This window comes from Trinickia dabaoshanensis (assembly GCF_002879885.1).
GTDB classification, from domain to species: domain Bacteria; phylum Pseudomonadota; class Gammaproteobacteria; order Burkholderiales; family Burkholderiaceae; genus Trinickia; species Trinickia dabaoshanensis.
This window is the reverse complement of the sequence record NZ_PNYA01000016.1, coordinates 1-55,798: the sequence shown is the minus strand read 5'-3', so window position 1 is coordinate 55,798 and position 55,798 is coordinate 1. Positions and strand designations below refer to the sequence as shown.

The window sequence follows — 55,798 nt, the reverse complement described above, 5'->3', positions numbered from 1 at the left end:
GAGCTCGAAGGTCCGACCATTCCCGAATCGATCGTGCAATGGCTCTCGCCCGTGACGGCGAATCAGCAGTTCATCTGCCAAGGCGCGAACTACCGTCAGCATATGATCGAATCCGGCATGGACCCGGATGTGAAGAAATTCAACATGATCTTCACGAAGGCGACGAGTTGCATCGTCGCCGCGGATTCGCCCGTCGTGAAGCCCTCGCATGTCCGGTTCCTCGATTACGAAATCGAACTGGGTCTCGTGCTCAAGAAGAACATTACGTCGCGCCGCGTGATCGCCGATGCGGATTTACACGAGTACGTCGCGGGAGCGGTCATCGTGAACGATTACTCCGCGCGCGACGTCCAGATCCCGCAGATGCAGTTCTACAAGGGCAAGAGCTACCGCACGTTCGGGCCCATCGGCCCGTATCTTTGCCTGCTGAACAAGGCCGACGTGGCCAAGCTCGGCGACCTCGAACTGACGCTTACCGTCAACGGCGCCGTTCGGCAAAAGGACTCGACGGCCAATCTCGTTTACGGCCCCGCGGAAACCCTGAGCGAGCTTTCCGGCGTTCACGATCTGCACGTCGGGGATCTGCTTTCCACGGGCACGCCGGCGGGCTGCGCGCTGTCCGTTCCGTCGCCGATGAAACAGCGCCTTGCGGCGGCGCTGTCGGAAGAAACCAAATGGAAGATGTTCATGGAGATCCAGGCCGCCAGGACAGAGTATCTGCGCGCGGGCGACACAGTGGAAGCGCGGATCGCGAGCCGTGATGGGTCGATCGATCTTGGCGTGCAACGCAACCAAGTCGTGGATGAAGCATCATGACCGCGCAAGGGATCGCGAACCGGAACGACATCCTGGCGATCGAGGCGCGAGGCATGCCCGAGGACCTGCCTGTCAGCACCTACGAGATGATTTGCCGTGGCGCTGCGATCGATCCATCCGCGCCGGCGCTTTCGTTTTTTATGAGCGCCGACGCTCATCGTCAAGCCGAGTGCTGGACCTACGGCGAATTGGTTCGCGACATCACGCGAACCGCGAACGCTTTCACCCGGCTTGGGCTAACGTCCCAGTCCGTGATCGCATACGTGTTGCCCAACTTGCCGGAGACGCATTTCGTCATTTGGGGTGGTCAAGCCGCGGGCATCACGTGTGCCGTCAATCCCTTGCTCGAAGGCGAATCGATCGCCGAGTTGCTGAATGCGGCCGGCGCCACGGTGCTGGCCACGCTTGCTCCGTTTCCGCAAACGGATCTTTGGCAAAAAATCCAAGCCGTGCTGGATCGCTTGCCCGCGCTCGAACATCTCGTGTTGGTCAATTTGGCCGATCGCGTGCCGGATGAAATCAAGTTCGCCGCGCGCATGTTCGCACGCGGCGAGGTGAGCCGATTGCACGGCGAGGGCGGGCTGCGCGCGGCCGTTCCCGCTGCGATCCAGTTGCACGATTTCGCTAGCTTGATCGAGCGCGAATCGGGTACGGCGCTGCTGAGCGAGCGTCGATTTGCTCGCGACGACGTCTCTTCGCTGTTCAGCACGGGCGGAACGACCGGGCTGCCGAAGATCGCCATGCGCCGGCATGGGAACGAAGTCGCCAACGCATGGAGCACATCGGAATTCTTCGGCGACGGGATGGGCCCGGGAAAGACGATCTTTTGCGGCCTTCCGCTCTTTCACGTCAACGCGGTGATGGCAACCGGGCTGCTGCCTTTCTCGAAGGGCGCCCACGTCGTGCTGGGGACGCCGCAGGGATACCGGGGCGAGGGCGTCGTCACGCGCTTCTGGGAGATCATCGAGGCGCACCGCATCAACTTCTTCAGCGGCGTCCCGACGCTTTACGCTTCGCTGCTCGACGTTCCGATCGACGGCCACGACATCGGCTCGCTCGAATACGGCTTGTGCGGCGCGGCGCCGATGCCCGTCGAAGTGTTTCGCGGTTTCCAGGCGCGCACCGGCATCCGAATTCTCGAAGCCTATGGGCTGACCGAGGGAACGTGCGTGAGCAGTGTGAACCCGCCTCTCGGCGAGCGCCGGGTGGGGTCGATCGGGCTCCGGATTCCGGGGCAAGAGATGAAGGCCGTCGTTCTCGATGGCGGCGGCAGCTATTTGCGTGACTGCGTCACCGACGAGGTCGGCCTGCTCGTGATCTCGGGTCCCAATGTCTTCGCGGGATACGTGCAACCCCATCACAACGAAGGCATCTGGATTGAACAAGGGGACGGGAAACGCTGGTTCAACACGGGCGACTTGGGGCGGTGCGATGCCGACGGGTATTTCTGGCTCACGGGCCGTAAGAAGGACTTGATCATACGGGGCGGCCACAATATCGATCCCGCCACGATCGAGGAGCCGCTACATCGCCACCCGGCCGTGCAGGTTGCCGCGGCGGTCGGACGTCCCGACGCCCACGCTGGAGAATTGCCGATCGCGTACGTCCAGCTCAAGCCGGGAGCGACGGTGTCGGAAGCCGATCTCGCGGAATTCATACGAAGCGAAATCGGCGAGCGGGCTGCGCTGCCCAAGCGCATCCGAATCATCGAGGCGATGCCGTTGACCGGGGTCGGCAAGATATTCAAGCCCGAGCTCAAGCGTCGGGAGACGGTGGACGCAGTGCTTTCCGCGCTAGCCGACTCCGGGATCGACGGGGCATCCGTGCGCGCCGTCCAGGATTCTTTGCGCGGCACCGTGTTGCAGATCGAGCTTCCGAACGGGGCAACGGAGTCGACAGCGGCTTCGGTGCTGGGCCGCTTTCCGTTCGTGTTTTCGATTCTGGCGGCCGGGGAAGCCACACGAGACATGTAGAGACTTCGCGCGGTTCATCCGATCCATCTCTACGAGATGGAAGAACGGTCCAATAAGTTAGGACTACGAACAAAAATCGGATGCACTCGATCACTATTTGAATGATCCAAAAGGAGGAGACATGAAGTATCACCATCGAGTCAGTCGCACGGTCGGCGCGGCGTTATGCATAGGATCGGCGGCACTGAGCCACCATGCCTTGGCCCAGTCGGCCGGTAGCACCACCGTGTCGGCGGGTTGGCTGCACGTCGCGCCTCAAGGCAACGCAACGCCTTTGGTCGTGCAGAGCGTGGGCGGAATCGAGGTCGATCGAGAAATGGCCGGTAGCGGGGCGCATGCGACGTCGACCGATACGATGGGGATCACGACCGAATACTACGTGACGGACCATATCGGCGCGGCCATGCTCTTCGGTTTGCCGCTGAAGGTGAACCTGGTGGGCGACGGCACGCTGCAGCAGTACGGCACCTTGGGCTCGACCCGGCCCATGCCGCCGGCGTTGGTGCTTCGATATCACTTGTTTGCCGCAGCAGCGAAGTTTCGTCCGTTCGTCGGGTTGGGCGTGAACTACACGTGGTTCACGCAAGTGCGGGCAACCAACAGCCAATTCATTACCGACAGCTTCGGCCCCGGCGGTTCGGCGCACGCGACGCTGAGCTCGTCGTGGAATCCGGTATTCGAGGTGGGCGCGAACTACGCAATCAGCAAGCACTGGTCTGTCGGCGCCACGCTCAATTACATCCCGGTGAAAACGAAGTTGACGCTATATGGGCAAACCGCCGCTGGAACGCAGATCGTGTCCAAATCGACGCTGCGGCTCTATCCGCTCAGTGCGTTCTTGAACGTCGCCTATACGTTTTAATGCCTGCTGGCCCGAATGATGAAACGACAGGCTCTCAAGACCATCCTTTTCGCGCTGCCCAAGGTGCTCGCCTTGACGGCGCGCCGTTTCCCCGTTTATCGCGACCGGCTAGGCGAGCGAAATCTCGTTGCCTGGATCGGGTTGATGGATGAAAGTATCGGCCGCGCGATCGAGATTAAAAACGGCCGCATTCGATCGCGCCGCGGCAAACCGTTGCGCCCGGACGTGCGCCTAGCCTTCAAGGATGTCGCCACGGCTTTGAAGTTCCTCTCGCCCGATCCGGACCAGGGCGAGATCATCCACGCCGCGAAGAACTTCAAGGTGATAGCCGAGGGTGAGGACGAGCTGCTGGTTTGGTTCATGCAAACGCTCGCCATGATGCAGACCGTGGGTCTGCCGATGGGCACGCCGATGCGTGACGGTACGTGCCGCTACACCACCTGCACCAACGGCGGGCCGCTGTTCGTCTACGTCAAGGATGGCCGCATCGTTCGCGTGACACCGATCGAATTCGACGATTCGGATGCCGCGAGCTGGGTGATCGAGGCACGCGGACGGCGTTTCGCTCCGCCGCGTCGTGCATTGGTGGCGCCGCACGCATTGACGCTCAAATCGCTCGTCTACTCGGACAAACGCATTCTTTATCCGATGAAGCGGGTCGACTTCGATCCCGATGGCGAACGCAATCCGCAGAACCGGGGGACATCCGGTTATGTGCGCATCACTTGGGATGAAGCGCTCGACATCGTGGCCAAGGAGATCAATCGACAAAAGCGCGTTCACGGACCCGGGTCGATTACGTTTCCTATGTCGTCCCACCATCAGTGGGGCAACGTGGGTTACTACCTGAGCGCGTTGACGCGCTTTTCCAACTTGATCGGCTTCACCCGCGTGGCCGCCAATCCGGATAGCTGGGAAGGGTGGTACTGGGGCGCCACGCATCACTTCGGCAATTCGATGCGCATCGGCGTGCCGGCGGGGTATGGCGGCGTGCAGGATGCCCTCGAGGAAGCCGAGATGATCGTGTTCTGGTCATGCGATCCCGAGAGTACCAATGGCGCTTATGCCGGCTTCGAGGGCACGCCGCGCCGCTTATGGGCAAAGGAACTGGGAATCGAGTTCGTCCATATCGACCCTCACTGCAACCCCACCGCCCAGTTGCTGGGCGGCCGCTGGATTCCGATTCGCCCGCAAACCGATGCCGCGTTGGCGACGGCGATCATGTATGTGTGGGCCATCGAGGGCTTGTACGACAAAGACTATGTGGCAACCCGGACGACGGGGTTCGATGCGTGGCGGGACTATCTGCTCGGCGAAACCGACGGCATCCCCAAGACGCCCGAGTGGCAAGAATCGGAAACAGGCGTGCCCGCAAAGGACGTTCGCGCGTTGGCTCGTCTCTGGGGCAACAAGAAGGTTCATCTTGCCGCGGGCATGACCGGCACTGGATTTGGCGGAGCCGGTCGCGGCGCGACCGGCGCGCAATGGGCGCGCTGCATGGTCATGATGATGGCCATGCAGGGATGGGGCAAACCGGGTGTGAACTTCGGCTGTCTCGAAGTCGGGGCGCCGCACGATCTGCATTTCTACTTCCCGGGCTACGCGGACGGCGGCATTTCCGGCGACCTCGCCTGGACGGGCAATGCGGTCAACAACTATCAGCGCATGCCGCACATCTTGACGATGAACCCGGTCAAGCAGATGGTGCCGCGGCAGCAATTGCCCGATGCCATCATCGATGGCCATGCCAAAGGCTATCTCTGGGACGGGATGTCCCAGGAGGCGCAATTCGCGCCGTTCGAATATCCCATGCCCGGTTACTCGCCGATTCACATGATCTATCGCTACGGCGGGTCGGCATTTAGCACCGTGACGAATTCGGGGCGCTGGACGCAGGCGTATCGGCATCCCAGCATCGAATGCGTCGTCAACCAGTCGGTCTGGATGGAGGGCGAGGCGCAGTTCGCCGACGTCATCCTGCCCGCATGTACCGCATTGGAGCGCTGGGATATCGGCGAGTGGGCGAATTCAGGCGGCTACGCGCACCATGGATTCGGGACGGTCAATCATCGTGTCATCACGCTGCAGCACAAGTGCATCGAACCGTTGGGGGAGTCGCGCTCCGACTACGACATTTTCACCGCGGTACTGACGCGGCTCGGCTTAGGCGGCGTGTTCACGGAAGGGGGCTCGGAGCTGAACTGGGTCAAGCGGGTGTTCGACTCGTCGGATCTGCCCGATCACGTGTCGTGGCGCGCTTTCTGCCGGAAGGGCTACTTCGTCGTGCCGCCCGAGAAGCCCGAGTTGCGTCATCCGGTCGACATGCGTTGGTTTGCGCAGGGTCGACGCAAGGACTTGCACGAGCCGCATCCGTTACCGTCCCAGTACGCGGAAAAATTCGGCGTCGGGTTGCAGACGCCGAGCGGTAAGTTCGAATTCGTGCCGGAATTGCTCAAGCGGCACACCGCCGACAACCCCGAGCGGCCGCCGCTGAATCGATACATTCCGTCGTGGGAGGGGCTGCGTTCGGAACTTGCCCGGCGTTATCCGTTGCAGTTGATCGCCACGCATAGCCGTTACAGCTTTCATACGCATTGCGACGGAAAAAATTCGGCGGTGAACAGCATCGAAGATCATCGCGCATTGATCGGTGGCCACCGCTTTTGGTTATTGAGGCTGAGCCCCATCGACGCCGCCACGCGCGGCATTGCTCATCGAGACCTCGTCAAAGTGCATAACGATCGCGGCGCCGTGATCTGCGCCGCCGACGTTTCCGCGCTCGTCAACGCGGGAGTGGTCAAGTCGTACGAGGCGAGCGCCGAATTCCAGCTTGTCGAGATCGAGGGCGAGCAGGTCGAAATCGGCGGATGCATGAATATCCTGACACCCGACCGGCCCCAAACGGCCGGCACCAGCAGCATGAGCCCGAACTCTTGTCTGGTCCAGGTGGAAAAGTGGCGAGGCGCCGACGCCTTCTTGCTCGGCCGCGCAGCGTGAGGATTTGAGAATGAACAAGTGGAACCTAATCGTTCATGTCGGGCGTTGCGAGAACTGTCAAAACTGCGTCATTGCCGCCCGCGATGAACACGTCGGCAATGACTTTCCGGGCTATGCGGCGCCGGCGGCCACGAGCGCCGAAAGCCCCATCCGCATCCTTCGTCGCGTCCAAGGGGGGGCGCATATGGTCGAGACCACTTATCTCCCGGTCATGTGCAATCACTGCGACGAAGCGCCGTGTATGCGAGTGGGCGGCGATGCCATTCGCAAGCGCGCCGACGGCATCGTCGTGATCGACCCGGAGAAGGCGCGGGGGCGAAAGGACATCGTGAAGGCGTGCCCCTATAAGGCGATCGTTTGGAACGACGAACTGAAATTGCCTCAGATCTGGGTCTTCGACGCTCACCTGCTCGATCAGGGGTGGCCGCATCCGCGTTGTCAGCAGTCGTGCCCGACCGAGGTGTTCGAAGCGGTAAAGCTCGACGACGCGGCGATGGCCGAGAGGGCGCGGCGCGAGGGGCTCAGAGTGCTCCAAGCGAAATTCGGCACGAAGCCGCGCGTGTGGTACAGCGCGCTCGATCGGTGGGAGACCTGCTTCATCGGCTTAAGCGTAAGCGCTCGCGTGGGCGGCGTGATCGAGTGCGTCGCCGGCGCCGTGGCCACGTTGTATCGCGGCGATAGCAAATTGGCGGAAACCGTTTCGGACGGTTTTGGCGATATCCGGTTTGGCGGCTTGGCAAAGGGCAGCGGCCGCTACCGGGTCGAGATCCGGCACGAGCAGGGGACTGCTTCGTGTGAATGCGAGTTGGACGACAGTGTTTACCTCGGCGAAGTCTGCCTGGCTCGTTCGACGAGTGGTGTGGAAAATCTAGCGCCATCGAAATAAACCATTAAACCGCAGCACACCACCCTCGATGTCGCCGGTCGGCAGGGGTTCAGTTTGCCTTTTCCAGGCCGTTATTACCTGAACAGGTGGCGAGGCTAGCCGAGCCATCGATCCGTTTTCCTCTGAGTTCATCTGAGGAAAGCGTTCGGATTGGCCTGCCACCATTGATGACCGCAAAAATTGGGGATAGACCTTAATGGTTTCGCAAATGGACCCGATCCGGTTTCCGGGATCGCTGGGATCAAGCACGATTTATACGGTGGTTCCAGGCGTCACGGTACGCATTTTTATGGTGGACCCCTCCCTACCGCTTTACAACGTGGTGTACGGCTCCCTCAAATTTTTTGCCGACCGAGATCAGGCGCAGCAACAGATCGAGGCATTGGTACGTGATGGCGCGCAGATGCCTGCTCCGAACTGGACCTGGAAGCTCGACGCGGGCTTCGATAAGTCGGTCGATGGACACGCGAAGAAGGGATGGACCGTCCAGTACGACGGTTAACCGGCTCCGACGAAACGGAACCATCGTTGGACTTGTCTGCCGACGTTGTGTGGCTTGAGAAATAGTGCCCCGCGACTGACGGGCTGATACATGAATAGGGACCTTGATGAGCAAGGAGATGAGGATTCTGGTGGTCGACGATTTTCCGACCATGCGGCGGATCGTACGAACCCTGCTGAAGGAACTCGGTTACAACAACATCGAAGAGGCGGAGGACGGGGCTGTCGCGCTTGGGAAACTACGCGCCGGCGGCTTCGATTTCGTGGTGTCGGACTGGAACATGCCAAACATGGATGGGCTTGAGATGCTGAAGTCGATCCGCGCCGATGCGACGCTGTCGGCGCTCCCGGTGCTGATGGTCACCGCCGAGGCGAAAAAGGAAAACGTCATTGCAGCTGCGCAGGCCGGAGCGAATGGATACGTCGTCAAGCCATTCACCGCTGCGACGCTCGACGAGAAGCTGAACAAGGTTCTCGAAAAGCTGGCGAACGTAGGGGGGTAGATTGGAGCACGATAACGCCTTCCTTCACGCGGCCGGACTCGAGTCGATAACGGCTGTGACTTCCTCGGACCGCATTCTCGCTCACGTCGGGCACCTGACCCGCACGCTGCTCGATTCGATGAGCGGCCTCGGCCTTGATCGGAAGATCGAGCACGCCGCGCAAGCCGTGCCTGACGCGCGGGATCGGCTGAGGTACGTCGTGACGATGATGGAACAAGCCGCGGAGCGTGTCCTCGCCGCTGTTGAACTGGCCACGCCGCTTCAGCAAACGCTGGAGCAGGAGGCCGTTGCGCTCGAGACGCGATGGTCCGGGTACTTCGATGCGGCGGGCGACCGAACGGACATACGCGAATTGATCAGCGACACGCACGCATTCGTGGGCAGGCGCGTTCCGGAAGCGAGTGCGGCAACCAACCAGCACTTGCTCGAGATTTTGATGGCCCAGGGTTTTCAGGATCTGACCGGTCAGGTCATCAAGAAGCTCATGGACATCGTGCTCTTGATCGAGCAGCAACTGCTCGCGGTGCTGCTCGAGCACATATCGCCTGAGCGACGCGAACAGTTTGCCGCGAACGCGGCTGCGTTAGCGAGTTCGAATTCGCCGGAAACACTGAAAAACGGCCCGCAAATCGATCCGGAAAACAAACCTGGCGTGATGCAAGGGCAAGCCGATGTCGACGATCTGCTTGCCAGTTTAGGGTTATGAAGCGGCCGCAAACATCCGGCACTTGCGCGGCCGAGGCCTATGTCGGGCCAAGGTGTTTGCCTTCGAGTGCGGCGTTGGACCATCGGCGTCAAATCCAGCGCAGCGCCTCTGCGATAACCGGCGTTGCGCCATGGCTGACGCATTCCCCATGGGCGATCAAAAGCTGCTCGGGCTGCCAATCCAATACCGTTTGACGTGCCGCGCGCGCCGCATCGCGTGACAGAAAGCTCAGCCGCCACTCGCGCGGCGTACTGCCGTGCTGTCCGACGAGGTTGTCCAGGCGCAGCAGCGCGCCTTTCCACCCGCTGGCTGCCGTCTCGGGAAAGCGTTGGATGAGGTCGCCGAAGATCGCCGTACGCGATGCGCGATGAAAGAACACGACTTCCTCCATCGCCAACGATCCGCGGAACACCACCTGATCGATGTCGTCCGCCCAGTGTGAGTCCGCTTTATCGCCGAGTTCGGCATCGAAGCGAAGCGCTTCGAGTTTTCGAGCCAGCCCGGGGGGCGCATACAGGCGCGCCTCAGGCCAACGACGATGCCATGCGGGCAACGCGAGATGATGCAGCTTATTGGGCGAGACGATGTGGCCGACCGGCCCGATCGCCTCGAGAGCGTCGGCCAACTCCTCGGTCAACTCGATCGGCGACCATACCCAAGCTTGCCCGGAAGAAAGCCGCGCAACCGCCATTCGGGTGGGATACGGGAAGCCGTAGAACGACACAGTCGGTCCATTGGCTACGTAGAGGTTGTGCCCGAACGGAGCAAGCATGATGGAGGGGAAAGAGACGGCCGCCGTGTGCCCCTGTTAAGTGTCGAGTTGGGGAATCGAGGCGTTGTGCCCCAACGAACTGAGCGCCATGCTACCGGCTCCGAAAGCCGTGTGGGGTGCCGCGTCGGATAGGCGATCGTGTCGCATCGGTTCGTCTGCGTCGCGCGACGAGGCGACGTCCCATCGTTGCTGCGCCGGTCTACCGCGCTTGCGATAAGAGAGTTTCATCGAACGGCGCGCGGCGAACCCCTCCGAATCGACGACGGTTTTTTCTTCGAGATGCGAGTCGACGGCATTCCATTGTGAATACTCGTCAACGACGCGATCGACAGGCGCACCCACGATGCCGCCAAAAAAAGTCGTCAGGATCACGACGACGGCGTGCGCTAGCTTGCCGAAATTCGGTTGGGTGTCCCCGTTTCTCATCATGCGCCCCCGTACGTGATGTCGTCCCTCGTCGACCGTCCCTCAAATCTCAGGTGGTATCCGGCGGGAGGCTGTATTGGCTCTCAGGCTTCGAATCGAAGGTTTCCATAATAAACAAGTCCGAGCCATTCGGAGTATCCCCTGGTTATGCGCATCGATCCGGCGGTCACCTAGTCAGCGGGCGCGCTGCCGTGCACCGATAGCGGCGAGCCGCCCTCGACACTCGACAACTCGACGATCTCCGCGGTGATCTGCTCTTGTCGCAATCGATGGTAGTCGGCCGTGAGGCGCTCCGAGGTGTCCTCGATATTGCGCCGGGCAGCGATCATCGCGCGCATGCGTGCCTCGTTTTCGGCGGCGAAAGACAGCACGATCGCTTCGCACACTTGGGTGTAAACATATTCCTCGGCGAGCCTTTCCAACAGTTGGCGCGCCGGAAGGTTGACGATCGGCGGGTACGGGCGCCTCGCCGGCTCGAATCGCCGGAAATCGAATGGCAGTAGAGAAGTCGTGACGACCGTGGCGCCGCTCTGGGGTTCGGGTGCCCCGTGCACGAGGGTAACGTGCGATACGTTGCCGTCTTGCAGGCGCTGATATAACGCGTCGATGACGCTGCCTGCAAGCTCCGGGACCGCGTCGGCGTGAACGACCATTTCGGCCGACCAACTCAGCGGATAACCGAATTCGCCGGCAACGCGCCGGGCTCGATCGCCGATCACGAAATATTCGATGTCGCCGGCCGCCGCCGTTTGCGCCGCCTGCATCACGCGTTGGTTGAACGTGCCGACGAATCCCTGCTCGGTGCCGATGACGATCCGGATCGCCGACCCGGTCGTTGGCGGCAACGTCGCGGGTTCTCGCTCGCCGGGTAGGGGGAGTGTCAGCGCGTCGGCGATAGCGGCCCCGATTTGGTCGGCGCATGCCCGGATGCCCGGAACGCGCGCGAGTGCTTCGCGGGTGCGTGCGGCCGAGATGCCGCGCATGGCGGTCACCACCGATGCGAGTTCACCGACCGTGCCCAGACGCGCTTGAACCTCGCCAAGCTGATTGCTCATCGGCTAATCCTGAATGACGGCAGGCCGCGGCACGAGGTCCCGCACGATTCGAACGAGCATCGATCGATCGTCGGGCGACAGTTCGGCGCCGGCCCGCAAGGATGGGCCCAGCTTGGCCGCGACGCCGGTGGCGTCGAGGCGGGCGGGCAGCGCATCGCGTACCGCCGCGACGTCCCTGGGTGCGCAAGCGTCGAACGCGCCTTCGGAGAGCGCCAGAAGCAGCGCTATTTCTCCGGCTGGTCTAAGCGGCGCGAACCGCGGCTGCGCAATCAAAGCCCGGATGCGCTCGCCACGAGCGATTTGCGCCTTCACGCGGGCGTCGTTTAAGCCGCCGAACCGGGTGAACATCTCCAGTTCGAGAAACTGCGCGTAATCGAGCCGTAATCTCCCCGACGCGGCACGCAACGCCGCGGTTTGCGCCTTACCGCCGACCCGGCTCACGCTGAGCCCGACATCGATGGCGGGGCGCTGGTTCGCAGCGAACAAGTGCGCGTCCAACACGATTTGCCCATCGGCAATCGAAATCAGATTCGTGGGGATGTAGGCGGCTAGGTTTCCCGCGTCGGTTTCCGCGATCGGCATGGCCGTCAGCGAGCCGCCGCCGCGCTCGGGGGAGAGCTTGGCCGCGCGTTCGAGAAGCCGCGCGTGCAGGTAGAAGATGTCGCCCGGGTAAGCCTCGCGCCCGGGCGGCGCGCGCGTGAGCAGCGAAAGCTCGCGGTGCGTGGCCGCATGCTTGGTCAAATCGTCGACGACGACGAGTGCATGCTCGCCGCGATCCCTAAAGTACTCGGCGATGCTGAACCCCGCAAACGGCGCGATCCATTGGAGCCCGGGGGGATCGGCCGCCGACGCGACGACGAACACGCATCGTTCGGGCGCGCCGTGCTTCCGGACGGCGTCGATCACGCGCTCGACGGCTGTCGCGCGTTGGCCGATCGCCACGTACACGCAAACGACATCGGAATGCTTCTGATTGACGATCGTATCGATTGCAATCGACGTCTTCCCGGTGGCGCGATCGCCGATGATCAGCTCGCGCTGCCCCCGCCCGATCGCAAACAAAGCATCGATGAGCAAGATGCCGGTTTCGACGGGTTCGCTGACGAGCGCGCGTTCGATGATCGCCGGAGCAGGGCGCTCGATTGGAAGCGATGCCGTGCATGCAACGGGTTGGCCGCGATCGAGCGGTCTGCCGAGCGGGTCGACGATGCGCCCGAGCATGTTCGGGCCGACGGGCACCTCGACCACGCGTCCCGTTCCCGAAACGCGGGCGCCCGCCGCGATACCTTCGCCGCTATCGAGCAGCACGCAACTCAGCACATCGATATCGAGTTCGAGCGCGAAGCCGTACTGGCCGCCCTCGAATTGCAGCAGCTCGTTCAGGCGCACGTGCGGCAGTCCACTGACTCGAGCGATGCCGTCCGCAACGTGTTCGACGCGTCCGACGACCTCCGCTTGCGGCGCAAGGCGCAGCTTGTCCAGCGCGGCTCTGCCGCGAGCGAGCCAAGCGTCTTCGCCTCGATCGCGGGCGTCAATCGTGGTCATGGGACAGCAGTTCTGCTTTGAGTGTTTCTAAATCGTGTCGAAAGCTGTTTCGCACGACGACATGCGGCGCGACGAGTTCGAGGCCTGCGATCAAGCCAGGATCGACCTCGGGTTGCCATTGCGTCTCGCGGCCTATTGCATCGGCGAGCGCGGCGCGGCATTGGGCGAATTCATCATCCCTCAGCGGCCGCGGGATCATCAAATGCAATGGGTCGGACTGCCCGCCGAGCTGCCGGCGCACGTCATCCGGTAGTGCGCTTACCGCATCGGCGAGCGGACCGACGAATCCCTCGACGAGCGCGCTCGAAGGCAGCCGGGAAAGCAGACGAGAAGCGATTTCGACTGCAAACTCGGTCGCTCGCGCCGCATTCTCGCGCGCCGCTTTCTCCCGCATCCGCTCGATTTCGTCCGCGGCCGAGGCGCGCATCGCGTCCGCTTCGGTCCGAGCGGCAGCGGCTTGGGACGCTCTGAGCTGTTCGGCCTCGCTCGTTATTTCGCCTAGCCGCTGCAGCCTGACGGCATCCAGTGCGGCCGTTTGCTCGGCAGCTTGCTTGCGCTCGCGTTCGGCAGCCTCGCGCGCCGCGGCCGCGTCTTGCATCAACGCGGCGGCGGCCTGTTGGCGCTGCGCCATGATCTTGGAAACCGGCTTGAACAAAAAGCGCGACAACAGCCACACGAGCACCAGCACGTTGACGGTCTGGAAGGCGAGTGTCCACCAGTCGATCCGCATATCGAGCGGCCTATTTCGCGAACGGGTTGGCGAACAGGACGAGCAGGGCGATGACGAGGCAATAAATCGCCATCGTCTCGATCATCGCGAGACCGACGAACAACGTGCGCGAGATGGTGCCGGCCGATTCGGGCTGACGGGCCAACGCGTCCATCGCGGCCGCGACGGCTCGCCCCTCGGCCAATGCGGGGCCGATTGCGCCGAACGAGACGGCGATCGCTGCCGCGACGATGCTCGTCAGTTGGATCCAGTTGGTCATGATGCTCCTTGTCGCGGATGCGGCGCTGTTTCGCCTCGATCGCCGAGTGCCGCGCCGATGAATACCGCGGCGAGCACCGTGAATATGTAGGCCTGAACCGCGCCTGTAAGCAGGTCGAGCGCCATCAGGGGAATCGGCACGAGCAAGCCGGCCAGGGACAGGACGATACCGATCACGAACACGCCGCTCATGACGTTGCCGAACAGGCGAACCACCAATGAGAATGTACGCGTGATTTGTTCGATCAAATTGAGCGGGATCATGATCCATGTCGGCTCGGCGAACGTTGCGAGGTAGCGAACCATGCCGCGTTCGCGGATGCCGCAAACGATGCTCGACCCCAGTACCACGGCGGCTAGGGCAGCGTCGGTTTCCAAGTGCGCGGTGGGCGGCTCCACGCCGGGAATCATGCCCGACCAATTGCAGACAAGGATGATGACGAACAGCGTTCCGATCAGGGGCCGGTAAGGCGCCGGATCGGTCTGCATCGTGTCCCGGATCTGATCGTCGAGCGAGGTCACGAGCAGCTCCAACAACACCTGAAATTTCGTGGGAATCAGTGCGAGACGCCTTTGCGCCCACCAGGCGCCGCCGACGATGGCGATCATGATGATCCACGTCGTCACCACTGGCGCCGAGATCGATACGAAGCCGATGCGCAGCAACGGCTCGGTGGCGAGCGGGGAATGAATCACGGCGCGTGCCTCGAGAAGCGCACCGCCACATGGCGGGCGATGACCACCCCGCCAAGCCCGGCGAGCAGCGCTGCGGGTCCGAGGCGCGCTAGACCGTAGAGGACGAGGCCGAGCGCACCGAATCGAACCATTTGTAAGGCGATCGCGACGCCGATGGCGTGACGCGCGTAGGAGCGCGCGTTCATATGCAGCGTGCCGAAATACGCGGCCCCGGCGCCGCATCCGACAACGGCGCCGGCGGCGATCTGAGCGGCAATCGATGATGCCGAGACGATCGTCATGGTTCAGTCCTTCATTGTTTGGCGGTGCATCCAGCGCCATGCGAGCCACAAACCGAGCGCCGCGCCGGCCATCAGCAAAGGCGCGGAAAAGAACACACCGGTGCCGAAACGGCGATCGAGCCAATGGCCGAACCACAAAGCGAGCAGGGTGGGGATGACGACCATCCAACCGAGAATGCCGATCTGTCCGAGCCTGACGCCGAGCGAGGGTTCCGGTACCTCCTTTGCCCGTTGGTCGCGACGCACTGCCTGCCGAACGGTGTGCTCGAGAAGACGGGCGCCGCGATCGGGGACCGGGCCGTTGGTGCCGGGCTTGTCGGGCGGTGCTTGCCGATGCTCATCGCCCATGTCCATCACCCAGGCTCGCACCGTCCGTGCGTCCGGCCATGTCTGGCTGACGCGGCCGCAGGTACGTCAAGATCTGACGAATCGCTCGCGCATTCAGGCGGGTCTGCTCGACTCGCGCTCGGCGTACCGCGTCGGCGCGGGCTTCCTTCGTTGCGAGCACGCGCGCTTCGAGTGTCTCGAGCGCATCGCCGAGCTCGCCTTCGCGACACGCTATCCCGACATAATTTCCCTCGACGACGCGCAGAACGCCGCGACTGACCGCGCAAAACCGCACGCGGCCGTCGGCGGTGCGCCAACGCACTACGCAGGGCGCCAGCACGGTCAAAAAGTCCGCGTGGCCGGGCAGGATGCCGAAGCTCCCGGTCATGTCTTCCGCGCGCAATGCGACGACGTCCGGACAATCGACCAACATCTCGGCGGGCGTCGCGATCGTCAATCGAAGCGTTTCGCTCATGTCGCGCCTCGTTCGAGCGCACGCGCCTCGTCCAACGTGCCGACCATATAGAGCGACTTCTCGTGCCACGAATCGCATTCGCCGTCGAGGATGGCCTTGCATCCGGCGAGTGTGTCGGCGACCGCGACGGAGCGCCCGGGGACGCCGGTGAAGGCCTCGGTGACGGCAAACGGCTGCGTGAGAAATCGTTGCAGCTTGCGCGCCCGGCCGGCGATACGGCGGTCTTCCGCTGCCAACTCTTCGATACCGAGCAACGAGATGACGTCTTGCAACTCGCGGTAGTGTTCGATGGTGCGCCGCACCTCGGTTGCGATCGCGACGTGCTCTGCTCCGACGACGAGCGGGTCGAGCAAAATCGACGACGACGCGATCGGGTCGATGGCCGGATACATGCCCTCGGCGGCCATCGCTCGCGAGAGGACGATCATGCTGTCGACATGCGCGGCAATCGTCGTGACCGCCGGGTCCGTAAAGTCGTCCGCCGGCACGTAGACGGCTTCGATGGCCGTGATCGACACGCTGTCGACCGAGACGATGCGTTCTTGCAGAGCGGCCACTTCGGTTGCCAGGGTCGGTTGATAACCGACGCGCGAGGGCAGACGCCCCAGCAGGCCCGACACTTCGGCGCCTGCCTGGACGAACCGAAAGACGTTGTCCATGAGCAGCAAAACGTCCTGGCGCCGTTCGTCGCGAAAGTATTCGGCGATGGTCAATGCCGTCAACGGCACGCGCCAGCGGGCGCCGGGCGGCTCGTTCATTTGGCCGTATACGAGCACGGTTCGCGCGAGTACCCCCGAATCGTGCATGTCCAGCAGCAATTCGTGCCCCTCCCTCGACCGTTCGCCCACGCCGGCGAACACCGATATGCCGTGGTAGTGCTCGACCATTGCGTGGATCAGTTCCATGACGAGAACCGTCTTGCCGACGCCCGCGCCACCGAACATCGCGGCTTTGCCGCCGCGGGCCAGCGGGGCAAGCAGGTCGATGACCTTGATGCCGGTCGTGAAGATACCCGTCGCGGCGTCCTGCGCCGATAAAGCCGGAGGCTGCTTGTGAATGGGACGTCGCGGGACGTCGGCGGCAACCGCTTCGCCGCGATCGCCCGGCGTGCCCATCGCATCGATGAGACGCCCCAGCATGGATTCGCCTACCGGAACGGCGATGGGTTCGCCCGATGCCTGCGCCCGCGCGCCTCTCGATAGTCCGCTCGTCGACTGCATGGCAAGCGCCCGCACGGTTCGGTCATCGAGATGCGCTTGCACTTCGGCGATGATCGCTGGGCCCGGTTCGTTTTCAATCGAAAGCGAAGTGTCCAAAGGCGGAAGCGCACCGGCTGCGAACGTCAGGTCGACGACCGCTCCACGCACGGCAACGACTTTGCCCCGAAGAGTGGAATTATTGTCCGGAGCGCTGATCGATTCGGCTTGCATGAGTCGTCGCTCGTACTCGTGCCACGGTTGAAAGGTCTGCGAAACATTCGAATATGTATCGCAATACGCTTTACGCCGAGTTGATCGTGATCAAGCGAGTTCGTGGATTCAGCGCGACTATGCAACGCTTATCGCGGGCGCGTATTGCGCTCGATGGCCATGACTGTTAGCAGCAACGTCAGCGTTGCGGCAATGCCGAGCAGTGTGCCCATCGCATTACGATAGCCGGCGAGTTGTTCCGCGGCGCGCTTTTGGGCGTCGGCGATTTCGGTGACGCGGTCGATAGCCATGCGCGCATATTCGCTCATGGCGGCGGCGACATAGCGCTGTCGGTTGTCCCACTCCCACGAGGCCGTGTGCTCGTTTGCTGCGTTGATTACCTTGGTCAAGCCCGCGACGAAATCGCGACGATCGCGCGCGGGAATATCATCGAGCCATGCGTTTAAAATCCGTTGGCTCGTCGCGTCGCGGGTCAAGACCGCCACCAGCGGTTTGGGGATTTGAATGCCGGCGGCGTTGGGCACTTCGTAACCGGGGCCTGCTGCGCTCGAAGAGCCATCGTTCTCCGATTGCGTACCGGGTATATCGGCGAGGACGGTGGCGACCGATACGGGTACGATGTCCTTCGCCTGGTTGCCCCCGGCACCACGCGCAATCATGCTGATTCCGACGAATAGCATTGAAACGATCGCACCAACGAGCAGCACCCGGCACACCATTGCCGCGATACTGAAAAACACGTGCCTCTCGGCGTTTGCAGTCATTTTTGGGTCCCCGTTTATTCGTTCGCCGCACCCGGGTGGCCGTCATAAGCCGATGAAGTAGACGCTTACGTCGACATCGCTGGCCCACGCGCGAACATCCTCGATGTCGGCGAACTCCAGCGCTTCCCCCTGGTGGAGGCAGCAAAAGCCATCCGCCGTTCCGTATGCGATCACCCACTCGGGCTCACGCTCTTGCTCGATAGCATTGTGCACGGCAGCCTTGACTGCAGTCCAATGCAGTGTGCTGTCGACCCAGTGACGAGCTTTGTCCACCCATTCGATATGCCTCATCCGACGCTCCTCGTTTCAGCAATTACCGCGCGTCTGTCAGTGCTTACCCGGAAAGATCCTGATGCTGCTCGCGACGGAATCGGCGACGTGCTCCTTCGCTATGACGCCCAGCACGCGCACAGGTGAGTCGGGATCGTCCCGCTCCACGACTACCGCCATGGCCGCGTTTTGCTTCCAAAGCCGTGAGATGACTCTAAAGGCGATTTCATGCTGCGTCACGACGATGAAATTGCGCTGAGCCAATTCCGCGAGCGTGATATCGGATTCCGCCTGATTCACTGCGCGCCGCAGCCCGATATTGATGCGTAACACGCCGAAGATTCTGTCATCCCTCGTGACGACGACATGACGAAACGATAGGCCCTCGGAGCGCGGCAGGATCTCGCGAAACGGTGTGGCTCGATCCAGTACCAGCACGTCGGTTTCCATGACCTGTCCCGCCTCCTGGACGAGGAACATATTGGCGTGGAGCGCATTCGGAATGGCATGTCCCCGGCGACGAAGCTTGAGCGTATAGATGCTCTCCGCCGACAGCAGGCGGCGCACGCCTAGGCTCACTGCGACTGCAATGATCATCGGCAACACGATGTCGTAGTCGCGCGTCATTTCGAAGATCATGGCGACTGCCGTCATGGCCGCCCCGGTACCGCCGCCCACCATGGCGCCCATGCCGACCATCGCGAAAGCCGGTGCGCTGATGGGAGCGCCGGGCACGGCCGCCGAGATGAGGGACGCAATCGCGGCGCCAAGCATGGCGCCGATGAACAGTGATGGGGAGAACACGCCTCCCGACGAACCTGATCCGAGACTAACCGATGTAGCAAACAGCTTGCTTACGGCCAGTAGCAGCAGGAACGCCCCGCCTTGCAATTGGCCATATAGCGTTGCTTGGATCGACGCGTAGCCTACGCCCTCCACGTAGTAGTGGCCGGCGTTGCGCCACAAGACATACATCAGCACCCCGACGAGTAGCATCCCCGAAGCGTGTCGCAGGTAGCGGTTCGGCATGCGGTCGAAGGCATCTTCGGCCCAATGCAGCGTGCGTATCAGTGCTGCGGCCGCAACGCCCGTCAGTGCGCCGAGCACCGCGTAAAGCGCTAGGGTCAGTACGCTGCTCAACTGGCTGGGGATGGCGCCGAGTTGCGCGGGAACCTGGAATGCGGCCTCCTCTCCGAAGAACAGGCGACCGATGAACGTCGCAGTGCCGGTCGCGAGCACGACGGGCAAGAATGTGTCCACGCTGATCTCGGGCATCATCAGCTCGGTCGCGAACAACACCCCGCCGATAGGCGTGTTGAAGGTCGCTGCAATGCCGGCGCCCGCGCCGGCAGCCTCCTTTCGCCTCGGGGGCAAAGTTCTCGACGATCCAGGTGACGAGCAACCCGCCTACCACCGGGACGAGGATGACAAGTGCTCCCCAGGGTGACGCCGGTGTGAAATGGCTAGCGTCGTACGCAAGCGAGACTTGGCGAAGAAAAAGCAGGTTGTGGACGAATCCGATCAACGCTCTGAACACGACCGCGCCAAGACCTGTAATGCATCCGACAGCTAGTGCGAGCATGAGCAGCCAAAACAAACCGAGCGGTTCGGGCGATTCGTCGTCCGAGGGCGCTGCCGGAACGGGTTGAATGGGCGCGACGCGTATTTGGCGCCGGGTGCCGTGGGTCGCTTCGTTGGGATTGGTTGACTCGCCCGTCATGATTTGACGCCTCCGTCGCGCACGTTCGCCCCGTAGGAGGGGGCTTTCCATAGTAGGACAGCGGCGCGCGATCATTGTCCGCGATCGTGACGGCTTTTGATACTCCCGAGCGGGTAGCGGTCGGCCAAGTGTTCCAGGCGGCTCCGGTCGATGGACGCGACCGAAGCCACCCGGACCGGCGTAAGCTTCGAGTTCCTTCCATCGACCATCGCGAGCATCGCCCATGTTTGAACTTCGACTCGCCGTCCCTTCGGACACGCCGGCTCTCGAGGCGCTCATTCGGCGCTCCGGCGTGGCATTGAGCGCCGGCTTCTACACGCCCGAGCAGGCGCAGGCCATTACGCGGCACGTATTCGGTGTAGATAGCCAACTCGTGGAGGACGGCACCTATTTCGTGGTGGAGCACCTTGGGTCTCCCGTGGCTTGCGGCGGATGGAGCAAGCGGCGGACGTTGTTCGGCGGGGATAGGGCGAAGTCCGGGCCGGACCCGCTGCTCGATCCTGCCGTGGAACCGGCGCGCATCCGTGCGTTCTTCGTGGAGCCGTCGATGGCGCGCCGGGGGCTGGGTAGGCTGCTCATGGACCGCTGCACCGCAGAGGCCTTGCGGGCAGGGTTTCGATCGATGGAGCTCGTGGCGACCCTTCCCGGTGAGCCGCTGTACCTCGCCTCGGGCTTCACGGTGCTGGAGCGCTTCGAGTTGTCTCTGCCACCGGATATCCGCGTGCCGGTGACGCGCATGGGGCGGACGTTGTCTTCGGGTTGCTAAGCCTTCTCCGCAGGCATGTTCGAATGGTCAGATACGATAAAAGACGTTTTATTGGTAATTAACCATTTTTTATCTATTGCGTGAAGTATCAAATGGTCTATGAATGACTTGTTGCCGATTCTGACGCGGACGGTCGCGGCAGATAGATGTGCGCAAATGTGATCGATGCCGATGATTCCCTCGTCTCGCGGTGCTCTCATCGACAATGGGCTGGGGCGTCCGTAGATGAGCGTTCGATAGTCTTTGGTCGTCATCGACTGGAAAACGTCGTCGTGCAGCCATTGAATCAAGCATTGCGAATGAAAGACGCTGTCGAAATTTCGGCTGGTCGGATCGTAGGCGAGATTGAAATAGTCATTGATGAGTGATGCCACTTCGAGTGTTTGGCTCATTCTTGCTCCCGCTCCATGAAATTTGGGTGATCTGTATAGTGGTGTCTCTTGCCACGTTGCACCACTGCGAATTGGGCATTCCTGCTATGACGGAAACGCATCGATGATGGAAGAGCTTGACGGAGGGCTGGTGGGCGGTTTGATTGCGCTGGCAGCGGTAGCCGAGACGCAAAGCTTTGGACGTGCCGCTGAGCGGCTAGGAAAGACGCAGCCGGCTGTGAGCAGGGCTGTCGCTCGACTCGAAGAGCGGCTCGGGGCGCGGCTCGTGAATCGAACGAGCCGCCACGTCGAGATCACGGAATCGGGCCACGACCTACTGATGCGAGTGCTACCGCATCTGCAAGGGATCGACGAGGCGACGACCGAGGCTGCGGAGCGCAGCGCCTCGGTCCGCGGAACGCTGCGTGTGGCATGCGATGCCTTGTTTTCTCGCTTGGTTTTGGCGCCGCGGCTGGCCGCATTTCTCAACGAAAACCCGTCTTTACAACTGAAGCTGGAGACCAGACCCCAGCTTCCGGACTTGGTGAGCGAGGGATTCGATCTCGCCGTGCGCTTCGGGATGCCCTCGTTGCCGACGCTGGTTTGCCGCCGATTACTGAGCGCCCGCGTGTTGACGGTTGCCGCGCCGTCCTACCTGGCGCGGCGCGGACGCCCGAAGCATCCGAACGAACTGCTCGAGCGTAATCACGAATGTATATTGGCCATCGATCCATCAACGGGTAGACCGTTCGAATGGGCGTTTTGGAAAGGAAAACAGAAGATCGTCGTCGACGTTCGGGGTAACTTGACGGTGACGGACGCGGGCACCAAGCTGGGTGCCTGCGTGGCCGGCTACGGGATTGCTCAACTGATTGATATTGGCCTCGATGAGTATGTTGACGATGGACGGCTCGAGGTCTTGTTTCCAGAATGGCCCGACGAAGTGTTCCCTTTGTATGCCTATTACCCCAGCAGAAATCATGTCCCTCGAAAGGTGCGCGCGTTTATCGATTTCATCGCCGGCGGAATGAGTCAGCGCAGCGGTTGCGTCGCTTCACGCGCGGACTACTTGGCGAGCAACCCGCTTTCGATAGCGGCCGGCGAGAACTCGAACGCAATCGAAGAATCCGGCCGCACGAGCGCTTGATCTTTGCCGCGGTAATCCAAATTCGAAAGAATGTCGCGTATCAAGTTCAGGCGCGCTAGCCTCTTGTCATCGCCAAGAACGATGCGCCACGGTGCGTCGGCAGTATGCGTACGCAGCAGCATCGCATTTCTCGCCTTCGAATACGCTTTCCAGTGTTTCACCGCAACCTCGTCGATCGGGCTCGTTTTCCACTGCTTGAGAGGATCGCGCTTGCGGTCGGCGAGCCGTGCCGTCTGTTCGCTTCGTGAAATATCGAGGTAGTACTTCAGCAACCGGATACCGGAGTCGACCAGCATCCCTTCGAATCGCGGCGTCGATTGCAGAAACTCTTCCACTTGCTCCGGCGTGCAAAATCCCATCACGTTTTCCACGCCCGCTCGGTTATACCAACTTCGGTTGAAGAGCACGAGTTCTTCGGCAACCGGAAGGTGGGGGACGTATCGCTGGAAGTACCACGCGCCGAGGTCTCTATCGGACGGCCGCCCGAGCGCAACCACGCGCGTATCGCGCGGGCTCAGGTGTTCGACGATTCGTTTGATCGCGCCGTCTTTGCCCGCAGCGTCCCGTCCTTCGAGCAACACGAGAATCTTGTCTTTGCAAGCGATGAAATGACGCTGCAGCTTGACTAGTTCGATCTGCAGGTCGCGGAGCTGACGTTCGTATGTGTCTTGTGTGAGCGCTTCGTGAACCGTCGGCGAATGCTCGTCGGAGGAACGGCGCCGGGCATCGGGTGCCCGCGCGGCTTTCGCTTTGTGGCTCATGGTTTCACCTAAGCACGAGCGCGATCGGATTCGGAGCGCGATTGCTCCGGCTTGGAAAAATGCTAGAGGACCGGGGGCGAGTGTGCATTGACGCCGATCAACCGGCCGTCGGAATCCGCGCATGCCATGCAAACCTCGCGGGCATGATGTCTCTCTACGAGCAATGGGCGTTGATTGTCTGCATGGACTAGTCACGCCCAATCTTGCCAAAACGGCAACGATTTCGGACGCACGCCGCAGGGCGCCAACCGCAGGGGCTAAAGTGAATTTCGATAAGGCGGGCGACGTCTTTTGCCGTCGCGTAGCCGCATAACGATGCGAAAGAGCGCCGGACCCTACAATCCACTGAGCCGCAGGCGCTGACGCTCAGCAAAGGAAACGCAGTGAGAAAGACAATCGTCGGCCTCGACGCGATGCGCTTCGTGCTCGCCGTCTACCTCATGGTGTTCCATACGATTCACGCGTATCCGCAGGCGGGCGACCTGCCGCTCATCTGGCTTACCGATCTGGGCGGGTTTTCCACGAGTAGTTTCTTCATTCTCTCGGGTTTCATTCTTACGCACGTCTACATCGAGCGAGGCGCCGGGTTGCGTGGCAGCACGCGCGACTTCCTCGTCAAAAGGCTGTCGGAAATCTATCCGATTCACTTCATCGGATTGCTTTTATTCGTTCTCGTGCTGGCGCTGAGCACCCGGTCGTTCCATTCGTTTTTCCTGCCGTCTCTCGGGCGGGAAGATCGGCAGATCGTTCAACTCGGTACCGGACCGGCGGTATTGAACTGGCTGCTGAACATTTCGATGCTCCAGGTATGGTACGCGCGCTACTCGTCGATCAACCCGCCGTCCTGGTCGTTGAGTTGCCTGCTGTTTTTCTATTTCTGTTTTCCGGTGCTGGCTCCCCGGCTAGCCACCATGCGTCATCGCGCGATCGCGCTCATCGCCGTGTGGCTTTTGTACCTCGTTCCGCCCGTTACGGTCGTGCTGATCGGGGCGTATGGATCGACCGCCGTCGGTACGGTGGAGCACAACCCCATCCTGCGCATCCCCGAATTCATGAGCGGCATCCTGCTATACAGTCTCTATTCATCCGGACGTTTGAAGTGGATGCTCGGCACTCGTTGGCGCAAGGCGGTCGCGGCGGGATTCGTTTTGGTGTCGTTCGCGCTGGCATCGTATCTGACCGCAACCGGGCCGCTCTTTTTCCTCTATGTCGTGCACAACGGTGCGTTGATGCCAGCGGAGTTGACGCTCGTTGTGCTATGCGCCGATGCCGTCGTACCACGCTGTGCGCATCGCACCGTCTCGCGGCTCGGGAACGCCGCGCTTTCTATCTTCGGCATACACGGCGCTCTGTTTGCCGTGGCTATCAAAGCGTTGAAGTTGACGGCCATCCATGAGTCCATATGGCGATGTGCGTCGCATTTTTCCGCCTGCGCGGCAAGCGTGAAAGGACTGGACCCATCGATGGCTACCTATCCGCTGTACCTGGTCCTCACGGTGATCGTGGCCGTACTCTTTCAAGAGCGCTGTTTCGTTCCGATCCGTAGCGCGATTCGGCGGGCGTTGTTGAAGCACGATACGCGTCCCGCGCACCGCCCTTGGATAGCGAACGTGTGAGCGGGCGGGCCCTGATCGTCGCCCACGGCGATCTTGATTTGTTCGATATTTCGATTATTATGGAAATGTCGAAACCAAAATCTGTGGGAACAACCATGAAACGTCTGCACGTCCATTTGGCCGTCGAGGACCTGGCCGCCAGCGTCCGCTTTTACTCGGCGCTTTTCGCGAGCGAGCCGACCGTTAGCAAGCCCGACTACGCGAAGTGGATGCTCGACGATCCGCGCGTCAATTTCGCGATTTCGCAGCGCGGTGCCGAGCCGGGGCTCGACCATTTGGGCATTCAGGTGGAGAGCGAGGCGGAATTGGCCGAGATGCACGCTCGCCTCGAAAGCGCTGCGATGCCAGTAGATGCGCAGCCCGGTACGGCGTGTTGCTATGCCCGGTCGGACAAGTACTGGACCGTCGATCCGCAAGGCATCGCGTGGGAGTCCTATCACACGTTGTCCGCTATCCCCACGTTCGGCGAGCCGCACCGGACGCCGTCGACGGAGGCGGTGTCCGAAGCCGCGGTATGTTGCGGATCATCGCGCGCGGAGCAGGCCGGGCGTCCGGTCAAGTCTTCGTCATCGTGCTGCTGAGTGTGCTGAGTCTCGATCGCGGCGGACGGGCAGATAGTGCTGGGGCCGAGCCAGGCCTTCCTCGCCGCGCACGCGCCGGGTGGCGGGCTAGACTTACCCCTTCCCGCCACCTACGACGAACATGGTTTGCATCCCGTCGTGGTAATGTCCCGGCTCATTGCAAAAAACGACATATCGTCCTTTGCCGAGGATGAATTGAGCCGTGACGGTCTCGCGCGGGCGAAGGTCTTCAATGCCCTGCAAACCCTTAACCTCGTCTTCCCGCACTTGTTGCGTCTTCTGATCGTAAGGCAGCGCGTCGTCGGCTTTGGTCCACTTCGCGAACAGAAACTCATGCACGGTATTGCCTGATTCGTTCTCGACGGTGAACTCCACAGGGCCCGATGGAATAGTCGCCGGGCTCAGCGTTAGCGACATGTGTCCGTTTTTTCCGTCCGAGAGCTTGACGACGACTTTTGTCGGCTCGCTCGCCAGCGCGAGCGACGAAGCCAGTGAAATTGCTGCCGTGAAAAGCAGCGCATGCGACGATTTCGACATGACTCATTCCTCCGTTGCTTCGTTTTATCCAGGAGGCGCAATGGCGATGTGTCAACCGTCAACGGTGGCCGTACACAGCGGCAATTGCACAAGCGCGGATCGTGGACGTCGCGATCCGGACCTCTCCGGTTTCGGCGGCTGCAAGGCTATGACGGACAGCCGTTCGAACCGGAGGGTGACACAGTCAGCTTAAGGTTTGGTTAACGGCCAGGCTCTCTACCGTACTTCGGCGCGTTCGTCCACGCGTTGGGCCGCATCGTGGGGTCGCAAGTCTCGTCGTGCGACCGGTTAATGGCCGGCGCAATCCTCGCGTCGCGCAACGCTGCCGCGACAGCGATTCATCTCGTCCAGAGCACGGCGTGGGAATTACCGTTCGCTGTCAGCGCATCTCCAACCACGTCTCCCTTGTCGTTGATACCGAGCGCTTCGCTGAAAACTCCACCGGGCAGCGTGCCAAGATCGTGCATCGCACCGTTCGAATACAAAAATGCGTGGTTGGCCGCCCCGGAGTTGTCCGCGACGCCAACGATATCGCCGCGCTCGTTGATCCCCATCGCGACGCTGTACGTGCCGCCAGGAAGCGTTCCGAGGTCGATCATCTGCCCTTGTCGATACAGGAAAGCGTGCTGTGCTCCGGTGGCGTCGTCCGCGTAGCCGACGATTTCACCCGTGTTGTTCGTGGCCAACGCTTGACTGAATGTCCCGCCGGGAAGCGTTCCGAGGTTGTTCATGACTCCGTTGCCATAGGAAAACGCAAGCGTGGTGTACGGCGCGACGGTCACGATGTTCGAGTAACCGACAACCCGTCCGCGGTTGCTGATCCCCGTTGCCTCGCTGGTGTCGCCCCCGGGCAGGGTCCCCAAGTCGCTCATGACCCCGTTCTCGAACAGAAATGCGTGCTGCGGCCCACTGGCGGAATCGGCGAAACCGACGATCTGGCCGCGATTGTCGATCCCGGACGCTTGGCTCCCTAGGCCGCCCGCCAACGTACCCAGATCCGTCATGACCCCTTTGTCGTAAATGAATGCGTGGCGCGGGCCGGCGAGTCCGCGCGGGGTCGAGAAGCCGACGATTTGGCCGCGATCGTTGATCGCCGTAGCCTGGCTGACGGTGCCCCCGGGCAGGGCGCCGAGATCGGTCATGACGCCTTTGTCGACCACGAACGCGTGAAATTGCCGATGAGGCGGGCTAAACGGGATGACCCCGGTTGTTGCAATGGAGTAGTTGGAATAGCCGGCAACCTGGCCACGATTGTTGATGGCGGTAGCATAGCTATTGGGCCCGCTCGGCAACGTGCCCAAGTCGTGGATGGTGAGGTTTTGAGCGATAGCCGGCGCAGATGCGGCGGCGGCCAACACAGCAAACACAGTCAGCATGCGGGCAACATAGCGCGTGACGGATTCCAGCGATGGTGTCGAGATGGCAGGCGGAGAATCGGGCAAGCCGAGATAGACCGCAAATCCTAAGCGAGCAGCCATTTGTAAGCTCCTTGGTCGTGAGCACACTGTGGAATCCCCTGTTTTCAGGACGATGCAATCGACGGGTCGTGTCCGATCCGATCCAGTCCAATGGTCGTTCGCCATCCTGCGAACACGAGGTAATGGGGCTTAAACCGGAGCAGCTAATGCGAGCAACATGCCAGCATCGGCGGCAAGGGGGAGAGCGCGGTGCCACTGCTCATTCGAGCCGCGGTTTCCCGCGAGAAACGCAGGTTTTGTTTCAGTTCTGAAACACCGAGGCGTACACAGTCGATCGATGCTCGTATCGCGCTGCCATTAACGCAAACGAGGATGGAAGTTTGTTCATGTCGAGCTCTGTCGTTGGCCGATTTCGGCGGCGTGGCACCAGCCAATGGTGGGCGCCGTCGGCTCGAGAATAGGTGGTTATCGGCCTACCAGACGAATTGCTTTGGTGTCCCGTTTACGGCGAATTTCATGCCCGATCGCGGAGGTCGCGGATGTACTTTCCCGGTGCGCAGCCCATGACTCGCTTGAAAGCAGCGCCGAACGCGCTTTCCGATTCGTAACCGACAGCCGGCGCGACGACGGATATCGTGTCACGGCCTTTGGCCAGCCGGTCGGCGGCAACCAGCATTCGCCACTGCGTCAGATACTCGAGCGCGGGCATCCCTACGCTGGCCTTGAAGTGAGCGGCAAAGCCAGAGCGCGACATGCCACCCTCCCGGGCGAGGCTCTCGAGCGTCCATCGGTGCCCGGGCCGGGCGTGCATTGCACTCAGGACCGCATTCATCCGAGTATCGGCCAGCGCAAGCAGCCAACCCGGGCCGGTCGTTGCCGCGTGTGAGAGGTGCAGCCTCAGCGCATCCACGAGCAGCGTCTGCGCGACATGTTCCGCAATCAATGCGCTACCTGGCGCAGGTTCACGCAACTCGCGCATGAGCCGCTCGATCGACGTACGCAAGGCGGCCTTGTCCGCCTCGCTCGTGAAGTGCAGTACGGGCGGCAGTTCTCGTAGCAGGTGCTCGGCGTGCCGGGCTGCGAAGTCGAAATACCCTCCCACACCGGAGCACGAACCGCCTCCGTCCAGCACCGCCAATTCGCCGGCGGGCACCTCGGAGAAAAATTGTTCGGCGTCCAGCGCGGGAACGTCGGATTGGGAGTCGAGCCGAAATGCTCGGCCCCGAGCAAGCAGTACGCAATCGCCCGCATGAAGGCGGATTGGGACATCGATGCCGTCGACGCGGAGCCAACAAGCGCCGGAGTGGACGACGTAACACTTGATGCCTTCAGCGGCCGCGAATCCGAGCGCCCAGCGTTCGCCCGCGTCGAGGCCGCGAAAGGCATAGCTCATCGGTTTCAGAAGTGCCAGAGCGTCGGACAAGGCATCCATTTGTTTTTGGACGATTGCGATAGTTTTCGGCACGTTAAAGCATTGTTCATCTATATGCAACGCTCTAAAGTCGCGTCATTGCGTTAGAACCGACGCGGTCGCACCTAGGAGAAAGTTGCGTGCACAACCATTTTGCCCTCTGGCTACCCGCAAAACGAACCGCTTTCGCGCTGGGAAAGAACTCCCACACGCACCCTCGGCCCAACGAGATCGTGGTGCGCAACCGCGTAGTTGCCGTGAATCCTGTCGATCGGCTGATGCCGGCGATTGGCGATTTCGTGTTCCCTTGGCTCGAGTATCCGGTGGTGCCGGGGTCCGACGTAGCGGGCGAGGTGGTGGAAGTGGGATCGAGCGTGACCCGCTTTCGGGTGGGCGAGCGTGTGCTCGGTCATGCCCTAGGCGCGGAAAAAGGACGAAATGCGTCGTCGGAGGGCGCTTTCCAGCAATTCACCGTGCTGCTCGAACATATGACGGCGCCGATACCCGCATCGCTTTCGTTCGAGGAGGCTGCGGTATTGCCTCTGGGACTGTCGACGGCCGCGTGCGGCTTGTTTCAGTCCGATTTCCTCGCGTTGCGACACCCGCAACTGCGCCTCGGGCCGACGGATGAGACCGTTGTGGTGTGGGGTGGCTCGACGAGTGTCGGTAGCAATGCGATTCAGTTGGCGAGGGCGGCTGGCTATGACGTGGTCGCAACGGCGTCCGTGCACAACTTCGATTACGTGATGAGCCTGGGCGCGCGTGCGGCGGTCGACTACCGCAGCCCCGATGCGATCGAGCAACTGGCCTCGCTGATGCAAGGACGACGCGTCGCTGGAATGCTGGCGATCGGAGCGGGGTCCGCAGCCGCCTGCGTTGAGATCGCGGCTGCATGCAAGGGCCGGCGGTTCATCGCCATGGCCAGCCCGCCGGTTTCATTCGACGAGGTACCGCTCGGTAAAGGACGGATGCGCACGTTGTTGCCTCTGATGGCCCGTGTCTTGGGCGGTACGGCCAGTGTGCGACTGCGCGCGCGTCGACTCGGCATATCGACGCGAATGATCTGGGGAGGCGCGCTGTGGCAGAACGAAGTGGGACCGATGATCTATCGGGACTTTCTACCTGCCGCCCTGGCAGAGGGACGCTTCGTGGCGGCTCCCGAACCTTGTGTGGTTGGGGAAGGCTTAGAGCAGATTCCCGTCGCACTGGATCGGCATCTCAAGGGCGTCTCCGCAAGCAAGCTGGTGGTTCGGCTGTGACCGGTAGCGTCTCGAGCGCACGCTTCGGGCCGCCCGAAGGGATGGCGCATTGCGTGGGCTCGATCGTCGTCGGAAGCGTGGCCGCGAGGACGGCTTTTCCGAACCACGAGGCCGTCGCCAGCGCGAAAGCGGCTGTCGGGGCGCTCGCTCAATCGGCTGCGACCACCTACGCAGGGCGAGGAATACGCGTCAACTGCATCCATCCCGGGTTGACCCTTTCGGCGATGTCGGCCCGTTTGACCGCTTCCGAGCCGGCGGTGGCGCGTCTGTCGCGCGCGAATCCGCTCGGGCGGCTAGGCACGGGCGACGACACCGCCGCATTGGCCGATTTTTTGTTGAGCCCGCACGCCTCGTGGATAACGGGACAACAGTTCTGCGTCGATGGTGGCCAGGGCGCCTTGACGATTCCACTTGGAGCCTAGCGCTCGTCGTGGCGATCAGCGATCGCCTTGTTCGCCGCGTTGTCCGCGCAACGTCTCGAAAGCCTCGAGCGCCCGTAGGCGCGCTTGTTGATGGGCGACGATGGGCAGCGGATAGGTGTCGCCCAATCGGACGGAGGCGGCCGCGAGTTGCCCGGGCGCCGTTTGCCACGGCGCATGGATGGAGGCGGCGGGCAATCGGTCGAGTTCGGGCAACCAGCGTCGTACGTACTCGCCTTGGGGATCGAACTTTTGCCCTTGCAGAACCGGATTGAAAATGCGGAAGTAGGGTGCCGCGTCGGCGCCGCTGCCGGCAACCCATTGCCAGCCTGCCGGATTATTGGCTTCGTCCGCGTCGACGAGCGTGTCCCAGAACCACGACTCGCCATCCCGCCAGTCGATCAGCAGATGCTTGACGAGAAACGATGCGGCCACCATCCGTGCGCGATTGTGCATCCAACCTGTCAGCCACAACTCGCGCATGCCGGCGTCAACGAGCGGATAACCGGTTTGGCCGCGCTGCCATGCGCGTAACGCGTGCTGATCGTTTCGCCATGGCATGGCGTCGAACTGCGGCCGGAAGTTCACTTCGTGCAGCGCAGGGCAATGGTAGAGCAGGTGGTAGGAAAATTCGCGCCAGCCGAGTTCGTCTTGAAATTTTCGAAGGTGCTCGCTGGAGATGGACTGCGCCTGCGCGGCCGCCAGCGCGGCATACCAAACCTGCCGCGCCGATATATTGCCGAAGCGAAGGTAAGGCGACATCTTGCTCGTTGCGTCGCGCGCCATCTCGTCCCGGTGCGTCGCGTAGCCGTCGAATTCCCCATCGAGGAAGTGCCGCAACCTTTGCTGTGCGCCGCTTTCGCCGCATCTCCATGTTTGACGCAGACCGGCTGCCCAGTCGGGTGCATGGGGTTGAAGCTTCAAATCGGCGAGGCTTACCGCGTTTGCGCAGGCGCTCTCGGGTGTGCCATGGAAAAGTAGAGCGTCGGGCGAGGGAAGAGGGGGCGCGGGAGAGATGTCTTGACGCGCCGCGCGCCAATAGGCACCGAACACCTGGAATGGTTCGCCGTCCCGCCGGGTGACCTTCCAAGGTTCCCGAAGCAGGTGCCCGTTGAACGTCGATACCGCAACGGCCCTTGCTTCGAGCGCCGATTTGATCGCGGCGTCGGTTTGACGCTGCGCGGGGGAATAGCGGCGATTCCAGCAGACCTCGATTGCGTCGATTGCTTCCGCGAACGCTAGGATGGTTTCTTGTTCGTTCCCTCGCAGTAAAACGAGGCCCCCGCCCAGCGATCGCAGGCTGCCGTCGAGTTCGCGCAAAGACTCGTGCAGCCACCACCGAGCGGCTGCGCCGAGCGGCCGGCCGTGGTGCGGCTCCGGGTCGTGGACGTACACGCAGACCACGGCATGTCCGCTGGACGCCGCGTGAGCCAAAGCGGGGTTGTCGGTCAGCCGTTGATCGTCGCGGAACCAGACGACGATCGGTTGGCTCGGGTGGGCTCGTGAGCGATCTCTCATTGTTTCGCGCTTGCGGGGATGAAACGAAAGTGTACAAGGTTTACCGGTACGCGTCGTTCGATGGCGCGCCGGTGAAACGATATCGTGCCGGGTTCGGCGTGATGCTTCGGCGCGAAGCGCCAGGGGCGTCGCTTCGTCGCGGCTCGGTTCGCGCGTTCGCTGGCGGAAAGCGGGTGCCCAGCGGGCGCTGCTATAGTACGATTGAGCTTACAGTGAATCAGAAAAGCGTCACAACATCGTTTCGCTATTCGCGTCAAACCGACTGACAAGAGGAAGCGCATGAAGAAGAAGGCCGCCAGTGCGGCAGTCGAGCCGCGAGGTCCACAGGTGCAGGAGAGCGACGAGCATCGCTATCGAAGTGGCGAGGCTGCGCGGCGGGCCAAGATGCCGCCCACCACGCTGCGCATGTGGGAGCGGCGCTACGACGTCATCAGTCCCATGAAGAGCGAGGCGGGTCAGCGGCTGTACTCGGAAGAAGACGTGCGCCGGCTGGTCCTGCTCAAGGCGCTGGTCAGGCAGGGCCATGCGATCGGCTCGATCGCGCGTCTGCCGCGCGAGCAACTCGAGTCGCTACTGCAGGTGCGTACGGAAACCGTCGCCCCGGCGCCGCGAGCGAAGGATGCCGGTACCGGGCGAGTCGTCCGGATCGCTGCCGTGGGCGCCGCGGTGCAGCGGTGGCTCGCGCTTCCGGTTGCGCAATCGGGGCACGCCGAACACATCGACTTGCTCGGGCTGGCCAGTCTAAGCGAGGCGGGCGCCGCGGCCGACAGGGGCGAGGCGGTCGATGCGCTGGTGGTCGACGTGCTTGCATTGACGCGCGATGTGGCGGCGCAGGTGCTCGAGATGCGAGGTCGCCTGCGTGCACGGGTTGCGGCAGTGTCCTACGCCTTCGGCAATGCCGAGCCTACCGAGACGTTGCGTTTGGCGGGGGTGCGGCTATACCGGGCGCCGCTTACCGCCGTGGAGAGCCGCCAACTCGCGGCGGACTTGCTGGCGGGCGGTGCGGCTTTGGAGGCGGTGAGCGCGGAAGTCATCGGCGCGCGCATGCCTCGCCGCTTCGACGACGTGGAGTTGGAGCGCGTCATGTCGCGCTCGGCGATCGTTCAGTGCGAGTGCCCCCAGCACCTCGGCGAACTGATCATGCGTCTCGATGCGTTCGAGCGTTACAGCAACGATTGCATGTCGCGATCGGTCGATGATGCCGCGTTGCATCGGCACCTGGGCGATGTCACGAACCACGCTAGAGCCATGCTCGAATCCGCGTTGATGCGCGTGTTGGGCGCTCACGCGCCGGAGTGAGAGAAAGGGCGCCGGCGAGAGCCGACGCCGCACCGATCCGAATGCGCCGTGTCGGCGGTCCCTTGCGATCGCCGAGCATGAGCGGACGTCGCGGTTACCGCCGCGTCCTCGATCTACGGCGCCTGCACCGGCCTGAACAGTGCCGAACGTCGGCCCAATTCTTGGCCCACGCATATCGCCAAATCATCGCGCGCCCGCACGCGGCGAAGCGCTTACAGAGCGGCTGCTTGTTGCTCCTGTCTCCTCCCGACTCATTCATTGGACGGTGTCCTCTTCGCTGGATGCCGACTTGTCCACGCCGGCGCCCGTGATCGATCGCTCGGCGTGCCAGTCGGCATCGTTCGCGTTCTGCGTCGTGCGAGTCGTAACACTATAGCGTTTCATGCAACGGTTGCGTGAGTCGGAGGCGATCGTTTTTGCCTGTGCTTGCTTTAATGAAACGATATAGTAGCTCATAATACTTTACATGAAACGAAAAAGCGTTACAATGTCGTCAAATTTGGGCGGTGGCAGCCCTCACCCGGAGAAACGTGCATGGAATCAGTGATCGAGCAATGCGCACCGTCGCCGGACCACGCGGATGCGGCTGTGGGGCCAGCGAGTGCGGCGAGTGCGGCCAGCCCGGCGATGGCGGCGTGGTTGCCCGGCGCGACGGCGGTTTCTCATCGCATCCGTCGCCGGTTGATTCGCGCGGGTGTGCGATTTCACGCCAACGACAACATTGCCGACTTTCTGCGCGAAGGCGAACTCGATCTGCTTCAAAAGGAAGTCGAAGCGCAGCTTCACGGTGTGCTGCAAGCGTTGGTGATCGACGTCGAGAACGACCACAACACGCGCGAGACAGCCGAGCGCGTCGCGAAGATGTTCGTGCGCGAAGTGTTCGCGGGACGTTACGAGCAGCCGCCGCGCGTGACGGAATTCCCGAACGTGGAGCGCCTCAACGAGCTGAACATCGTCGGCCCGCTGTCGGTCAGGAGCGCCTGCTCGCATCACTTGTGCCCAATCGTTGGCCGTATCTGGATTGGGGTGATGCCCAATGCGTCGTCGAATCTTATCGGCCTGTCCAAATACGGCAGGCTCGTGAATTGGGTAATGAGCCGTCCTCAGATTCAAGAGGAGGCGGCGAAGCAAATCGCCGATCTGCTCGAGAGGAGGATCGAACCCGATGGTCTCGCGGTCGTGATGGAGGCCGATCACTTCTGTATGCACTGGCGCGGCATCAAAGAGAGCGACGCGAAGATGGTCACGAGCGTCATGCGCGGGTCGTTTCTGAGCGATCCCGCGTTGCGGCGCGAGTTCATGACGTTGTTGCCGGGGCGTGGGCACGGTGCGGTATGAAGGTGCAGCCAGTGGGGACCGAAGGCCTCGATGGCCGATCCGATCGTGAGCCGGTGAGCGTCACGCAGCGGGCGTCGATGCTCGCGGAACTGTTGAGCCGGGTGGCTCGGCACGACGTCGCTGCCTTTGCCGCGTTATATCGGGAGACGCAGCCGTTACTGTCGCACGTCGCATCGAAGATCCTGCGGCGCCGCGAATGGACCGAAGAAGTCCTGCAGGAGAGCTACGTCAAGATCTGGGGTTTCGCCGGCACCTATGACCCGGCTCGCGCGTCGGCGCTCACGTGGATGCTCAGTGTCGTACGTAACCAAGCGCTCGACCAATTGCGCCGCCATGCAAGCGTCGAGCGCGAAACCGAGTTGGCTTGGGAGCTCGGCGACGATTTGGACGATCGCTCGGACGTTGCGATCGCATTGGACGTCAAGCGAGCGCTCACGTGCCTAGCTCGACTCGCGCCGGCGCAGAGACAAACGATCAGTCTCGCCTACCTTCGCGAATGCTCGCACGCACAGGTCGCGGGCATGCTCGGAATGCCGCTCGGTACGGTCAAGGCCCGCATCAGGCTGGGCCTCGTCAATCTAAAACGGCTGATCGAAGCCCCGGTGGCTTGACGCGACCGCGGACTGCTTCACGTATTCACGCCCATCCAAGAGCTTTCGAATGATCGAGATCGCACCCGCTCACCGGCCCGGAAGCAAAATCGCCGTAGTCGGCGCCGGTATATCGGGCCTCGCGGCCGCCTGGCTGCTGTCGCGTCGCTATGACGTCACGCTATTCGAAGCCGGCGAGAAACTGGGCGGACATACGAATACCGTCGATGTCGAATTGGACGGCGTGAAGCATCCTGTCGACACCGGGTTTTTGGTGTTCAACGAACGAACGTATCCGAACCTGATCGCGCTATTCGACGAATTGAAGGTCGATGCGCACGAGAGCGACATGTCGTTTTCGGTATCGCTCGGCGGTGGCCGGCTCGAATGGGCCGGAACCAATTTGAACACGTTGTTCGCTCAGCGGCGCAATGCGCTTTCTCCAAGCTTTCTCGGTATGCTGCGCGACATCGTTCGCTTCAACCGTTTGGCGGACCGCTATCTCCAAGAGGCCACGAAGATTGGCTACTGCGTGGGGGATTTGCTGCACGAAGGCCGCTATGGAGAGTCGTTCCGCAACCACTACCTGCTGCCCATGGCGGCTGCGATTTGGTCGTGCGCAACGGCCGATGTGTTGCGGTTTCCGGCCGCTACGTTTTTACGCTTTTGCATCAACCACGCTCTGCTGCAGGTCAACAATCGTCCACGCTGGCGAACCGTTCGCGGAGGTGGTCGCGAATACGTCCGGCGTTTGGCCGCGGGCATCAGTTGCGTGCGTACCCGTGCGCGGGTCGAGCGGATTCGGCGAGGAGCCGACGGTATCGATCTATTCGTTGCCGGAGATGCGGCGCGCTTCGATCACGTCGTCATGGCCACGCATGCACCCGTGAGTCTGAAATTGCTCGACGATGCCGATGCGATGGAGCGCAGCTTGCTGGGTGCCGTGCGCTTTCAGCCGAACGTTGCCGTCTTGCATACCGATACGGCGCTGCTGCCGCGGCGCAAACGCGTTTGGTCGGCATGGAACTATGTGGCCGCGCGTGAAGGGCAGGGCGATGCGCCGGTATGCGTCAGTTATTTGATCAATAAGCTGCAGCCGCTGCCGTTCGCGCGTCCGGTTCTCGTCACGTTGAACGCGCTCGTCGAGCCGAGGCCCGAACTGGAATTGGCGCGCATGGTCTACGACCATCCGTTACTCGACCACGCCGCCGTCGCGGCGCAGCGGCGGCTGCCCGAGATCCAGGGGCGGCGCAATACCTGGTTTGCCGGGGCGTGGACGGGCTATGGCTTTCACGAGGACGGTTTGAAATCGGCTCTGCGCATAGCGGCGGCGTTCGGCGTTCAGCCGGCATGGGCGCAGATATGAGCGCGACGGGTTCGGCGTGCCGCGACGCGTCGGATCGCTTAATGCTGGGCCGCGTGATGCACGAGCGGGTCCGCCCGGTGCGCAACCGTTTCGTCTACCCGGTGTTTTGCGTCCGTGTCGATCTGAGTCGCCTGGCAACGAGAAGGGCCTGGTGGTTCGGTATCGGCAGATGGCGGCTACTCGGTATCGACCCGCGCGACTACGGTCCGTGCGACGGCAGCGATCTCCTCGCATGGATACGCGATCAGCTTGAGCGTGCCGGGCTCCCCAGCGACGGCCGCGTCTGGTTGCAGACCTTTCCGCGCGTGTTCGGCTACGCATTCAATCCCGTGAGCTTTTGGCTTTGCGACGACCGCGACGGCAACTTGCGCGCGCTGCTTGCGGAAGTGCGCAATACATTCGGCGCGCGGCATCGCTACCTGCTTCGCGCCGAAGGCGATGCGCCTATCGGTGACGGCACGCCGCTCGTTTGCGCGAAGGCGCTTCATGTTTCTCCGTTCTGCCGAGTTGAAGGCCAATACGTTTTTCGCGTGCGGGAAACGCGAGGCGCGGCCTCCATCGCGATCGACTACTTCGATACCGAAGGGCTTTCGATTCGCACTTCAATTGCACTGCGCAACACCCCGCTCACTGCGTGGAGCGCGGTACGCGCGGTTGCGCGGCAACCGTGGATCACGCTCGCCGTCGTTGCACGTATCCATTGGCAAGCCCTGCGCTTATGGCTCAAGGGCGTGCCCTTTTACGGCAAGCATCCACCGGCGCCGCGTTCGCGCGGCGACGCCTCATTGCAAGCCGTTTCCTCTTCGCAAAAGCAGGTACAACGATGAAGCCATTTCAGACATGCGTGGGTCAGCCGGGCATCCCGCCATCGGCCAGGATGTTTCTCGCGCTCCTCGAACGCCTACGCATTGGACACCTGGTCGTGCATACGCCGGATGGCGGCCAGCGATTGTTCGGTCAAGCGCACGCTCAGCCTGGCGCCCAACTCGCCTTGCTCGACTGGCGCGCGTGCGCATTGATGCTCCGCGCCGGGGATATCGGGTTCGCCCGGGCCTACCGGGAGGGTTGGCTCGACTCGCAGGATCTAGTGGCGCTGTTGCGTTTGGCGATATTGAACGAGAACGCGATGCCGCGACCGGTCGTCGGCGGGTTGCTGGCTCGCGCGTGGTATCGCTTGCGTCACTGGATGAATCGCAACACGAAGGTGGGCAGCCGGCACAACGTGCACGCGCACTACGATCTCGGCAATGCGTTCTATGGATTGTGGTTGGACCCTGGGTTCACGTACTCGAGTGCGCTCTTCGAAGGCGACGCGCGCCGCTCGCTCGAGGCGGCTCAAAGCGCCAAGTACCAGCGTATCGTGGACCAGCTTCGGTTGCGCCCCGGCATGCGTGTGCTCGAGATCGGGTGCGGGTGGGGCGGATTTGCGCTGCATGCCGCACGGCTCGGCATTCATGTCGATGGCGTCACGCTTTCGATCGAGCAACTCGAGTACGCTCGAACCCGAGTGCATCGAGAGGGGCTCACGGATCTCATCAACCTCGAGTTGCGCGATTACCGCGACATCCTTGGGCGTTACGACGCAGTGGTGTCCATCGAGATGTTCGAGGCGGTGGGCGAGGCGTTCTGGCGCGAATGGTTCACGGTCGTACGGCGGTGTTTATCCGATGGCGCGCGTGCGCTCGTGCAGACCATCACCATCGACGAGACACGCTTCTCCGCGTATCGTGCGTCGAGCGACTTTATCCGCGAATATATTTTCCCAGGCGGAATGTTGCCCTCGGCGGAACGCTTCATATCGCATGCGCGCGGGGCAGGGCTACGCGCGCACCGATCGCTGGCGTTCGGCGCCGACTACGCCCGCACGTTGCGTGGCTGGCGAGAAAACTTCGAGGCGAATTTAACCGCTATACGGGCGCAGGGCTTCGACGAGATTTTCATTCGCACGTGGCGGCTTTATCTCGCCTATTGCGAGGCGGGCTTTATCGAAGGGCGTACGGACGTGATGCATTTCGAACTGGCGCCGGACGATCGCGGTGCTCAACTCACTTGGCGATGCTAGCCGGGCGACACGAAGCCCGGCTTGCCCAACTGCGATGGCAACTGAGGCACGCGGCGTACGCGCGACGTGTCGTAGCCCATCGCTTCCATCCGAACGAGTAGGGACCGATAGACCTCGTCGCTTACGTCCGGCGAACGAGAAAAGATCCATCCCAAACTCTTATCCGGGTAACCGAGGATCGTGTAGCGGTAGTCCGGATCGACGTAAACCGTTAATTGAGTCACGTAGATCGGCCAGAACAAGCGGACGCGCCATTCGCCGTTGCCGCTTCCCGAAACCACTTTGTCGACGAAATGGTACTCGGTCAGCGGAGCGTCGAAGCGCTTCTTGTGGCCGGCAAAGCGGTCGTCGATTTGGCCGTCCGGGCGCAGAGACCATTGAGCGTAGCTGCCGACGTAACCGCGCTCGGCGAAATAGGGAATGTTGGCGATGATGTACCAGCGACCCATGTAGCGCGGCAGATCGACCGGAACGGTCTGAAGCGGCACATTCGCTCGCGGGTTCGGATTGGGCGGCGGCTGAGTGCAGGCCGGCATGGCCAACAATGCTAGGCACGCCAGTATGCCGGCGGCTCTCGGCAACGGAAGGTTTGCGAAGGCCACGGTTAGCGCTTCTCCAGTAAGTAGTGCGCTACGCCCCATTCGTTGCCTTGCGCGAAGCCGAACAATTCCGCCACGGCCATGTAGAACATGCGCCAGCGTTGGAACCAGCGCGACGCATCGACGGCACCATACGTCTCCTTCAATACCGGCATGATCTGCGACCTTGCCGCGTCGAGCCGCGCGAGCCAGTCGTTTGCCGTGCGTTCGTAGTGCGTGCCGTTCAGCCACCAGTGGCGTTTGACGGTCAGGTCGTCCTGGAAGTGGAGCAGCAGCGATTCGGAGGGCATGGTTCCACCGGTAAAAAAGTACTTCGACATCCAGTCGCTTCGGTCGTGGACCTCGAAGTGATAAGCGAGCGTGCGATGGGCAAAATGGTGCACGAAAAGCTTTCCGTCGGGCTCCAACCAGCCGGCGATACGCGCGAGCAACGCCCTGTAGTTTTTCATATGCTCGAACATTTCGATCGAGACGATGCGGTCGAACCGCCCGCCATCGACGAGTGGATCGGCACTGAAGTTTGCGACATTTCCGTTGAGCACCCTAAGGTTTCCCAGCTTGCGGATGGCAGCCTGCGTTTCAATGAACGCTCGCTGCCCATGAGAGTTGGAGAGCGCTACGATTTCCGCGCTCGGATATCGAGCGGCGAGCCAAAGCGAGAGCGACCCCCATCCGCAACCGAGATCGAGGATGCGTTGTCCGTCGGCCAGTGCCGCGCGTCGCTCGTACAGCGCGAGCATGGCCTCCTCGGCCTGCGCAAGCGTGGTCCCGCTGTCGGCGTAGAGACAGCATGAGTACTTGAGATGCGGGCCAAGATGCGCGGCAAAGAATGAAGGCGGGAGTTCGTAATGCTGGGCGTTGGCGGCGTCGGTTTCGATTGCGATCGGGCTCGCGCTCAGTTCATCGATCAGCGAGGCGAGGCGCGATGCGCAAAACTCACCGTCGCGATGACCTTCGTCCACCAACCGTTGTGCCATCAACTTGCGCATGCCGGCGCGTACTAGCCAATCGGGAAACCAGCCGTTTTCGCAGGCACGGGTGAGAAAGTCGTTCGATGGGTCTTCGCTCGGAAGCGATGCCGCCAAGTTCGTAGTGGTCTGTGACATCTTCGAGGTTCCCCGTTCGTAGGGGCGGTCGTGGTTTAAGGGTTCAGCGATGAAGCCGCGGTCATCGCGCCGATGCGATGGCTCGATATCGGGGCGTGCCGTTTAGTCTCGTCGTGGCGGCCAAGGCACCAATGCACTGGTACGGCGCATATACGAGGCATAGCCTGGCCGTGTGGCGGCAAGATGCTGTTCGAGCATGGGCAGGCCCGACACTTTCGTTAAGAGCCATGCCATGAGCAGCGGAGGAATCAGCGTCAACCATGCGAAGGGGATACCTGGCGAGAGCAACGCGTAGGCCAGCCAGTGCAGGCATTCGAAAAAGTAGTTCGGGTGGCGCGAGTAGCGCCACAGCCCGACCTCGCAGACCTCACCGCGATTGGCCGGCGCTGCGGCGAATCGTGCAAGCTGACGATCGGCAAGCGCTTCTCCGGCAACTGAAACGATCCATACCGTGCAGGCGGCCGCGAGCAGCGGTGCCGCGGGGCGGTCGAGGCGGTAGGCCGGGATCGCAAATTCGAGCGAGAGAATCATGGAAACGGCGACCTGAAGTTGAAACAGCCAAAACATGCGACTGTTCGCTTTCATCCCCCACGTTTCCCGCAACTTTCTATAGCGAGCGTCTTCGGGCTTGCCTGCGTTGCGGCGCCATAGGTGGGCGCCGAGCCGGAACGCCCAAATCGATCCGCCTAATCCGATCGTCCAACGGGTCGACGCGTCGCCCGAAGCAAACAATGCGTACATGAGCGCGACGCAGCCGAGGGACGCGGCCCACACCGGGTCAATCATCCCGGCGTTGCGCGTATGAAGTTGGCGCCACCACGCCACGGTGAATACGATGACGAGGAACGCCAGAGTGCTCGCGACGAGCCAGCCCGGGCCGGGTGAAAAATAAGGATTGCTGTGCTGTAACGCTGTTTTCATAGGGGGTTCGTCATCAAGTTTCGGTGAAAGAAGCGATGACCACGCCTAGATATATACGTGCGGGTTCCGAAACTGGATCTGTGGTTGGGGCGCCGCCGCTGCAAAATCGTCCAATACTTTTGTCGGACGCGGCTCTAGCATTCATTTCAGCGAGCGCTATTTCAGGAGAGGAGCCGTGTTCTTGCAGACCGAAGTATCCCCATCGAGCGATGTTTCAGCGGCTCCGGAGCCGCAGCGTTGCGTGATCGTCGTCGACGCGGCGCTATCGCCCGGCAAGGCGTCGAATGCCGCGGCGGTGATCGCCTTTACATTGGGGCAACGTCACAGTCACTTGGTCGGGGCGCAACTGCTCGACAAAGAGGGGGCGGAGCACCCTGGTCTGATCCCCATCGGCATTCCGGTGCTCAAAGCGACGGACACAGAACTGATCGAATTGCGCCGGAAATCCTTGGGGCATTGCGACGTCGTCGATTTCCCGGTACAAGGCCAAGCGACCACCGACTACGGGGCGTTCTTGGAGGCAGTGCGGGTCGTCCCCGGCGATTCCCTTCGATACCTGGCGGTCGGCATCGTGGGCGGCAAGAAGAAGGTCGGCAAGCTCGTCGGCGGTTTTTCGCTGTTTGCGTGATGGAAGCCGGCATGACTGCGGCGCTCGATGGCCGGGTTTGGTCCATCGGCATCGATCGCCCGACCAAACGCAATGCGCTGGACGAGATATTGTTCGACGGACTGGCGAATGCGCTATCGCTTGCGCAAGAGGATCCGCGAATACATTGCGTTTTGCTGCATGGGAGTACGGATTGTTTCTGCTCTGGGCACGATATCGCGCGGTTCGAGGCCTTATGGCCGCAGCCGGCAGACGGCGTGGTCGTACGTTGCATCGATGCATTGCTGAATCTGTCCAAGCCACTGATTGCCGCTGTGTGTGGGCCCGCTGTCGGATTCGGCGCCACTATGTTGTTGCATGCCGATTGGATTGTCGCAGGGGAGAGCGCGACGTTTCGCTTTCCCTTCACGGACCTCGGGATCGTTCCGGAAGCCGGTGCGACTTCGCTCCTCGCGCGTAGGGTTGGAGACCTGGCCGCACGCGATTGGTTGATGAGCGGCCGCACGATTTCATCCGAGGAAGCGTTTCGGCTCGGTTTGGTCTCGTGCTTGCGGCCAGATGCGGACGTGCTTTCAGTTGCGAACGAGTACGCGGCCGGTTTGGCGGCAAAACCATTGAGCGCTCTCGTGGCCACGCGTCGATTGTTACTCGAAGGCGCAACCCTGAATTCGCGGGATGCCATCGACGGGGAACTCTCGTATTTGAACGCGCTCATTCCAACCATGAACCGGAAACCGATATCTCATGGCTAAAATTCACGTCGTCCACGCCCATCCGGAGCCACGCTCTTTCTGTACGTCCATGGCACACGAAGCTTTGCGCGTGCTGAAGGGGCGTGGCGACGATGTGACCTTTTCGGATCTCTATGCGCTGGACTTCGACCCGGTGGTTCGCGCTAGCGACTTCGATGATCGAGTCAGCGGCGATTACCTTGTTTATGCGCTAGAACAGCGCCATGCCTTTCGGCACGACTCGCTGGCACCCGATATACGGCGGGAAGTGGAAGCGTTGTTAGCGAGCGATACGCTCTTGATGATTTTTCCGCTTTATTGGTTCTCGGTGCCGGCGCTGATCAAAGGGTGGATCGACCGGTGCTTCCTCTCCGGAGCGATGTACGGAGGCAAGCGCATATACGGCCGCGGCGGTATGGCGGGCAAGCGGGCCGCGATTGGTGTAAGTTTGGGGGCGCGCGAGCACATGTTCGGCGCGCAGGGAATTCATGGGGAGTTGGCCTGCGGCATGTTGCGCCATCTTTTGCAGGGCACGTTGGGCTATGTCGGGTACGAAGTGTTGGAACCGTTCTTCGCCTGGCACATTCCCTACTGTTCGAGCGATCAGCGAGAGGACACCTTGATGCGTTGGCTGGAATACGTGACGAGCCTCGATCACCAGCCGAGTCTATCGATGCCCCAACTAGAAAGCTACGATGATGTTTTTCGGCCGATTGCGAAGTCAGTCTCATCATGAAAGTCGCAACCTCGACTCGTTCTATCAAGCTGTGGCGCGCCCCGGACGTCATGGATGCGGTCATGCTCAAGGGAGAGTTTCTCGGGCACCGGTATCCGCCGCATGCGCACGATACCCACTGTCTCGCCGTTGTGACCGGCGGCGCGGTGAGCGTCGAGGTCAAGGGCCAACGACGTGTGTGCCGGCGCGGCGACGTCATCGTCATCGACGCGGGTCTGGTCCATTCCGGGGCCGCGGCCGGTGAGGGACGTTGGAAGATGCGCGTCGAGCACGTGCAGCCGCATGCGCTGGCGTCGTACTGCGACGCCCTCGGCATCGAGCGGCGCGAGCGATTCGATCCGAAGAGCCCGTTCATCGTGGACGCCGATCTGGCGCGAAACCTTTACGGTGTCAATTGGTGTTCCGAGGTGGATGACGATCGATTCAAACGCAGCGAAGCTTTGGCTTGCGCGGTGTTGAACCTGCATGCGCGACATGCGAATTCCGCCGGCAGCTTACCGGCTGTCCGCAGGGAGCCTGCGCTAGTGGGGGCTGTCAAGGGCCGTTTGCTGGAAGATCTGCATGCGCGGCCCACCTTGTCGACGCTGGCAAACGAATACGCAGTGACGCCGTTCGTGCTGTTGCGCGCCTTCGTCCGCGAGACGGGATTGAGTCCGCACGCGTTCATGCAGCAGGAGCGTGTCCGCGTGGCGATGCAGCTCCTGCGCGAGGGGACGAGCCTCGCCGAGGTCGGCGCGCGAGCCGGCTTCGCCGATCAGTCGCACTTCACTCGGGTGTTCAAACAGCAAACCGGCGTGACGCCGAAGTTGTATCAAGCCGCGTTTCAATGATCGGCGCGAGGATCGGGCCCGCGCTCTGTAGTCGTCGGCCGTGCCGTTACCGGTCGTTCGTCATTCGGGCGCGCCGAGTCGATTCGTCCGCGCAATCAATTGGAGCACCTGCTTTTCAATGTTGGCGTTGCCTGGCCGTCCGTCGAGGATGGTCTCGAGCCGCGCTCTCCAATACGCGGGCTCGGCAACGATGGTGGGAGGAGCGAGATAGATCTTCGTCGTCTCGAGCATGGAAATGGCCGCTTTGATGTGTCGCAGTTCACGTTCGAGTTCACGATAAGAGTCCATACGAATGATTCCCTCACACCAGTGTCGGATAACGCTCCGACGAAAATGATGTGCGGTTGCAGCAAAGCGGAAATTGACCATGGTCAACAAAATATGACGAATTGAATGCGTCTATTTCCACGCGTCTTTGTAGGAAAAAACCTACGGGAAGCGAGCGTAACGGCTAGATTTCCGGGAATGGACCTACGAGTCGCCGCGCTGCTTCTGGCCATTCGCGCCGGCAAACATGCTCATACGGCTCAAGATCCAGTCGAGCAATTCTTGCGCGGCCGCTACGAGCGGGCGGTTGGTTTTGACGAGCAGCCGTGCCTTGGTTGCGCGACACAACGGATGATCGATCGGCACGATAGCCAGTTCGCCCGATGCGATTTCGCGGTACGCCGCAAATTCGCCGATGAGTGTGACGAAATTGCTCGATGCGACGATCCGCTTGAGTGCTGTCAGCGAATTGGTGCTGAGCGAGGAACGCAGCTCGAGGTTCTCCGCGAACTCGAGCATCTTCACGGCATGCCCGATGCCGAACGTGGGCGGCATCGTGGCCAGCGGATATTTCAGCAGATCTTGGACCGTTGCCGCTTGTCCTTTAGCCGCCAGCGGATGCCCGGAGCGAACCAAAAGAACGACGGGTTGAGAGGATGTTGCACGATATTCCACGCGTTCATGGGGTGGCGGGTTGTAAGCCAGGCCGATATGCGCGCGGCTTTCAGCCACTTCATTGAGAATATCGTCCACTCCGAGGCTCTGTACGCCGATGCTCAATTCGGGGTATCGAGCGCAGAAGGGCGTCAGAACTTCGTCCACGAGGGCATCGGCATAGCCTTCGCTGATAGCCAGTTGAACGTGTCCTTGCCGTAGGCCCTTCAAAGCATGCAGCTGGTCCTCGAATTTCTCTTGATGCGAGCGATATCCCCGCCAAAACTCCAATAAATGCGCGGCGGCCTCGGTGGGCGTCACGCCGCGGGCCTGCCGCTCGAACAGCATCGCGCCCAATTCGTCTTCCAACAACTTGATCTGCCGAGTGATCACCGATGGGGAAGTATTGAGGTGGTCCGCCGCGCCCCTGATCGTGCCGTGCGTCAAAACCTCATAAAAATAGCGCAGGCGTTGCTGATTGATTTCACGCATGTCGCGCGTCTCCGAAGGGCCGGCCGCATGAAGGGCCGTGCGCTATCGTAGCCGTTGCCCGCTGGGCAACGCAATGTGAACTTAGTTGCTCTTGCTCGTTCGGCCTGCGATCTCCAACATTCACGCACGAATCGTTGAACAGAAGATCGGACCAGGAGACGAGCATGGCATCCATTCAGACGGCAATCGCCGGGAGCGACGCTCCCGCGCTCTACGACAAACTCAATTGGCGGATTCTCCCGTTTCTATTGATCTGCTATTTGTTTGCGTACATGGACCGCGTTAATGTGGGCTTCGCAAAGCTGCAGATGCAAAGCGACCTTCATTTCTCGGATGCCGCGTATGGCGTGGGGGCGGGCATTTTCTTCGTGGGCTATGTGCTCTTCGAGCTTCCCAGTAATTTGATGTTGCCCAGGATCGGTGCCAGGAAGACGTTCAGCCGCATCCTCGTCCTGTGGGGCGTCACGTCCGCCTGCATGCTGTTCGTGCGTAACGTGCAGATGTTTTACGGCATGCGCTTTCTACTCGGTATCTTCGAAGCGGGCTTTGCACCCGGCATGATCTTTTACCTGTCGCGCTGGTATGGTCCGTCGCGCATGGCAAGGGCCATTGCGATCGTTTTTCTGGCGGGCCCGATCGGGGGGATCGTCGGCGGGCCGGTCTCGGCCTGGCTGATGACCGCGCTCGCCGGCAAGGCCGGTCTTGCCGGATGGCAGTGGATGTTCCTTGCGGAAGGCGCGCCTTGCGTCGTACTGGGCATTCTTACGCTTTTCATGTTGTCCGATAGGCCCGCGCAAGCCCGCTGGCTCAGCGATGAAGAAAAACGCTTGATCGAGACAGAACTCGCAACGCCTGCTTCGGACACGGGGCATTCGTTCAAGGCTGTCCTGCGCAATCCGAAGGTCTATGTGCTGGCTGGCGCGTATTTCTGCATCATCGCGTCGATCTATGCCTTGAGCTTTTGGTTGCCCACCATCGTGAAATCGCAAGGCGTCGGCGATACGCTCGTGCTGGGCTGGTACGCGGCCATTCCGTACGTCGGGGCGGCGGTCGGCATGGTCGCCATCGGCCGTCGATCAGATAGCCGCGGTGAAAGGCGTTATCACAGCTCGGTGCCCGCGGCGCTTGCCGCACTGGTGCTGTCGTTGTTCGTTTTTGTCGACGGTCATTTGGTCGCGTCGCTCGTCTTACTGACGCTCGTGACGACGATGTTGTGGATGGCTTATACGGTCTTCTGGGCCATTCCCGCTCAGTACATCAAAGGCGATGCGGCCGCGGGCGGAATCGCGCTGATCAATACGATCGGTTTGTCGGGCGGATTCTGGGGACCCGCCATCATCGGATGGGCCAAGACGTCAACGGGCAGTCTTCATGTTGGCATACTGATCGTCGCCGCTGTGGCATGTTGCGGCGCTGTGTTGCTCTTTTCCAATAGACTGCCGACGCAATAGCGGTCGGCCGGACAGCCGGCAGCTTCCATTCACTCAACGTGCCGCGCATGAGGCGTGCGTGGAGTCAAACCGAGGACCTCAAATGCTTTTACATCTTTCTACGTGGGCGGAAATCGATCAGTACCTGCAACGCAGCCGCTCGATCGTCGTCCCGATCGGATCCAACGAACAGCACGGCCCGACCGGTCTGCTCGGTACCGATTGGCTGTGTCCCGAGATCATCGCGCGCGAAGCGCACAAGAGCGACGACATCCTGGTCGCGCCGACCTTCAACATCGGCATGGCCCAGCATCACCTGGGCTTCGCCGGCACGATTTCGCTGCGTCCCTCGACGTTCATCGCCGCGATAGGCGACTGGGTCCGCTCGCTGGCGGTTCATGGGTTCGAGAAGATCCTGTTCTTGAACGGCCATGGCGGCAATATTGCATCGATCGAAGCAGCGTTCTCCGAAATCTACGCCGAGGCTAGTTTCGCGAAGCGGCGGTTGGGATTCGCCTTGAAGCTTTGCAACTGGTGGGACCTCGAAGGTGTCGCCGAGTTGGCGCGCGAGCAGTTCCCGGAGGGACACGGCTCGCACGCGACTCCATCGGAAATCGCCATTACGCAATGGGCGTTTCCCGACGCCATCAAGTCGGCAAGCTATTCCCCGCGCATCGCGCCGACGGGTCCGATCCGCGAAGCGCTCGACTTTCGCGCTCGTTTCGCCGATGGGCGGATGGGCTCCGATCCGGCGCAGGCATCGAGGGAAAAAGGCGGCGCGTTAGTGGAATTGGCGGCGCGAAGTCTCGTTCGCGAGCTGGATGCATTCAGTCGCGAGAGCGTGCCGCATTAGCCCTCGCGATGCGGGGTTCAACGTCATTTTTTAAGGAGTGATCGAACGATGTTTAGTCATGTAGTGGTGGGAACGAACGACCTCGAGCGAGCGAAGCGGTTTTACGATGCCGCGCTGGGGGCGCTCGGAGTAGGGGAAGGCCGCATGGACGATAAGGGCACGCACCGGCGCTATGTGTATCGGACGAGCACCGGCGTTTTCTTCGTGACCGAGCCGATCGACGGGCAGAGCGCTTGCCACGCGAACGGCGGCACGATCGGCTTTGCATGCCGATCGACCGATGAAGTCGAGCGATGGCACGCGGCGGGCGTCGCGAACGCTGGGCAATCGGCGGAGGAGCCGCCGGGCTGGCGCGGTTCGGCGGCGAACGGGCTCTTCCTCGCCTATTTGCGCGACCCCGATGGGAATAAGCTTTGCGCTGTCTATCGGCAGCCGGGCTGATTTCGCTGTACGAGTGGGTTCGCATTGGCGGCTTAAAATCCCCTAAAGTCTTTCGCGCAAAAGCCGTTAATTCGGTCGCTGGGCGGAAAAGACGGCATATAAAGCGGCGGCGAGGGCCCCGGTGTCCTGTCTTCATCCGTCCGATCCGCGCAAACCGATAAAAACGAGGAAAGACGGGGGATACGGTGTCTGATTGCCGCGTGTTCGAAACGCATCGCCAAGACTGGCATACGAGCAAACGCCCAGGACCGGCGTTACCGCAAAGCATTCTGGGTTGCATGACAACGCCAGCTTCGCGTACAACGGGAGCGGCGACATGAGCGCGGTCCTAACGCCCGACGTATTCGACGAAGTCAAACGACTAGCGGACAGCGGCAACAGCTACAGCGCGCTTCCTTTGCTGGACGCCTTGGCGGGCGAAACGCGCGTCGAGGCCCAAACGCTGCGTTCACGCGTCATTCGGCACCTCGGCAACGACCGCCGCGCGAAGGCGATCGACCTCCTGGTGTGGCGTGCGCACCCCCATCACCCTGAGGCGATGGTTGCTTACCTGCGGGGATTCAGCGAGCGGCGAGGCCTCTATCGCGCGTGGCAATGGGCCAAGTCCATTCGGTTTCCGGAGGATGCGCCGGCCGATTGCGCGGCCGACTGGCATGCATTGCGCGCGAGTATGGCGGTGGCATTGCGCGACGCCGACACGGCCGAACGATTGTTCGCCCAGGCGCGCTCGCTCGTTCCCGACGACCCATGGATTCGCGTCCAGCAAGCCTACGGGTTGGCGGGCCTGGACCGCTATGACGAAGCGATCGACGTGGCGCGCGAGGCAATGTCGCTCGCAGCGGACTATCGAGCCGCGGTCCAAGCGCTCGCGCATTTCTTGTCGCTGAAAGCTCGAGACGAAGAAGCGATTGGATTGCTCGAGCAGGCATCGCTGCGCATGCGCAGCGCCGACGTCGAAATGCAGCTCGCGGGATTTTTGACGGAGCAGAGCAGATTCGACGATGCCGCGCGCGCCTTGCAGCGTGCACGCGAATTCTCGCCCCTCGCGGATACTCAGCGGCGCCGCTGGCTCGACCAGCAGAGCGCGACGAATCTGCTGGCCAGAGGGCGCTTCGAGGAAGCGATCCCGCTTTGCAAGAAGCTAGGCGATCCCTTCCACGTGGGCATTGCCGAGCGGCTCGAGCCGATCATCCGCGGCGCCGCAGCGCGGCCGCGGCGCGTGTTGCTCGACGTGGAGTTCGTGCGCCAGCATCACATGACCTGTTCGCCCGCCACGTTGGCCGCATTGAGCCATTACTGGGGGCGTGAAGCGGAGCACGTCGAGATCGCCGAGCAAATTTGCTATAACGGCACGCCGACCTCGAGCGAGCGGGCCTGGGCGGAACGCAACGGCTTCGTGGCCAAGGAATTCACGGTGAATTGGGAGGTCGCGACGCGCCTTGTCGACGCCGGTTTGCCGTTTGCGCTCACCACTCGCTTCACGAACTCGGGGCACACGCAGGCGGTCGTCGGCTATGACGAAGCGCGTCGAACGCTGTTGATTCGTGACCCCACCCATCGTGTGCACGCCGAATTTTCCGCGAATGAGTTGTTCGAGTCGCTGCGTGCCAATGGGCCGAGAGGGATGGTTGTTCTCCCGCCCGGCCAAGTGCATCGTTTGGAAGGCATCGCATTGCCCGACGCCGATCGATGGAACGACCACTACGCGGTGGTGGCTGCGCTCGATCAGCACGATCGAGATGCGGCGAACGAGGTTGCCCAGCGCCAACAACAGACGGACCCCGATCATTGGTTGACGTTGTGGAGCTTGCGCAGCCTCGCCGCCTACGACGGCGATGGGGCGCAGTCGGTGGCGCTCACGCAGCGGCTCGTCGAGCAATTCGGCGAGCGGCCGGAACTCTTGTGGCAACTGCAGCAAGCGATGGGGCAGGCGGCGACGCGTCCCGAGATGCTGAAAGTCTGCGAGCATGCGGTGCGCCGTTATCCGTACGACTTCGCGTTACGCGCGCAACTTGCTTTCGTCTGCCTCGACGATGTACGCGAATCGAAGCGCGCGGAAACGCACCTTACGTTCGCACTGCGCGTCAATCCCGTGGACGCGCCGAACTGGCGCGCGATGGCCGACGTGCTGTGGCAGTCGGGCGAGCGGCGCGAGGCACTCGAGCATTATCGGATCGCCTCTTGTCTTGGCGAAACGACCGAGGATATGGCGGCCGCTTATAGCGCTGCCTGTCGTTTGTTGGGTGAATCGGGGCGCGCGATCGAGTGGCTCCGCCGGCGCGAGGCGCGCCTAGGCGGGAAGTCCAGCGCGCCCGCCATGACCTGTTTCAAAGAGCTCGAGTTGCTGGAGCGTGCGCCGGAAGCGTTCGAACTCATCGAGCAAGCGCGTTTGCGTCGGCCCGAGGATGATGTCTTGCGCCTGTTTTGCGCGCAAAAGTACTTGCAATACGGTGCGCTCGAGAAGGCGCATGCTGCGTTGAGCGAAGCGGCGGGGCGAGTCCGGCATGCCGATCGTCTGCGCGTCGAAGCCTTGTTCGCACGGCACGAGGGGCGCCTGGGCGATGCGTGGTTCTCGATCGCTCGAGCCTGCGAGCAGGAGCCGGTGCGCGTCGATTTGCAAACGCTGGCGGTCGATATTCTGTCGCAACGCGAGGGGCGATCCGCTGCGCTCGACTACCTGCGCGACGTTTGCGCGAAACATCGAACGTTGATCGGCATGCACGCGCTCTTGCTGCGATCGCTGCCCGCCGATGCGTTGCAAGAGCGCGAGACGGTTCTGCGGCACGTGCTGTCGCTCAACGAGCGCAACGCCTATATGTGGCGCGAATTGGCCGACAATCTATGCAGGCAGCAGCGTTTGCCCGAGGCTTGGGATGCGGCGAATCGCTCGCTCGAACAGGCGCCGCAGGACGCAAGCACGCATAGCGTCTTGGCGAGCCTTCATTTCGCGGCGAACGAAATCGAGGCCGGACAGGCGCGATGCCGTGATGCTCTGCGCTGCTCGATCGAGCAGGCCTACGCGTTCAACATGCTGGTGCGCAGTTGCACGTCTCACGAGGGGCGGCTCGAGGCGCTCGAGTACATCGAAGCTCAGCTCCGAGAGCAGGTAGTGCGAGGCGATGCGCCGCTGCTATTCCAAACCGTGGCGAAGTTCGCGTACTCGCCCGATGAACTCGAATCGCGGCTTCGCGCGTTGCGCGACGAGCGGCCGGAGCTATGGCAGACTTGGCTCGCGCTAGTGCTGCAACTGATCGACACGGGCAAGCTCGAGGCGGGACGGCAGCTGATCGACGAAGCGCTCGAACGGTTTTCGCTCACGCCTCGGCTTCACTACGAGCGCGCGCGCGTGGCGGCGATTCAGGGCAGGTCGGACGATGCGCTCGACGCCGTGCGGCGGACGCTGCAATTGAGCCCCGCTTGGAGCATGGCGATCCAACTGTACGTCGACCTGGCGCTGAACGATCCAGCGCTGCTCGAATCGGCGCTGGCATTGCTCGACTCGCCGCTTTCGCGCAGCGACGAAAGCGCCGACTGCCAGGCGCTGCGCGCGAGGGTTCTATGGCAGATGAACGAGCGCGAACGGGCGCTCGCGACGATCGAGTCGGCTTTGCTGCAATGGCCCAGGCACGCGCAAGCGTGGCGGCTGCAAGGTGCTTATGCGCGGGCGCGGTGTGAGCCCGATAGGATTCGGCGCGTTGCGCAGCAGGTACTCGAGAGGCATCCCTACGATATCGAAAGCCGAATCCGGCTGGCGGAAACGGCGCGTTCTCTCGCTGACGCGCTATCGGAACTCGATCGCGCCGCGCAGATCGAGCCGATGAATCAAACGGTCTACATCGCGCGCTTGGATGCGCTGCTTCGCCACCGTGCATTCGATGAGGCGATGAAGGCGGTCGAGGACGCGCCATGGGGTGCGCATACCCCTACCTCCATTCGCCGGTATCGTCCGCGCATCCTATGGCAAAGCGGGCAGAGCGCCGAAGCGATTGCGAGCATGCGCGCCTTGCTTCAGCAAGAGAGCGCCGATTCTTCCTTGTGGCAGGAGCTCGTGGACTGGCTGAACGCGACGCCGCAGGTGGACGACTATATGGCGGCCGCGCGTGAACTGGTCCGCTTGGCGCCGGGCTTGGCGATCGCACACGGCCATATGGGACACGCGTATCGGAAGAAGGGCGAAACGGAACTGGCCATACAAAGTCTGCGCACGGCGATGGAGCTCGACGCCGATTATGCCTTCGCGCCTTTCGCATTGACGGATCTGTTGCTCGATACCGATTGGCGGGAAGCCGAACCGGTACTGCGCGTATTGCGCGCGCGTTTCCCCGGCGCACCTGTCGCGCTGCGCGAGATTCGGTATGCGCTCGCCTCCGAAAATCTGTCGACCCTCGACGAGGCGCTGGCCGAAATCGTGCGGGTGCCGATCGAGCAGTCGGATTTGTTCGCCGAAGCGGCGAAGCGGCTCAAAAAAGGCGAGGGCAAGCGCAAGCTGCTCGACGCGATCCGAACTGCGTTCGAGGCAGGCCGGGCCGGCGAAGCGGCGATCTCCCATTGGATCGAGAAGGAGATCGACCTGTCGAATCCGGAGGAAACCGATAACCTGTCGCCCTATATGGATGGCGAATCCGATCCGAACGATCACTTCAAAATCGCGCTCGTTCGATGCGCCGCTCGGGAAGGACGTGGCGGGCTGGTGTGGATCGTCGTCGAGCGCTATTCGCAGGCGCTGCGCGCCAACCTGCGCGGTTGGGCACAGGCGAGTTATGCACTCGTTACGTGCGGCCAATATGCGAGGGCGGTCGAGTGGCTTCACGATTGGCGCCGCGACGACGCCCCCTCGTGGGCATTGGACAATCTTTCGCTGGCCATGCGAGAGCTGGACATGCTCGACGCGGCGCACGAAGTTGCTTTGGCTTCGCATGCAAAAATGCCGACGGGCCCGCAAGCGCTGATATTTTTGGCGGCCGATGCCGCGTTGGCGGACGACCTAGATGCGCTGCGCCGATACTTGGCGCTGCTGCGGCCGACGCAATTGCGCCCGTTGCACCGCGCGTCGCTGGATCTGGTCCTCGGCTATGGGCACGCCATCGACTCGGGTCGCATCGCGCCGCTCTCCAAGGCCTTCGCACAGGTGCGCGCGCTCGCGAAGACGGACAAATGGCTCTCGTTATTGATGAAGGGCTTGCGCGCTAGATGGGCGGGCCGCACTTCGGGGCTCAAAAGGCTTTTGCGTTTGCTCATACTGACTTAGGCACGCCGGACGGCGAGTCGCAAAATAATACGTTCAAATCGTCGATCCCAACCCTAAAGAGTTGGGATCGACGGCCGATATCGAGTGGGTCCCACAATCATTAAAAAGTAGACCGGAGCCTCGAAATTGAAATCGCTGAATAAGCTCGTAACTGTTGCCGCTTGCGCGGCGTTCGTGACTGCATGTACGACGACGCCGCCCAGGGCTACCTACAATTCGGCGAAAATGTCGGCCGTCAAATCGATTGCGGTAGTGGCGCCCACGAAGACCTACTACCACGCGGTCAGCGCATCGAGCGGCGGGGGCGTGATCATGGCCGGCGGCGTGCTGGGCACGATCCTGGCGACGGCTGCGTTGAACACCGTTACTGCTGGAAAAAGCCATTCCTCGTTCAATGACACGGTCACCGAAAAATTGGGCGACACCGGGCTCAACCGGAAGTTCGTCGACGCGCTCGAAGCCGAACTCAAAGACGCGGGATACGACGTAAAAGAAATCGAGCTGTCAGGTGCGGACATGCCGAGAGTGACTGTGCGGCGCGATGGAACGCAGATGCTGAAGGGACCCATCTATGAGGGCGCCGACGCGATCATGGTCGTTCAAAATTCCGACGGTTACTACGCTTCGGGTACGTTCTCTCTGTACACGCGCGACGTCGGCGCGTACATCACCCTTTACAAGGGCGACACGCTCGACCGGATCTTTAGCGACCAGTTGCGTTTCAATAGCGGCAGCTCCGATTCCTATCGCTATGCGACGTACCTTGAGCTGAACTCTGACCTGCCCCATGCCATCCAAGGCGTGGACGAGGCGGCGATGGCGTTGGTGCCTGATTTCAAGGCGGATTTGCTGGCGAGTCTTGGTGTCTCAGCGAAAACGGCTCGAGCGGCAACACCGCCGCAGCCCGGGCAAACGGTGCAGACGGCTCAGAAGGCTGATACGGTACAAAAGCCTGACAGCGCGAAGGCTGAATAAGCCGTCTCGGATCGGCGGCGTGCCGGAGCCGCCGGCACGCCCGAGCCGATCCGCTAAGCGGCCCATCGCCGAATCAACCCGGCACTAGCTCTACCGTGTGCCGGTTGAACGCGTAATAGCCTTGAGCCATCCGATCTCGCGACGAGTCGATCGATGAATTGACCAGGATGGCCAAGGTTGCATTGCAACGAGCATCAATGGCCGGGCCCATACCCTTCGAGGCTGAGCAACAGCGCGTTCATGGCGTCTTTGAAGCTATGCCCCGCTTTCATCAAATCCGCGAGAGTTTTCACGCACTCGGCCCGCTTGGCGCCGGGCGGGTGATCGCCGGACCAGCCCGCATTGAAAATCCCAGCCGCGACCCCGCGATTCGCCGTGTCGCAAATGTCGTCCCAACCCACGCCGCATTGCTTCAACAGATACGCGGCGCCCAAATCCGCAATGATTTCCGTGCGTGCTCCGGTGAGCGCGCTTTTGCCGCTGTACCCGAGATCCGCCGCCAGCTTTCCGCTGAAGGCATGACCCAATTCGTGGGCGAGCGCGAACTTGACCGAGTTGTCGTCGAGGGCAAGTAAGCGTGCGTTTGCGTCGATGATCACGTGCCCGTGGTCGTCCATACCCAGCGTCGAATTGGGCACCGCGTTGATAGCCCCGCCGCTGGTATCCAACCTGACGACGCCGATGACAAGGCAGCCGCCCAGTGCAGTGAACGCGGCACCGTTATAGAAGTCCCGCTTGATGATGTCGATCAGGTTGCCCGCAACGACAGAAGCTTGTTTTGTATCCATGGCGATCCCTTCCTCGCGTTGATTGACGGTGGAAACATGGCTAGCCCTTGCGCCGTTGCAGCGCGCCGATACCGTGAAGGTCGCGGTGCGGCGAAGGGTGGGCAACGCCGTCGTGCTCGTTGGGCGTGTTGCCGTGACGACAAGCGTAGGTAAGCGCGGGAGGCGGAACTATGAGGCGATAGGCACGGTTGCCGTTACCCGCGGGATTTCATGGGATAAGCGGCGTGCTCGTACGGGACCGGGCAGGGAACTCAGCTTCGGGACCAATCGCCCGGGCCTTGAATGAATTCTACGAGAGAGGGGGTAGGGGACGACCGTCGCCCCCTACCGGAGTGGGATGCGCGTGCTGAACGAGCGCGATCTGGATTACGTCCCGTCGGCGGGCGTTTCGGTTTTCGGCGTCAGCGCGTGATGCCGTGTCTTCGCCTTCGTGTGCGTGCCTACGTGGTGCGAGGTCGCGCGCGATGTGTCGTTATCGGCCGTGCGATCGGCTTGTGTGTCGGAACGGTCGGCTGCGCGAGCGAGGCCTTTGTCCCGATCGCCCGAGATCGGGCTATTGGAGTTCTTGAGTCCCGCCGCGCTCATGTGGCTTGCCGATAGACCGCCGAAATTGCCTTTCGCGCCGCTCATGCCCGCGCCCATCCCGGCGCCCATCCCGGCACCATGCC

General features: G+C 62.0%; 57 protein-coding genes and 1 pseudogene (1 of these 58 cut by a window edge). 29 read left to right on the top strand and 29 right to left on the bottom strand.

Annotated features, from left to right (window positions below; translation table 11 throughout):
• The 8 genes from C0Z18_RS17875 to cheZ form a co-directional block, all read left to right on the top strand.
• Positions 1-816, top strand: the 3' portion of a protein-coding gene (locus C0Z18_RS17875) for a fumarylacetoacetate hydrolase family protein (RefSeq protein WP_102646763.1). It extends 141 nt beyond the left edge of the window; only the last 816 of its 957 coding nucleotides appear in the window; the start codon falls outside the window, past its left edge; it ends in the stop codon at positions 814-816.
• A complete protein-coding gene (locus tag C0Z18_RS17870; protein WP_102646762.1) occupies positions 813-2,789 on the top strand; it encodes an acyl-CoA synthetase in 1,977 nt (658 codons plus the stop codon). Before C0Z18_RS17875 ends, C0Z18_RS17870 begins: the two co-directional genes overlap by 4 nt.
• Positions 2,790-2,910: 121 nt before the next feature.
• A complete protein-coding gene (locus tag C0Z18_RS17865) occupies positions 2,911-3,651 on the top strand; it encodes an OmpW/AlkL family protein (RefSeq protein WP_102646761.1) in 741 nt (246 codons plus the stop codon).
• A gap of 18 nt (positions 3,652-3,669) precedes the next feature.
• Positions 3,670-6,648, top strand: a complete 2,979-nt coding sequence (locus tag C0Z18_RS17860) for a molybdopterin-dependent oxidoreductase (RefSeq protein WP_102646838.1) — start codon at positions 3,670-3,672, stop codon at positions 6,646-6,648.
• Between the two features lie 10 nt (positions 6,649-6,658).
• A complete protein-coding gene (locus C0Z18_RS17855) occupies positions 6,659-7,534 on the top strand; it encodes a 4Fe-4S dicluster domain-containing protein (protein WP_102646760.1) in 876 nt (291 codons plus the stop codon).
• A 208-nt stretch (positions 7,535-7,742) separates the two neighbouring features.
• Positions 7,743-8,036: a hypothetical protein gene (locus tag C0Z18_RS17850; RefSeq protein ID WP_158244257.1), complete on the top strand. Its 294-nt coding sequence runs from the start codon at positions 7,743-7,745 to the stop codon at positions 8,034-8,036.
• 106 nt (positions 8,037-8,142) lie between these two features.
• The gene (gene cheY / locus C0Z18_RS17845; RefSeq protein ID WP_102646758.1) at positions 8,143-8,538 is read left to right on the top strand and encodes a chemotaxis response regulator CheY; all 396 of its coding nucleotides are present in this window, start codon (positions 8,143-8,145) and stop codon (positions 8,536-8,538) included.
• 55 nt (positions 8,539-8,593) lie between these two features.
• Positions 8,594-9,244 carry a protein phosphatase CheZ gene (gene cheZ / locus C0Z18_RS17840; RefSeq protein ID WP_233217370.1) on the top strand — a complete coding sequence of 217 codons (651 nt, stop codon included), beginning with the start codon at positions 8,594-8,596 and terminating at the stop codon, positions 9,242-9,244.
• An 88-nt stretch (positions 9,245-9,332) separates the two neighbouring features.
• Here cheZ and C0Z18_RS17835 read toward each other — a convergent pair whose 3' ends face one another.
• The 14 genes and pseudogenes from C0Z18_RS17835 to C0Z18_RS17770 all read right to left on the bottom strand — a co-directional run bounded on the left by C0Z18_RS17835 (position 9,333) and on the right by C0Z18_RS17770 (position 19,647).
• Complete coding sequence (locus tag C0Z18_RS17835; RefSeq protein WP_102646756.1) at positions 9,333-10,016, bottom strand: DUF4336 domain-containing protein; 684 nt, start codon at positions 10,014-10,016, stop codon at positions 9,333-9,335.
• A 36-nt stretch (positions 10,017-10,052) separates the two neighbouring features.
• Positions 10,053-10,445 (bottom strand): hypothetical protein, encoded by a 393-nt coding sequence (locus C0Z18_RS17830; protein ID WP_102646755.1) that lies wholly within the window; start codon positions 10,443-10,445, stop codon positions 10,053-10,055.
• Between the two features lie 167 nt (positions 10,446-10,612).
• Positions 10,613-11,497: a F0F1 ATP synthase subunit gamma gene (locus tag C0Z18_RS17825; protein ID WP_102646754.1), complete on the bottom strand. Its 885-nt coding sequence runs from the start codon at positions 11,495-11,497 to the stop codon at positions 10,613-10,615.
• 24 nt (positions 11,498-11,521) lie between these two features.
• Positions 11,522-13,042, bottom strand: a pseudogene (locus C0Z18_RS17820) (F0F1 ATP synthase subunit alpha); the annotation flags it as partial.
• Entirely contained in the window at positions 13,029-13,772 is a 744-nt protein-coding gene (locus tag C0Z18_RS17815; RefSeq protein WP_102646752.1) for a F0F1 ATP synthase subunit B family protein, read from the bottom strand. The gene C0Z18_RS17815 and the pseudogene C0Z18_RS17820, both read right to left, overlap by 14 nt.
• Positions 13,773-13,782: 10 nt before the next feature.
• Positions 13,783-14,031: a F0F1 ATP synthase subunit C gene (locus tag C0Z18_RS17810; RefSeq protein ID WP_102646751.1), complete on the bottom strand. Its 249-nt coding sequence runs from the start codon at positions 14,029-14,031 to the stop codon at positions 13,783-13,785.
• A complete protein-coding gene (locus tag C0Z18_RS17805) occupies positions 14,028-14,726 on the bottom strand; it encodes a F0F1 ATP synthase subunit A (protein ID WP_102646750.1) in 699 nt (232 codons plus the stop codon). Before C0Z18_RS17805 ends, C0Z18_RS17810 begins: the two co-directional genes overlap by 4 nt.
• Entirely contained in the window at positions 14,723-15,007 is a 285-nt protein-coding gene (locus C0Z18_RS17800; protein ID WP_102646749.1) for an N-ATPase subunit AtpR, read from the bottom strand. The genes C0Z18_RS17805 and C0Z18_RS17800 overlap by 4 nt, the downstream gene beginning before the upstream one ends.
• A gap of 3 nt (positions 15,008-15,010) precedes the next feature.
• Positions 15,011-15,361, bottom strand: a complete 351-nt coding sequence (locus tag C0Z18_RS17795) for an AtpZ/AtpI family protein (protein WP_233217369.1) — start codon at positions 15,359-15,361, stop codon at positions 15,011-15,013.
• A complete protein-coding gene (locus tag C0Z18_RS17790; RefSeq protein WP_102646747.1) occupies positions 15,345-15,809 on the bottom strand; it encodes a F0F1 ATP synthase subunit epsilon in 465 nt (154 codons plus the stop codon). The genes C0Z18_RS17795 and C0Z18_RS17790 overlap by 17 nt, the downstream gene beginning before the upstream one ends.
• Positions 15,806-17,239 carry a F0F1 ATP synthase subunit beta gene (gene atpD, locus C0Z18_RS17785; protein ID WP_102646746.1) on the bottom strand — a complete coding sequence of 478 codons (1,434 nt, stop codon included), beginning with the start codon at positions 17,237-17,239 and terminating at the stop codon, positions 15,806-15,808. The genes C0Z18_RS17790 and atpD overlap by 4 nt, the downstream gene beginning before the upstream one ends.
• 128 nt (positions 17,240-17,367) lie before the next feature.
• Positions 17,368-18,003 carry a hypothetical protein gene (locus C0Z18_RS17780; protein ID WP_102646745.1) on the bottom strand — a complete coding sequence of 212 codons (636 nt, stop codon included), beginning with the start codon at positions 18,001-18,003 and terminating at the stop codon, positions 17,368-17,370.
• 42 nt (positions 18,004-18,045) lie between these two features.
• Entirely contained in the window at positions 18,046-18,294 is a 249-nt protein-coding gene (locus C0Z18_RS17775; RefSeq protein WP_102646744.1) for a hypothetical protein, read from the bottom strand.
• Positions 18,295-18,330: 36 nt separating this feature from the next.
• Positions 18,331-19,647 carry a chloride channel protein gene (locus C0Z18_RS17770; RefSeq protein WP_233217368.1) on the bottom strand — a complete coding sequence of 439 codons (1,317 nt, stop codon included), beginning with the start codon at positions 19,645-19,647 and terminating at the stop codon, positions 18,331-18,333.
• A gap of 569 nt (positions 19,648-20,216) precedes the next feature.
• Between C0Z18_RS17770 and C0Z18_RS17765 the strand changes: the two genes are divergently transcribed.
• The gene (locus C0Z18_RS17765; protein WP_102646743.1) at positions 20,217-20,759 is read left to right on the top strand and encodes a GNAT family N-acetyltransferase; all 543 of its coding nucleotides are present in this window, start codon (positions 20,217-20,219) and stop codon (positions 20,757-20,759) included.
• On the opposite strand, the gene C0Z18_RS17760 is transcribed toward C0Z18_RS17765, so the two are convergent.
• A complete protein-coding gene (locus C0Z18_RS17760) occupies positions 20,756-21,151 on the bottom strand; it encodes a nuclear transport factor 2 family protein (protein ID WP_102646742.1) in 396 nt (131 codons plus the stop codon). The genes C0Z18_RS17765 and C0Z18_RS17760 overlap by 4 nt on opposite strands.
• Before the next feature lie 103 nt (positions 21,152-21,254).
• On the opposite strand from C0Z18_RS17760, the gene C0Z18_RS17755 reads away from it, so the two are divergent.
• Positions 21,255-22,277, top strand: coding sequence for a LysR family transcriptional regulator (locus tag C0Z18_RS17755; RefSeq protein ID WP_332888215.1), 1,023 nt, complete (start codon positions 21,255-21,257; stop codon positions 22,275-22,277).
• Here the strand turns inward: C0Z18_RS17755 and ppk2 are convergent.
• Positions 22,196-23,038: a polyphosphate kinase 2 gene (gene ppk2 / locus C0Z18_RS17750; protein WP_102646740.1), complete on the bottom strand. Its 843-nt coding sequence runs from the start codon at positions 23,036-23,038 to the stop codon at positions 22,196-22,198. The genes C0Z18_RS17755 and ppk2 overlap by 82 nt on opposite strands.
• Positions 23,039-23,421: 383 nt before the next feature.
• Between ppk2 and C0Z18_RS17745 the strand changes: the two genes are divergently transcribed.
• Together C0Z18_RS17745 and C0Z18_RS17740 are read left to right on the top strand one after the other, a co-directional pair.
• Entirely contained in the window at positions 23,422-24,654 is a 1,233-nt protein-coding gene (locus tag C0Z18_RS17745; protein WP_233217367.1) for an acyltransferase family protein, read from the top strand.
• Positions 24,655-24,749: 95 nt separating this feature from the next.
• Positions 24,750-25,235, top strand: coding sequence for an ArsI/CadI family heavy metal resistance metalloenzyme (locus C0Z18_RS17740; protein WP_102646738.1), 486 nt, complete (start codon positions 24,750-24,752; stop codon positions 25,233-25,235).
• A gap of 93 nt (positions 25,236-25,328) precedes the next feature.
• Here C0Z18_RS17740 and C0Z18_RS17735 read toward each other — a convergent pair whose 3' ends face one another.
• The 3 genes from C0Z18_RS17735 to C0Z18_RS17725 form a co-directional block, all read right to left on the bottom strand.
• Entirely contained in the window at positions 25,329-25,772 is a 444-nt protein-coding gene (locus C0Z18_RS17735; RefSeq protein ID WP_102646737.1) for a hypothetical protein, read from the bottom strand.
• Positions 25,773-26,110: 338 nt separating this feature from the next.
• Complete coding sequence (locus C0Z18_RS17730) at positions 26,111-27,250, bottom strand: HAF repeat-containing protein (protein WP_233217366.1); 1,140 nt, start codon at positions 27,248-27,250, stop codon at positions 26,111-26,113.
• Between the two features lie 454 nt (positions 27,251-27,704).
• Entirely contained in the window at positions 27,705-28,613 is a 909-nt protein-coding gene (locus C0Z18_RS17725) for an AraC family transcriptional regulator (protein WP_199189485.1), read from the bottom strand.
• 128 nt (positions 28,614-28,741) lie between these two features.
• Between C0Z18_RS17725 and C0Z18_RS17720 the strand changes: the two genes are divergently transcribed.
• Entirely contained in the window at positions 28,742-29,860 is a 1,119-nt protein-coding gene (locus tag C0Z18_RS17720) for a zinc-binding alcohol dehydrogenase family protein (protein WP_102646735.1), read from the top strand.
• Positions 29,857-30,282, top strand: coding sequence for an SDR family NAD(P)-dependent oxidoreductase (locus C0Z18_RS17715; RefSeq protein ID WP_233217365.1), 426 nt, complete (start codon positions 29,857-29,859; stop codon positions 30,280-30,282). Before C0Z18_RS17720 ends, C0Z18_RS17715 begins: the two co-directional genes overlap by 4 nt.
• 15 nt (positions 30,283-30,297) lie before the next feature.
• On the opposite strand, the gene C0Z18_RS17710 is transcribed toward C0Z18_RS17715, so the two are convergent.
• On the bottom strand, positions 30,298-31,797 hold the full coding sequence (locus C0Z18_RS17710; protein WP_102646734.1) for a cryptochrome/photolyase family protein: 1,500 nt from the start codon (positions 31,795-31,797) through the stop codon (positions 30,298-30,300).
• Positions 31,798-32,076: 279 nt separating this feature from the next.
• On the opposite strand from C0Z18_RS17710, the gene C0Z18_RS17700 reads away from it, so the two are divergent.
• Positions 32,077-33,096, top strand: a complete 1,020-nt coding sequence (locus C0Z18_RS17700; protein ID WP_102646732.1) for a MerR family transcriptional regulator — start codon at positions 32,077-32,079, stop codon at positions 33,094-33,096.
• Between the two features lie 94 nt (positions 33,097-33,190).
• Here the strand turns inward: C0Z18_RS17700 and C0Z18_RS17695 are convergent, their stop codons facing one another.
• Both C0Z18_RS17695 and C0Z18_RS33785 read right to left on the bottom strand, forming a co-directional pair.
• On the bottom strand, positions 33,191-33,355 hold the full coding sequence (locus C0Z18_RS17695) for a DUF2256 domain-containing protein (protein ID WP_102646731.1): 165 nt from the start codon (positions 33,353-33,355) through the stop codon (positions 33,191-33,193).
• Positions 33,352-33,480, bottom strand: coding sequence for a hypothetical protein (locus tag C0Z18_RS33785; RefSeq protein WP_269845319.1), 129 nt, complete (start codon positions 33,478-33,480; stop codon positions 33,352-33,354). Before C0Z18_RS33785 ends, C0Z18_RS17695 begins: the two co-directional genes overlap by 4 nt.
• A gap of 243 nt (positions 33,481-33,723) precedes the next feature.
• On the opposite strand from C0Z18_RS33785, the gene folE reads away from it, so the two are divergent.
• Genes folE through C0Z18_RS17665 form a run of 5 tightly spaced genes read left to right on the top strand, consistent with a single transcriptional unit; the run spans position 33,724 to position 38,452 of the window.
• Positions 33,724-34,434, top strand: a complete 711-nt coding sequence (gene folE / locus C0Z18_RS17685) for a GTP cyclohydrolase I (protein WP_102646835.1) — start codon at positions 33,724-33,726, stop codon at positions 34,432-34,434.
• Positions 34,431-35,045, top strand: a complete 615-nt coding sequence (locus C0Z18_RS17680) for an RNA polymerase sigma factor (RefSeq protein WP_102646729.1) — start codon at positions 34,431-34,433, stop codon at positions 35,043-35,045. Before folE ends, C0Z18_RS17680 begins: the two co-directional genes overlap by 4 nt.
• Before the next feature lie 49 nt (positions 35,046-35,094).
• Entirely contained in the window at positions 35,095-36,390 is a 1,296-nt protein-coding gene (locus C0Z18_RS17675; RefSeq protein ID WP_102646728.1) for an NAD(P)/FAD-dependent oxidoreductase, read from the top strand.
• Positions 36,375-37,217: a DUF1365 domain-containing protein gene (locus tag C0Z18_RS17670; protein WP_233217364.1), complete on the top strand. Its 843-nt coding sequence runs from the start codon at positions 36,375-36,377 to the stop codon at positions 37,215-37,217. Before C0Z18_RS17675 ends, C0Z18_RS17670 begins: the two co-directional genes overlap by 16 nt.
• Positions 37,214-38,452, top strand: coding sequence for an SAM-dependent methyltransferase (locus C0Z18_RS17665; protein ID WP_102646727.1), 1,239 nt, complete (start codon positions 37,214-37,216; stop codon positions 38,450-38,452). Before C0Z18_RS17670 ends, C0Z18_RS17665 begins: the two co-directional genes overlap by 4 nt.
• On the opposite strand, the gene C0Z18_RS17660 is transcribed toward C0Z18_RS17665, so the two are convergent.
• From C0Z18_RS17660 to C0Z18_RS17650, 3 genes are all read right to left on the bottom strand, one after another.
• Positions 38,449-38,988: a lipocalin family protein gene (locus tag C0Z18_RS17660; RefSeq protein WP_102646726.1), complete on the bottom strand. Its 540-nt coding sequence runs from the start codon at positions 38,986-38,988 to the stop codon at positions 38,449-38,451. The two genes, C0Z18_RS17665 and C0Z18_RS17660, sit on opposite strands and share 4 nt — an antisense overlap.
• A 68-nt stretch (positions 38,989-39,056) precedes the next feature.
• Entirely contained in the window at positions 39,057-40,157 is a 1,101-nt protein-coding gene (locus tag C0Z18_RS17655; RefSeq protein WP_102646725.1) for an SAM-dependent methyltransferase, read from the bottom strand.
• Between the two features lie 102 nt (positions 40,158-40,259).
• Positions 40,260-41,078 carry a DUF1295 domain-containing protein gene (locus tag C0Z18_RS17650; RefSeq protein ID WP_102646724.1) on the bottom strand — a complete coding sequence of 273 codons (819 nt, stop codon included), beginning with the start codon at positions 41,076-41,078 and terminating at the stop codon, positions 40,260-40,262.
• A gap of 175 nt (positions 41,079-41,253) precedes the next feature.
• On the opposite strand from C0Z18_RS17650, the gene C0Z18_RS17645 reads away from it, so the two are divergent.
• Genes C0Z18_RS17645 through C0Z18_RS17630 form a run of 4 tightly spaced genes read left to right on the top strand, consistent with a single transcriptional unit; the run spans position 41,254 to position 43,982 of the window.
• On the top strand, positions 41,254-41,706 hold the full coding sequence (locus C0Z18_RS17645) for a DUF2000 domain-containing protein (RefSeq protein WP_102646723.1): 453 nt from the start codon (positions 41,254-41,256) through the stop codon (positions 41,704-41,706).
• Between the two features lie 11 nt (positions 41,707-41,717).
• The gene (locus C0Z18_RS17640) at positions 41,718-42,437 is read left to right on the top strand and encodes an enoyl-CoA hydratase-related protein (RefSeq protein ID WP_233217363.1); all 720 of its coding nucleotides are present in this window, start codon (positions 41,718-41,720) and stop codon (positions 42,435-42,437) included.
• Positions 42,430-43,152, top strand: coding sequence for an NAD(P)H-dependent oxidoreductase (locus tag C0Z18_RS17635; RefSeq protein WP_102646721.1), 723 nt, complete (start codon positions 42,430-42,432; stop codon positions 43,150-43,152). The genes C0Z18_RS17640 and C0Z18_RS17635 overlap by 8 nt, the downstream gene beginning before the upstream one ends.
• On the top strand, positions 43,149-43,982 hold the full coding sequence (locus tag C0Z18_RS17630) for a helix-turn-helix transcriptional regulator (RefSeq protein ID WP_102646720.1): 834 nt from the start codon (positions 43,149-43,151) through the stop codon (positions 43,980-43,982). Before C0Z18_RS17635 ends, C0Z18_RS17630 begins: the two co-directional genes overlap by 4 nt.
• A 60-nt stretch (positions 43,983-44,042) precedes the next feature.
• Here C0Z18_RS17630 and C0Z18_RS17625 read toward each other — a convergent pair whose 3' ends face one another.
• Together C0Z18_RS17625 and C0Z18_RS17620 are read right to left on the bottom strand one after the other, a co-directional pair.
• Complete coding sequence (locus tag C0Z18_RS17625; RefSeq protein ID WP_102646719.1) at positions 44,043-44,270, bottom strand: hypothetical protein; 228 nt, start codon at positions 44,268-44,270, stop codon at positions 44,043-44,045.
• 183 nt (positions 44,271-44,453) lie between these two features.
• Positions 44,454-45,395 (bottom strand): LysR family transcriptional regulator, encoded by a 942-nt coding sequence (locus C0Z18_RS17620; protein ID WP_102646718.1) that lies wholly within the window; start codon positions 45,393-45,395, stop codon positions 44,454-44,456.
• A gap of 164 nt (positions 45,396-45,559) precedes the next feature.
• Here C0Z18_RS17620 and C0Z18_RS17615 point away from each other — a divergent pair, with 164 nt between their 5' ends.
• From C0Z18_RS17615 to C0Z18_RS17595, 5 genes are all read left to right on the top strand, one after another.
• Positions 45,560-46,846 carry an MFS transporter gene (locus tag C0Z18_RS17615; protein WP_102646717.1) on the top strand — a complete coding sequence of 429 codons (1,287 nt, stop codon included), beginning with the start codon at positions 45,560-45,562 and terminating at the stop codon, positions 46,844-46,846.
• A gap of 82 nt (positions 46,847-46,928) precedes the next feature.
• Complete coding sequence (locus C0Z18_RS17610; protein WP_102646716.1) at positions 46,929-47,678, top strand: creatininase family protein; 750 nt, start codon at positions 46,929-46,931, stop codon at positions 47,676-47,678.
• Between the two features lie 48 nt (positions 47,679-47,726).
• Complete coding sequence (locus C0Z18_RS17605) at positions 47,727-48,119, top strand: VOC family protein (protein WP_102646715.1); 393 nt, start codon at positions 47,727-47,729, stop codon at positions 48,117-48,119.
• 316 nt (positions 48,120-48,435) lie between these two features.
• The gene (locus tag C0Z18_RS17600) at positions 48,436-53,367 is read left to right on the top strand and encodes a C39 family peptidase (RefSeq protein ID WP_146014036.1); all 4,932 of its coding nucleotides are present in this window, start codon (positions 48,436-48,438) and stop codon (positions 53,365-53,367) included.
• Between the two features lie 126 nt (positions 53,368-53,493).
• Positions 53,494-54,342, top strand: coding sequence for a hypothetical protein (locus tag C0Z18_RS17595; RefSeq protein ID WP_146014035.1), 849 nt, complete (start codon positions 53,494-53,496; stop codon positions 54,340-54,342).
• Positions 54,343-54,536: 194 nt separating this feature from the next.
• Here C0Z18_RS17595 and C0Z18_RS17590 read toward each other — a convergent pair whose 3' ends face one another.
• The gene (locus tag C0Z18_RS17590; protein ID WP_102646712.1) at positions 54,537-55,130 is read right to left on the bottom strand and encodes a hypothetical protein; all 594 of its coding nucleotides are present in this window, start codon (positions 55,128-55,130) and stop codon (positions 54,537-54,539) included.
• 366 nt (positions 55,131-55,496) lie between these two features.
• Positions 55,497-55,798: hypothetical protein (locus tag C0Z18_RS17585; RefSeq protein ID WP_233217362.1), on the bottom strand; the 302-nt coding region annotated here is incomplete at its 5' end.

Bases quoted from the DNA above. Each gene is read 5' to 3' on its own strand.
- C0Z18_RS17870 (WP_102646762.1), top strand. From the start codon at position 813: ATGACCGCGCAAGGGATCGCGAACCGGAACGACATCCTGGCGATCGAG.
- C0Z18_RS17865 (WP_102646761.1), top strand. From the start codon at position 2,911: ATGAAGTATCACCATCGAGTCAGTCGCACGGTCGGCGCGGCGTTATGC.
- C0Z18_RS17860 (WP_102646838.1), top strand. From the start codon at position 3,670: ATGAAACGACAGGCTCTCAAGACCATCCTTTTCGCGCTGCCCAAGGTG.
- C0Z18_RS17855 (WP_102646760.1), top strand. From the start codon at position 6,659: ATGAACAAGTGGAACCTAATCGTTCATGTCGGGCGTTGCGAGAACTGT.
- C0Z18_RS17850 (WP_158244257.1), top strand. From the start codon at position 7,743: ATGGACCCGATCCGGTTTCCGGGATCGCTGGGATCAAGCACGATTTAT.
- cheY (WP_102646758.1), top strand. From the start codon at position 8,143: ATGAGCAAGGAGATGAGGATTCTGGTGGTCGACGATTTTCCGACCATG.
- C0Z18_RS17835 (WP_102646756.1), bottom strand. From the start codon at position 10,016: ATGCTTGCTCCGTTCGGGCACAACCTCTACGTAGCCAATGGACCGACT.
- C0Z18_RS17830 (WP_102646755.1), bottom strand. From the start codon at position 10,445: ATGATGAGAAACGGGGACACCCAACCGAATTTCGGCAAGCTAGCGCAC.
- C0Z18_RS17825 (WP_102646754.1), bottom strand. From the start codon at position 11,497: ATGAGCAATCAGCTTGGCGAGGTTCAAGCGCGTCTGGGCACGGTCGGT.
- C0Z18_RS17815 (WP_102646752.1), bottom strand. From the start codon at position 13,772: ATGCGGATCGACTGGTGGACACTCGCCTTCCAGACCGTCAACGTGCTG.
- C0Z18_RS17810 (WP_102646751.1), bottom strand. From the start codon at position 14,031: ATGACCAACTGGATCCAACTGACGAGCATCGTCGCGGCAGCGATCGCC.
- C0Z18_RS17800 (WP_102646749.1), bottom strand. From the start codon at position 15,007: ATGACGATCGTCTCGGCATCATCGATTGCCGCTCAGATCGCCGCCGGC.
- C0Z18_RS17795 (WP_233217369.1), bottom strand. From the start codon at position 15,361: ATGGACATGGGCGATGAGCATCGGCAAGCACCGCCCGACAAGCCCGGC.
- C0Z18_RS17790 (WP_102646747.1), bottom strand. From the start codon at position 15,809: ATGAGCGAAACGCTTCGATTGACGATCGCGACGCCCGCCGAGATGTTG.
- atpD (WP_102646746.1), bottom strand. From the start codon at position 17,239: ATGCAAGCCGAATCGATCAGCGCTCCGGACAATAATTCCACTCTTCGG.
- C0Z18_RS17780 (WP_102646745.1), bottom strand. From the start codon at position 18,003: ATGACTGCAAACGCCGAGAGGCACGTGTTTTTCAGTATCGCGGCAATG.
- C0Z18_RS17775 (WP_102646744.1), bottom strand. From the start codon at position 18,294: ATGAGGCATATCGAATGGGTGGACAAAGCTCGTCACTGGGTCGACAGC.
- C0Z18_RS17765 (WP_102646743.1), top strand. From the start codon at position 20,217: ATGTTTGAACTTCGACTCGCCGTCCCTTCGGACACGCCGGCTCTCGAG.
- C0Z18_RS17760 (WP_102646742.1), bottom strand. From the start codon at position 21,151: ATGAGCCAAACACTCGAAGTGGCATCACTCATCAATGACTATTTCAAT.
- C0Z18_RS17755 (WP_332888215.1), top strand. From the start codon at position 21,255: ATGATGGAAGAGCTTGACGGAGGGCTGGTGGGCGGTTTGATTGCGCTG.
- ppk2 (WP_102646740.1), bottom strand. From the start codon at position 23,038: ATGAGCCACAAAGCGAAAGCCGCGCGGGCACCCGATGCCCGGCGCCGT.
- C0Z18_RS17740 (WP_102646738.1), top strand. From the start codon at position 24,750: ATGAAACGTCTGCACGTCCATTTGGCCGTCGAGGACCTGGCCGCCAGC.
- C0Z18_RS17735 (WP_102646737.1), bottom strand. From the start codon at position 25,772: ATGTCGAAATCGTCGCATGCGCTGCTTTTCACGGCAGCAATTTCACTG.
- C0Z18_RS17730 (WP_233217366.1), bottom strand. From the start codon at position 27,250: ATGGCTGCTCGCTTAGGATTTGCGGTCTATCTCGGCTTGCCCGATTCT.
- C0Z18_RS17710 (WP_102646734.1), bottom strand. From the start codon at position 31,797: ATGAGAGATCGCTCACGAGCCCACCCGAGCCAACCGATCGTCGTCTGG.
- C0Z18_RS17700 (WP_102646732.1), top strand. From the start codon at position 32,077: ATGAAGAAGAAGGCCGCCAGTGCGGCAGTCGAGCCGCGAGGTCCACAG.
- C0Z18_RS17695 (WP_102646731.1), bottom strand. From the start codon at position 33,355: ATGAATGAGTCGGGAGGAGACAGGAGCAACAAGCAGCCGCTCTGTAAG.
- C0Z18_RS33785 (WP_269845319.1), bottom strand. From the start codon at position 33,480: ATGAAACGCTATAGTGTTACGACTCGCACGACGCAGAACGCGAACGAT.
- folE (WP_102646835.1), top strand. From the start codon at position 33,724: ATGGCGGCGTGGTTGCCCGGCGCGACGGCGGTTTCTCATCGCATCCGT.
- C0Z18_RS17680 (WP_102646729.1), top strand. From the start codon at position 34,431: ATGAAGGTGCAGCCAGTGGGGACCGAAGGCCTCGATGGCCGATCCGAT.
- C0Z18_RS17675 (WP_102646728.1), top strand. From the start codon at position 35,095: ATGATCGAGATCGCACCCGCTCACCGGCCCGGAAGCAAAATCGCCGTA.
- C0Z18_RS17670 (WP_233217364.1), top strand. From the start codon at position 36,375: ATGGGCGCAGATATGAGCGCGACGGGTTCGGCGTGCCGCGACGCGTCG.
- C0Z18_RS17665 (WP_102646727.1), top strand. From the start codon at position 37,214: ATGAAGCCATTTCAGACATGCGTGGGTCAGCCGGGCATCCCGCCATCG.
- C0Z18_RS17660 (WP_102646726.1), bottom strand. From the start codon at position 38,988: ATGCCGGCCTGCACTCAGCCGCCGCCCAATCCGAACCCGCGAGCGAAT.
- C0Z18_RS17655 (WP_102646725.1), bottom strand. From the start codon at position 40,157: ATGTCACAGACCACTACGAACTTGGCGGCATCGCTTCCGAGCGAAGAC.
- C0Z18_RS17650 (WP_102646724.1), bottom strand. From the start codon at position 41,078: ATGAAAACAGCGTTACAGCACAGCAATCCTTATTTTTCACCCGGCCCG.
- C0Z18_RS17640 (WP_233217363.1), top strand. From the start codon at position 41,718: ATGACTGCGGCGCTCGATGGCCGGGTTTGGTCCATCGGCATCGATCGC.
- C0Z18_RS17635 (WP_102646721.1), top strand. From the start codon at position 42,430: ATGGCTAAAATTCACGTCGTCCACGCCCATCCGGAGCCACGCTCTTTC.
- C0Z18_RS17630 (WP_102646720.1), top strand. From the start codon at position 43,149: ATGAAAGTCGCAACCTCGACTCGTTCTATCAAGCTGTGGCGCGCCCCG.
- C0Z18_RS17625 (WP_102646719.1), bottom strand. From the start codon at position 44,270: ATGGACTCTTATCGTGAACTCGAACGTGAACTGCGACACATCAAAGCG.
- C0Z18_RS17620 (WP_102646718.1), bottom strand. From the start codon at position 45,395: ATGCGTGAAATCAATCAGCAACGCCTGCGCTATTTTTATGAGGTTTTG.
- C0Z18_RS17615 (WP_102646717.1), top strand. From the start codon at position 45,560: ATGGCATCCATTCAGACGGCAATCGCCGGGAGCGACGCTCCCGCGCTC.
- C0Z18_RS17610 (WP_102646716.1), top strand. From the start codon at position 46,929: ATGCTTTTACATCTTTCTACGTGGGCGGAAATCGATCAGTACCTGCAA.
- C0Z18_RS17605 (WP_102646715.1), top strand. From the start codon at position 47,727: ATGTTTAGTCATGTAGTGGTGGGAACGAACGACCTCGAGCGAGCGAAG.
- C0Z18_RS17600 (WP_146014036.1), top strand. From the start codon at position 48,436: ATGAGCGCGGTCCTAACGCCCGACGTATTCGACGAAGTCAAACGACTA.
- C0Z18_RS17590 (WP_102646712.1), bottom strand. From the start codon at position 55,130: ATGGATACAAAACAAGCTTCTGTCGTTGCGGGCAACCTGATCGACATC.